50 protein-coding genes and 2 pseudogenes (1 of these 52 running past the window's edge) are annotated in these 57,671 nt (G+C 65.4%); 26 read left to right on the forward strand and 26 right to left on the reverse strand.

Annotation, left to right across the window (positions count from 1 at the left end):
* Positions 1-102 precede the first annotated feature (102 nt).
* Positions 103-522, forward strand: a pseudogene (locus RT513_RS08460) (IS5 family transposase); the annotation flags it as partial.
* Positions 523-818: 296 nt separating this feature from the next.
* Here RT513_RS08460 and RT513_RS08465 read toward each other — a convergent pair.
* From RT513_RS08465 to RT513_RS08505, 9 genes are read right to left on the reverse strand one after another with little or no spacing between them, the layout of a single operon-like run.
* On the reverse strand, positions 819-1,799 hold the full coding sequence (locus RT513_RS08465; RefSeq protein ID WP_313533890.1) for an NAD(P)H-quinone oxidoreductase: 981 nt from the start codon (positions 1,797-1,799) through the stop codon (positions 819-821).
* Between the two features lie 16 nt (positions 1,800-1,815).
* Positions 1,816-2,592: an SDR family NAD(P)-dependent oxidoreductase gene (locus RT513_RS08470; protein ID WP_290686680.1), complete on the reverse strand. Its 777-nt coding sequence runs from the start codon at positions 2,590-2,592 to the stop codon at positions 1,816-1,818.
* Positions 2,589-3,638 carry a zinc-binding dehydrogenase gene (locus RT513_RS08475; RefSeq protein ID WP_290686678.1) on the reverse strand — a complete coding sequence of 350 codons (1,050 nt, stop codon included), beginning with the start codon at positions 3,636-3,638 and terminating at the stop codon, positions 2,589-2,591. The genes RT513_RS08470 and RT513_RS08475 overlap by 4 nt, the downstream gene beginning before the upstream one ends.
* Positions 3,639-3,697: 59 nt before the next feature.
* Positions 3,698-4,978: an ABC transporter substrate-binding protein gene (locus RT513_RS08480; RefSeq protein ID WP_290686676.1), complete on the reverse strand. Its 1,281-nt coding sequence runs from the start codon at positions 4,976-4,978 to the stop codon at positions 3,698-3,700.
* On the reverse strand, positions 4,975-5,703 hold the full coding sequence (locus RT513_RS08485) for an ABC transporter ATP-binding protein (RefSeq protein ID WP_290686674.1): 729 nt from the start codon (positions 5,701-5,703) through the stop codon (positions 4,975-4,977). The genes RT513_RS08480 and RT513_RS08485 overlap by 4 nt, the downstream gene beginning before the upstream one ends.
* Positions 5,696-6,439, reverse strand: a complete 744-nt coding sequence (locus tag RT513_RS08490; RefSeq protein ID WP_290686685.1) for an ABC transporter ATP-binding protein — start codon at positions 6,437-6,439, stop codon at positions 5,696-5,698. Before RT513_RS08490 ends, RT513_RS08485 begins: the two co-directional genes overlap by 8 nt.
* Entirely contained in the window at positions 6,439-7,443 is a 1,005-nt protein-coding gene (locus RT513_RS08495; protein ID WP_290686672.1) for a branched-chain amino acid ABC transporter permease, read from the reverse strand. The genes RT513_RS08490 and RT513_RS08495 overlap by 1 nt, the downstream gene beginning before the upstream one ends.
* Positions 7,440-8,324: a branched-chain amino acid ABC transporter permease gene (locus RT513_RS08500; protein WP_290686670.1), complete on the reverse strand. Its 885-nt coding sequence runs from the start codon at positions 8,322-8,324 to the stop codon at positions 7,440-7,442. The genes RT513_RS08495 and RT513_RS08500 overlap by 4 nt, the downstream gene beginning before the upstream one ends.
* Positions 8,325-8,346: 22 nt before the next feature.
* Complete coding sequence (locus RT513_RS08505) at positions 8,347-10,056, reverse strand: acetolactate synthase catalytic subunit (RefSeq protein ID WP_290686668.1); 1,710 nt, start codon at positions 10,054-10,056, stop codon at positions 8,347-8,349.
* Positions 10,057-10,245: 189 nt separating this feature from the next.
* Here RT513_RS08505 and RT513_RS08510 point away from each other — a divergent pair, with 189 nt between their 5' ends.
* From RT513_RS08510 to RT513_RS08520, 3 genes are read left to right on the forward strand one after another with little or no spacing between them, the layout of a single operon-like run.
* Positions 10,246-10,986 (forward strand): GntR family transcriptional regulator, encoded by a 741-nt coding sequence (locus RT513_RS08510; protein WP_290686666.1) that lies wholly within the window; start codon positions 10,246-10,248, stop codon positions 10,984-10,986.
* Complete coding sequence (locus RT513_RS08515) at positions 10,983-12,695, forward strand: thiamine pyrophosphate-binding protein (RefSeq protein ID WP_290686664.1); 1,713 nt, start codon at positions 10,983-10,985, stop codon at positions 12,693-12,695. Before RT513_RS08510 ends, RT513_RS08515 begins: the two co-directional genes overlap by 4 nt.
* 26 nt (positions 12,696-12,721) lie before the next feature.
* On the forward strand, positions 12,722-13,654 hold the full coding sequence (locus tag RT513_RS08520) for an SMP-30/gluconolactonase/LRE family protein (RefSeq protein ID WP_290686662.1): 933 nt from the start codon (positions 12,722-12,724) through the stop codon (positions 13,652-13,654).
* Positions 13,655-14,265: 611 nt separating this feature from the next.
* On the opposite strand, the gene RT513_RS08525 is transcribed toward RT513_RS08520, so the two are convergent.
* Together RT513_RS08525 and RT513_RS08530 are read right to left on the reverse strand one after the other, a co-directional pair.
* A complete protein-coding gene (locus RT513_RS08525; protein ID WP_290686660.1) occupies positions 14,266-14,493 on the reverse strand; it encodes a hypothetical protein in 228 nt (75 codons plus the stop codon).
* 721 nt (positions 14,494-15,214) lie between these two features.
* Complete coding sequence (locus RT513_RS08530; protein WP_313533897.1) at positions 15,215-15,355, reverse strand: hypothetical protein; 141 nt, start codon at positions 15,353-15,355, stop codon at positions 15,215-15,217.
* 15 nt (positions 15,356-15,370) lie between these two features.
* Here RT513_RS08530 and RT513_RS08535 point away from each other — a divergent pair, with 15 nt between their 5' ends.
* The 11 genes from RT513_RS08535 (at position 15,371) to RT513_RS08585 (ending at position 29,587) form a co-directional block, all read left to right on the forward strand.
* Positions 15,371-15,919 (forward strand): c-type cytochrome, encoded by a 549-nt coding sequence (locus RT513_RS08535; protein WP_290686658.1) that lies wholly within the window; start codon positions 15,371-15,373, stop codon positions 15,917-15,919.
* Positions 15,920-16,046: 127 nt separating this feature from the next.
* On the forward strand, positions 16,047-17,804 hold the full coding sequence (locus RT513_RS08540) for a PQQ-binding-like beta-propeller repeat protein (RefSeq protein WP_290686656.1): 1,758 nt from the start codon (positions 16,047-16,049) through the stop codon (positions 17,802-17,804).
* Between the two features lie 122 nt (positions 17,805-17,926).
* Positions 17,927-18,835 (forward strand): ABC transporter substrate-binding protein, encoded by a 909-nt coding sequence (locus tag RT513_RS08545; protein WP_290686654.1) that lies wholly within the window; start codon positions 17,927-17,929, stop codon positions 18,833-18,835.
* The gene (locus RT513_RS08550; RefSeq protein WP_290686651.1) at positions 18,832-19,404 is read left to right on the forward strand and encodes a hypothetical protein; all 573 of its coding nucleotides are present in this window, start codon (positions 18,832-18,834) and stop codon (positions 19,402-19,404) included. The genes RT513_RS08545 and RT513_RS08550 overlap by 4 nt, the downstream gene beginning before the upstream one ends.
* Entirely contained in the window at positions 19,401-20,771 is a 1,371-nt protein-coding gene (locus RT513_RS08555; protein WP_290686645.1) for a hypothetical protein, read from the forward strand. Before RT513_RS08550 ends, RT513_RS08555 begins: the two co-directional genes overlap by 4 nt.
* 73 nt (positions 20,772-20,844) lie before the next feature.
* A complete protein-coding gene (locus tag RT513_RS08560; RefSeq protein WP_290686643.1) occupies positions 20,845-25,008 on the forward strand; it encodes a vWA domain-containing protein in 4,164 nt (1,387 codons plus the stop codon).
* Positions 25,005-26,003 (forward strand): MoxR family ATPase, encoded by a 999-nt coding sequence (locus RT513_RS08565; RefSeq protein ID WP_290686641.1) that lies wholly within the window; start codon positions 25,005-25,007, stop codon positions 26,001-26,003. Before RT513_RS08560 ends, RT513_RS08565 begins: the two co-directional genes overlap by 4 nt.
* Before the next feature lie 17 nt (positions 26,004-26,020).
* The gene (locus tag RT513_RS08570) at positions 26,021-26,935 is read left to right on the forward strand and encodes a DUF58 domain-containing protein (protein ID WP_290686639.1); all 915 of its coding nucleotides are present in this window, start codon (positions 26,021-26,023) and stop codon (positions 26,933-26,935) included.
* Positions 26,932-27,921 (forward strand): ABC transporter ATP-binding protein, encoded by a 990-nt coding sequence (locus RT513_RS08575; protein ID WP_290686637.1) that lies wholly within the window; start codon positions 26,932-26,934, stop codon positions 27,919-27,921. The genes RT513_RS08570 and RT513_RS08575 overlap by 4 nt, the downstream gene beginning before the upstream one ends.
* Positions 27,918-28,787 (forward strand): ABC transporter permease, encoded by an 870-nt coding sequence (locus RT513_RS08580; RefSeq protein ID WP_290686635.1) that lies wholly within the window; start codon positions 27,918-27,920, stop codon positions 28,785-28,787. The genes RT513_RS08575 and RT513_RS08580 overlap by 4 nt, the downstream gene beginning before the upstream one ends.
* On the forward strand, positions 28,787-29,587 hold the full coding sequence (locus tag RT513_RS08585; protein WP_290686633.1) for a substrate-binding periplasmic protein: 801 nt from the start codon (positions 28,787-28,789) through the stop codon (positions 29,585-29,587). Before RT513_RS08580 ends, RT513_RS08585 begins: the two co-directional genes overlap by 1 nt.
* 369 nt (positions 29,588-29,956) lie before the next feature.
* Here the strand turns inward: RT513_RS08585 and RT513_RS08590 are convergent, their stop codons facing one another.
* The 5 genes and pseudogenes from RT513_RS08590 to RT513_RS08605 form a co-directional block, all read right to left on the reverse strand.
* On the reverse strand, positions 29,957-30,217 hold the full coding sequence (locus RT513_RS08590) for a hypothetical protein (protein WP_290686631.1): 261 nt from the start codon (positions 30,215-30,217) through the stop codon (positions 29,957-29,959).
* Between the two features lie 36 nt (positions 30,218-30,253).
* Positions 30,254-30,400 (reverse strand): annotated as a pseudogene (locus RT513_RS20825) (XdhC family protein); the annotation flags it as partial.
* A 91-nt stretch (positions 30,401-30,491) separates the two neighbouring features.
* The gene (locus tag RT513_RS08595) at positions 30,492-31,820 is read right to left on the reverse strand and encodes a cytochrome c (protein WP_290686629.1); all 1,329 of its coding nucleotides are present in this window, start codon (positions 31,818-31,820) and stop codon (positions 30,492-30,494) included.
* 29 nt (positions 31,821-31,849) lie between these two features.
* The gene (locus RT513_RS08600) at positions 31,850-34,111 is read right to left on the reverse strand and encodes a xanthine dehydrogenase family protein molybdopterin-binding subunit (RefSeq protein WP_290686627.1); all 2,262 of its coding nucleotides are present in this window, start codon (positions 34,109-34,111) and stop codon (positions 31,850-31,852) included.
* Positions 34,112-34,121: 10 nt separating this feature from the next.
* On the reverse strand, positions 34,122-34,580 hold the full coding sequence (locus RT513_RS08605) for a (2Fe-2S)-binding protein (RefSeq protein WP_290686625.1): 459 nt from the start codon (positions 34,578-34,580) through the stop codon (positions 34,122-34,124).
* Between the two features lie 241 nt (positions 34,581-34,821).
* On the opposite strand from RT513_RS08605, the gene RT513_RS08610 reads away from it, so the two are divergent.
* From RT513_RS08610 to RT513_RS08640, 7 genes are all read left to right on the forward strand, one after another.
* Positions 34,822-35,067 carry a c-type cytochrome gene (locus RT513_RS08610; RefSeq protein ID WP_313533905.1) on the forward strand — a complete coding sequence of 82 codons (246 nt, stop codon included), beginning with the start codon at positions 34,822-34,824 and terminating at the stop codon, positions 35,065-35,067.
* A complete protein-coding gene (locus RT513_RS08615; protein WP_290686621.1) occupies positions 35,064-36,323 on the forward strand; it encodes an NAD(P)/FAD-dependent oxidoreductase in 1,260 nt (419 codons plus the stop codon). Before RT513_RS08610 ends, RT513_RS08615 begins: the two co-directional genes overlap by 4 nt.
* Positions 36,287-36,679 carry a sulfur oxidation c-type cytochrome SoxX gene (soxX, locus tag RT513_RS08620; RefSeq protein WP_290686619.1) on the forward strand — a complete coding sequence of 131 codons (393 nt, stop codon included), beginning with the start codon at positions 36,287-36,289 and terminating at the stop codon, positions 36,677-36,679. The genes RT513_RS08615 and soxX overlap by 37 nt, the downstream gene beginning before the upstream one ends.
* 10 nt (positions 36,680-36,689) lie before the next feature.
* Positions 36,690-37,139 carry a thiosulfate oxidation carrier protein SoxY gene (locus RT513_RS08625; protein WP_290686617.1) on the forward strand — a complete coding sequence of 150 codons (450 nt, stop codon included), beginning with the start codon at positions 36,690-36,692 and terminating at the stop codon, positions 37,137-37,139.
* A gap of 2 nt (positions 37,140-37,141) precedes the next feature.
* A complete protein-coding gene (soxZ, locus tag RT513_RS08630; RefSeq protein ID WP_290686614.1) occupies positions 37,142-37,462 on the forward strand; it encodes a thiosulfate oxidation carrier complex protein SoxZ in 321 nt (106 codons plus the stop codon).
* Complete coding sequence (gene soxA / locus RT513_RS08635; RefSeq protein WP_290686612.1) at positions 37,459-38,208, forward strand: sulfur oxidation c-type cytochrome SoxA; 750 nt, start codon at positions 37,459-37,461, stop codon at positions 38,206-38,208. Before soxZ ends, soxA begins: the two co-directional genes overlap by 4 nt.
* A gap of 93 nt (positions 38,209-38,301) precedes the next feature.
* On the forward strand, positions 38,302-38,892 hold the full coding sequence (locus RT513_RS08640; protein WP_290686610.1) for a TetR/AcrR family transcriptional regulator: 591 nt from the start codon (positions 38,302-38,304) through the stop codon (positions 38,890-38,892).
* Positions 38,893-39,152: 260 nt separating this feature from the next.
* On the opposite strand, the gene RT513_RS08645 is transcribed toward RT513_RS08640, so the two are convergent.
* The 4 genes from RT513_RS08645 to RT513_RS08660 all read right to left on the reverse strand — a co-directional run bounded on the left by RT513_RS08645 (position 39,153) and on the right by RT513_RS08660 (position 44,150).
* Entirely contained in the window at positions 39,153-39,710 is a 558-nt protein-coding gene (locus tag RT513_RS08645; protein ID WP_290686608.1) for a hypothetical protein, read from the reverse strand.
* Between the two features lie 584 nt (positions 39,711-40,294).
* Entirely contained in the window at positions 40,295-41,509 is a 1,215-nt protein-coding gene (locus RT513_RS08650; RefSeq protein WP_290686606.1) for an MFS transporter, read from the reverse strand.
* Positions 41,502-41,906 (reverse strand): hypothetical protein, encoded by a 405-nt coding sequence (locus tag RT513_RS08655; RefSeq protein ID WP_290686604.1) that lies wholly within the window; start codon positions 41,904-41,906, stop codon positions 41,502-41,504. Before RT513_RS08655 ends, RT513_RS08650 begins: the two co-directional genes overlap by 8 nt.
* A 3-nt stretch (positions 41,907-41,909) precedes the next feature.
* Positions 41,910-44,150: a TonB-dependent receptor gene (locus tag RT513_RS08660; RefSeq protein WP_290686602.1), complete on the reverse strand. Its 2,241-nt coding sequence runs from the start codon at positions 44,148-44,150 to the stop codon at positions 41,910-41,912.
* A gap of 118 nt (positions 44,151-44,268) precedes the next feature.
* On the opposite strand from RT513_RS08660, the gene RT513_RS08665 reads away from it, so the two are divergent.
* The 4 genes from RT513_RS08665 to RT513_RS08680 all read left to right on the forward strand — a co-directional run bounded on the left by RT513_RS08665 (position 44,269) and on the right by RT513_RS08680 (position 49,593).
* Entirely contained in the window at positions 44,269-45,300 is a 1,032-nt protein-coding gene (locus RT513_RS08665; protein WP_290686600.1) for a helix-turn-helix transcriptional regulator, read from the forward strand.
* 1,278 nt (positions 45,301-46,578) lie between these two features.
* Positions 46,579-47,589 (forward strand): TRAP transporter substrate-binding protein, encoded by a 1,011-nt coding sequence (locus RT513_RS08670; protein ID WP_290686598.1) that lies wholly within the window; start codon positions 46,579-46,581, stop codon positions 47,587-47,589.
* A gap of 55 nt (positions 47,590-47,644) precedes the next feature.
* A complete protein-coding gene (locus tag RT513_RS08675) occupies positions 47,645-48,274 on the forward strand; it encodes a TRAP transporter small permease (RefSeq protein ID WP_290686596.1) in 630 nt (209 codons plus the stop codon).
* Positions 48,271-49,593, forward strand: a complete 1,323-nt coding sequence (locus RT513_RS08680; RefSeq protein WP_290686594.1) for a TRAP transporter large permease — start codon at positions 48,271-48,273, stop codon at positions 49,591-49,593. Before RT513_RS08675 ends, RT513_RS08680 begins: the two co-directional genes overlap by 4 nt.
* A 58-nt stretch (positions 49,594-49,651) precedes the next feature.
* On the opposite strand, the gene RT513_RS08685 is transcribed toward RT513_RS08680, so the two are convergent.
* The 6 genes from RT513_RS08685 to RT513_RS08710 all read right to left on the reverse strand — a co-directional run.
* The gene (locus RT513_RS08685) at positions 49,652-51,148 is read right to left on the reverse strand and encodes a fumarate hydratase (RefSeq protein WP_290686592.1); all 1,497 of its coding nucleotides are present in this window, start codon (positions 51,146-51,148) and stop codon (positions 49,652-49,654) included.
* 33 nt (positions 51,149-51,181) lie between these two features.
* A complete protein-coding gene (locus tag RT513_RS08690) occupies positions 51,182-52,132 on the reverse strand; it encodes a LysR substrate-binding domain-containing protein (RefSeq protein WP_290686590.1) in 951 nt (316 codons plus the stop codon).
* The gene (locus RT513_RS08695) at positions 52,129-52,878 is read right to left on the reverse strand and encodes a class I SAM-dependent methyltransferase (protein ID WP_290686588.1); all 750 of its coding nucleotides are present in this window, start codon (positions 52,876-52,878) and stop codon (positions 52,129-52,131) included. The genes RT513_RS08690 and RT513_RS08695 overlap by 4 nt, the downstream gene beginning before the upstream one ends.
* Positions 52,879-53,504: 626 nt before the next feature.
* A complete protein-coding gene (locus RT513_RS08700; protein WP_290686586.1) occupies positions 53,505-55,844 on the reverse strand; it encodes a glycosyltransferase family 4 protein in 2,340 nt (779 codons plus the stop codon).
* Entirely contained in the window at positions 55,841-56,941 is a 1,101-nt protein-coding gene (locus RT513_RS08705) for a zinc-dependent alcohol dehydrogenase (RefSeq protein WP_290686584.1), read from the reverse strand. Before RT513_RS08705 ends, RT513_RS08700 begins: the two co-directional genes overlap by 4 nt.
* On the reverse strand, positions 56,931-57,671 hold the end of the coding sequence (locus RT513_RS08710) for a glycosyltransferase (RefSeq protein WP_290686582.1). It continues 1,362 nt past the right edge of the window; only the last 741 of its 2,103 coding nucleotides appear in the window; its start codon lies beyond the right edge, outside the window; its stop codon occupies positions 56,931-56,933. Before RT513_RS08710 ends, RT513_RS08705 begins: the two co-directional genes overlap by 11 nt.

The raw sequence follows: 57,671 nt of genomic DNA on the forward strand, positions 1-57,671 counted from the left end.
GATTGCCTGCCAGCGCGACCCATGCTGACCCTCGTTGTCGAAGACCAGCCGCACCCCTGCTCACGAGTGGGAGCCTCCGGCAAACCCGGCGCGGTTCAGAGCGGTCGCCTGATTGGTCGAACCAAAGGCGGCATGAACACCAAGCTGAACGCCATCTGTGACAGTCAAGGAAGACCGATCGACCTGTTCGTCACCGCCGGATAGGTCAGCGATTACATCGGCGCACGCGCATTGCTCAGCGGCCTACCAAACGTCAAATGGCTACTCGGGGATCGTGGATATGACGCCGACTAGTTCAGAGAAGCCTTGCAGGACAAGGGGATACGCGCCTGTATCCCCGGCCGAAATCAGCGCAAGACACCGGTCAAATACGACAAGCGCAGATACAAGCGGCGCAACCGCATCGAGATCATGTTCGGCAGGCTCAAGGACTGGAGGCGCATCGCGACCCGTTATGATCGCTGCACCAAGGTGTTCCTCTCCGCCATTGCGCTCGCGGCTCTCGTCATCTTTTGGCTATGAATCCTGACCCTAGCGGTCCGCCTCGTTGCCAAGTTCCTCGCCGAAGGGTGCCACCTGCTTGCGGCCGCTCGCGCGACGATGATGACATGGCCCACGGCGCGATATCGGTCATCCCGGCAGCGACGAAGCCATTATCACGCCGAAGGATTACGGCATTGTCCTTTCCACCGCGCTATCCCATGCAGACATGCCCGACTTCCTCGGCGACTGAGCCTCAGAACGCTCGACCGTAGAACGGTTCAGCGGCAAGTCAAAGCGGTGCCAACCGGCCGGCTAACGGGCCCTTGACTGACGAGTTACCGCACCGCCAGCACTGCCTTGCCGACAATTTCACCAGACTCCAGCGCCCGATGAGCTGATACGGCATCCTCCAGGCGATAGATGCGGTCAACCCGGGGCCGGATCCTCCCTGCTTCGAAAAGCGGCCAGACCACCGCCTCCAAAGCCGCGGCGATCCGACCTTTCTCAGCAACTGGGCGCGCTCTCAGAGTGGTGCCGGTAATGATAGCGCGCTTGCGCATCATCAGGCCGATGTCCAGCGTCACCTCTCGTCCGGCGAGCGAAGCGATGTGCACCATCCGCCCCCCGGTCGCGAGCAGTTGCATGTTCTTCGGGAAAAACTCACCTGCCCGCATGTCGAGGATGACATCGACACCTGCGCCGCCGGTCGCTTCAGTCAGGCGGGCAACGTAATCCTCCGTGCGATAGTTTACCGCGATGTCGGCTCCGAGTTCGAGACAGGGTGCAATCCGATCGTCAGCGGAGACGGTCGTAAAGACCCGGGCGTCAAGGGCACTCGCAAGCTGTATCGCGGTTGTTCCAATGCCAGACGAACCCGCGTGGATCAGCACAGTTTCCCCGGGGGCCAGTTTCCCGGAGTCGTAGAGATTGGTCCAGACGGTGAAGAACGTCTCCGGTATAGCCGCCGCCGTGGCAAGGTCGAAACCCTTTGGCAACGGCAGCACCTGCGGCTCGGGCGCGACGACATATCCCGCGTAGCCGCCTCCGGCGACCAGCGCGCAGACCTCCTCGCCCGCATGAAACCGTGCAACGTCCGGCCCGACGGCGGCGATGCGGCCCGACACTTCCAGCCCGAGCACCTCCGTTACGCCGGGAGGCGGAGGGTAACTTCCCTGCCGCTGCACGATATCCGGGCGGTTGACGCCTGCGAATGCCACCTCGATCAGCACTTCGCCGGGACCGGCAACGGGTCTTGGCCCGGTGACCAGGCGCATCACCTCCGCTTCACCGTAGCCGTCGAGCGTGATGTGCTCCATCCGATCTGTCATATCATTACCCCATGTAATGGCCGCCGTTGACATCCATGACCGTCCCGGTCACGAAGCCCGCGCCCTCGCCCGCATAGAATGAAACGGCATCGGCGACCTCTTCGGGCGTACCGATCCGGCCCGCAGGGATGGTCGCCACATAGGCCGTGTTCACAGCCGCCCCGGCTTCGCGCGCCATCGGCGTGTCAATTCGGCCCGGCGCAATGCAGTTGACCGTGATCCCTTCGCCCCCGACCTGGATGGCGAGCGAGCGGGAGAAGGCGATCAGCCCCGCCTTGGAGGCGGCGTAATGCGCGCCTGCAACGCGCGATCCCGTACGCGCGGCCTGCGAGGACATGTTGATGAAGCGGCCCCAGCCCTTCGCCCGCATGACGGGCAGCGTTGCCTTGCTGATCAGGAACGGGGCGGTGAGGTTAATGTCGAGAACCTGCTGCCATTCAGGCAGGGCAGTTTCGGCGGCTGGGGCGCTCTTGCCGTCATGTTTGGGCGAGATACCGGCATTGTTGACGACGATGTCGATCCCCTCGCGCCGGGAGAGCTCGGAGAAGAAGCCCTCGACCGCCTGCAGATCTCCCAAGTCGAAACTCACGGCCACCACATCGAGGCCGCGGGACCGCAGACGGGCCGCTATCTCCTCGGTCGTCTCCAGACGGTCAACCAGCACCACGCGATGTCCATCCATCGCAAGCCGTTCGGCAATCGCTTCGCCGATCCCACGGGCGGCCCCGGTAACCAGTGCGACATGGCCGGTCGAAACCTGCTTGACTGGGGTCTGGCTCATCTCGGCAGTCCTTCCATCTGGGGAAATATCATGACCTTCGACGCGGCACGCCCATGGGCCAACGCAAAACCCGCGAGCACTTCGGTGAGCGGAAGTCGGTGGCTGATCATGGGGCGGAGGCTTTCTCCATGCCGCTCCAGAAGAGTGACGACACGGGTCCAGTCTTCGCGCCGGGAGCCATGGCTGCCCCTGATCTGGAGCTTGCGGCGCACGAGTGTTGTGGGATCGAAAGCCGCTTCGGCGGAATGGATGCCGGTCAGCACCAGTATCCCTTCGATACGGAGAAGCGACAGGCCATCGGTGATCGACGCGGCTTTTCCCGTCGCTTCGAACACCACGTCGGCATATCCGCCCAGACGTTTGAGTTCCGCCGCGCCTTCGGAGTCTGCCAGATCAATCACGTGTTCAAAGCCGAGCGCACGGCAAGTCTCCAGACGCGCCGCATCATCGAAACCCGCGATGATGACCTCTTTCGCACCCGCGAGCCGTGCCATGGCCGCAATGCCTTGCCCGATGGTGCCCGGACCCAGCACAATCACCCGGTCGTCCTGGCGTACACCGCCGGTCGCGACAGCACGCGCGGCGACGCAGAGCGGCTCCGTCAACGCGCCCAGTTCAAAATCGACGGTATCGGGAAGGGGAAATATGCCCGCCGCCCGCGCGAGCACCCAGGGCGCGAACGCGCCGTTCCGCATCAAGCCGAGCGTTCTCTTGTCGCTGCAGTTCTGCGGTTGACCGTCCTGGCAGGCGGCGCAGTTGCCGCAAGGGCTGGACGGCCAGATCGTTACGCGATCGCCGGGCGTGACGCCCGTCACTTCAGGTCCGACCGCCTGGACCACGCCTGCAAATTCATGCCCAAGGGTTACCGGCAGATGTGGCCGCATGAAGTCGTATCCGGCCGAGAACTCTTCGACATGCAGGTCGGAGCCGCAGATGCCTGCGGCTTCCACCCGCACGAGCACTTCCGCCCCGACGGGCGGCCGTGGTTCGGGAACGTCGAGAAGATCGAGCCCCGGAGAGGGAGATGTTTTCTGAAGGGCGAGCATATTTGTCTCCGTTGCCGGGCGAAGGACGGCGAAGACTTCCGCCGTCCCTGTGCCATGATTCAGATGTTGCCGCGTTGGCCCCAGCTGGGCAGCGGGATACCTTCGATCGTGGAAATGCCAAAGGGATCGGGTGCGACGGTGTGGATACGCTTGCCCTGCCATTGATCGAAGGTCGGGAAGGCGCGGGTGTTGTTCTGCGTCTGCGGATCGAACTTCACACCCCAGCCGACGATGGTTGACCCGATCGGCTTGTCGAGCGCCAGCGCCGCCTCGCGGATCTTTGCCGTGTCGAGTTCGCCCGCCGCCGGCAGAATGTCCTTCAGCACCGTCCACATGGCATTGAAGCCCATACCGGTATGGGCCGAAGGGGCGCGTCCCTCGAAACGGGCGGGATGTTCGGCATGGAAGCGGTCGAAAAGCGTGGCCGCTTCCGGGGTGAGACCGCCCTTGTTGATATAGACCGAGGTTCCGGCATTCAGGATGCCGTTGACGTCGTCCCCCAGCGCATCGGCGAATTCGTTGACATTATGCGCGCCGCCGTTGCCGATCATCGCCTTGACCTCAAGCCCCGCCTCCCGGGCCTGACGCCAGAAAAGGATGCCGTCGGGGGTGTACTGGCACACTATCAGCACGTCGGGTTGCAACTGCTTGTAGCGCTGGACCATGGAGGACAGGTCGGTGGTCTTGTAGCTGTAGGAAGTGGCATCGACGACGTTGACGCCCGCTGCTGCCAGAACCTTCCGCGCGCTTTCGCCTACGGCGGAGCCATAGGAACTGTCCTCGTAGAGCAGCGCCACCTTGAGATCCCCCAGCGGGATGCCCAGGCGGGGAACAACCTGGTCGATCATGAACTGCGCCGCGCCGCCGCCCAGACCGGAGGCGGGATAGATGAAGCGGAACAGGTGCTTGAAGCCGCGCTGCGTGATGTCGTCGGCAACCGCGCCCTGCTCGAAGTAGATGACCTTGTTGCGTTCGGCCACCTGGCTCGCCGCGAAGGAAATCGAGGAGGCATAGGACCCCATGATGACCTTGACCCGGTCGGTCGTGATCAGCCGGGTGGCCTGCGACGTCGCCTCGGTCGAGGAGGGAACATCGGCCACGACAAGCTCGACCTGCTGGCCGAAGACGCCGCCGTCTTCGTTGGCGAATTGCCGGGCCAGTTCGAAGCCGCGCATCACGTCGTTGCCCAGCGAGGCGAGCGGCCCCGAAAGCGGCAGCAACACCCCAAGTCGCAGGCCGTCGCCCGCCGCGAATGCGGGGCGGATGAAGGGCGCGGGCACGGCCGCGGCACCCGCCGCCGTCAGGGCATACTTGGTGAAAGTCCGTCTGTTTATGGTCATTTGTGCTCCTCCTCCGATGAACTCAGACCCAGATAGATGCGGCGCACATCCTCGTTGCCCTGCAATTCCTTGCCGGTGCCTGACAGCGCGACGCGACCGTGGTGAATGACATATGCGCGGTCGGCGACCGACAGCGCCTGATTGACGTTCTGCTCGACAAGCAGGAGCGTCACGCCGCGGTCGCGGATGGCCCGGATCGCGTCATAGACCCGCGAGATCATCACGGGCGCGAGCCCGAGCGAAACCTCGTCGAGCATCAGCACCTGCGGCGTCGAGATAAGCCCGCGCGCAATGGCGCACATCTGCTGCTGGCCGCCCGAGAGCGTGCCGCCGAGTTGCTGCGCCCGCTCCTGAAGGATCGGGAACAGCTCGTAGACCTGCTTCAGGTTTTCGGCCAGATGCGGGCGCGCGCGGGCGGAATAGGCCCCGATCTCAAGGTTCTTCTGCACCGACAGGCGAGGGAAAAGCCGTCGTCCCTCGGGCACCATGACAAGGCCATGTTCGACCTGCTGATGGGTAGGCTTCCCGGCCAGTTCTTCGCCGTTCAGGCGCACACTGCCAGATGTCGGCCGGATCGCTCCCGAGATCGCACGCAGGAGCGTGGTCTTCCCCGCCCCGTTGGAGCCGACAATGGCGACGACCTCACCCGGCGCAATCTTCAGGTCAACGCCGAAAAGAACCTCCGCATCACCATAGCCTGCATGGAGATTGCTGACTTCAAGCATGTTCTTCCTCCGCGCCGCTGCGCTCGGCGACGACGCCGAGATAGGCTTCGATGACGGCGGGTGTCTCCATGACCTCCCGGGGGAGGCCATCGGCGATCTTCCTGCCGTGGTCGAGCACCACGATCCGGTCACAGATCTGCATGACGGCCTGCAGGTTGTGTTCGACGAAGAGCACCGTCACCCCGTCGTCGCGAAGCTGGCGCACGAGGTCGAGCAGGCGATTGACCTCCGTGTGGTTGAGGCCCGCCATGACTTCGTCCAGCAGGATCATCTTCGGTTCGGTGGCAAGCGCGCGGGCGACTTCAAGCCGTTTGCGCTCCGCCGTGGTCAGCGAGGCGGTCGGGACTCCCACGCGCGTTCCAAGACCGACCCGCCCGGCAACAGCGGTGGCCGCGGCCCTTGCCGCCGGGATGGCCCGGTGACGGAGGAAGGCTGCGACCTCGATGCTTTCCTGAACGGTCATCGAATGGAATATCTGCGGAATCTGGAACGTCCGCGCGAGCCCGAGCTTGCAGGTGGCGTCGGGTGACATTCCTTCGATCCGGTGACCGTTGAAGATCACCTCGCCAGCCGTGGGAGCGAATACCCCCGCGATCACGTTGAACAGTGTGGTTTTCCCCGCGCCGTTCGGGCCGATCAGTCCGAGGATCTCGCCCTGCTCGACATTCATCGTGACATCGTTGACGGCATAAAGCCCGCCGAAGCGCTGGGTCACGCCCTTGATTTGCAGCAGCATCACGACTTGCTCCGGGATTTGATGCCGCGAAGGCGGCGCGATACGGCCTTGACCGCTCCGATCAGCCCGTTCGGCAGCAGGATCACGATGACGACAAGCAGCACGCCGTAGATGAACAGATGCATGCCCGCCGCGTATTGCCCGAAGGACTCCAGAAGGAATTCGCGCAGCGGCAGCGCGATCATCGCCCCGATGATTGGCCCCGTCACGGTTCCGATCCCGCCCAGAAGCGACATCAGCGGCAGGTCGACCGAGAAGGCCATGCTGAAGACGGAGGTCGGCTCGATATACATCACGTATTGCGTCATCAACGTGCCGCCGACAGAGGTGAAGAACGCCGAAATGAGCAGCGCGATGAGCTTGTAGCGGCGCATTGCGATACCGGAGGCAACTGCCGCCTCCTCACTGTCGCGGATCGCGCGGAAGTAGGCGCCGATATAGCTCCGCGACAGGCCGTAGGCGATCAGCGTCACGATCAGCATGAACACGCCGGCAAGCAGGGCATAGGACGAGCGTTCTTCGAAGATCATCCGCCAGAAGCCCGGTTCGTAGTTGATCGAAAGCCCGTAGGGCATTTCGGTGAACTTGCGCGAATACATCAGGACGATGCGGATCGTCTCGCCGAAGGCCATCGTCGCCATGGCGAAGAAGACGCCGCGCATTCGGAACGCCGGAAAGGCGATGAGCCAGGCCAGGATCATGCTGATGATGCCGCCCGCGATCATGCCGAGCCATGGCGACACGCCGGCGTAATTGTACAGCAGTGTCGAGGTGTAGGAGCCCACGCCGAAGAAGGCCGTATGACCGAGCGAGAACTGGCCCGCCATCCCGCCGAGGATGTTCCATGCCGAAGCCATCCCCGCGTAAAGGAACAGCAGAACCAGCAGGTTGACGTAGTAGTCGTTCGACACAGTGAACGGCAGCACGACGGCCATGAACACCAGGAGGGCGGCTGCCAGGAGATCGCGGCGGCGGATGTCGAAATAGTCGGTGAAGCGCGTCATTTCAGCGTCTCCTTCTCGGCGCCCTTGACGCCGAGCAGCCCGTGTGGACGCACCGCGAGCAGGGCAATCAGCAGCACGAAATGGGTCGCTTCCTTAAGGTCGGGCGCGTAGTAGCCCACGACGGTTTCGATCACCCCAAGTGCCAGTCCGCCCGCGATGGTGCCCATGACGGAGCCCAGTCCACCCAGAACCACCACTACGAAGGTCACCAGCACGAAGAACGATCCCACCGAGGGGAAGGCGTAGAAGGACGGGATCAGCACCCCGCCCGCCACGCCGGTGATCGCGATGCCGAGCCCGAAGGTGATGATGAAGATCTTCTCCGGGTTGATGCCCATCAGCCGAGCGGCGAACAGGTCCTGCGACACCGCCTCGATGGCGCGGCCGGTGAAGGTGCGGCGCAGGAACAGCAGCACTCCGCACAGGATCACCATCGCGAAACCGAAGGCGATGACCCGGTCGGTGGGCAAGTGAATGCCTCCGATGCGGATCGCGCTCATGCCGTCGGGCATCGTCTGGATCGTGCGATAGTCGGCGTGCCAGAGCATCAGGGCGAGGTTGGACAGCGCGATGGAAACCCCGAGCGTGGCGAAGACCTGAGTCATCTCGGACTTGTAGATCGTGAAACGCATGATCCCGAGATAGAAGATCACCCCGATCAGGAAAAAGCCCGCCCCGATGATCGGCGCCCCCCAGTAGGGGTTGATCCCGGTCAGCACGGTCAGCCAGTAGCCCGCATACATCCCCAGCATCAGGAACTCGCCATGCGCGAAGTTCACGATCTTGGCCACGCCGAAGATCAGGTTCAGCCCGAGGGCGGCGAGCGCATAGACGCCCCCGAGCAGGATCCCCGAGAGCAGAAGTTGCAGTAGCAATTCCATATCACCTGTCCCCTGCGCGGCTTCAGAGGTTGCCCTCGAAGACGGTGATCGGCGGCCAGGCGTCGGCCTTTGTGACCACGTCGATGAGCGTCGTGCCGCTGGCTGTCAGGGCGCGTGTCACCGCATCCCGGAACGCCTCGGCTGTGGCAACCTGCTCTCCGTTGCAACCGGCGGCGCGGGCAATCGCAGAATGGTCGATCTCGGTGAAACCGATGGCGCCGGTATGGGAGCCGAACTTCACCAGTTCCGCGTGTTTCTGGAAACCGAGAATGCCGTTGTTGAGCACGATGAGCGTTACGGCCAGCCCCATGCGGCGCGCGGTCTCCAGCTCCTGCCAGCAATGGGCGAAGCCGCCATCGCCGACGACCGCAACCACCTTCTTGCCGGGGGCGGCCACCTTGGCGCCCAGGGCGAGCGGCAACCCCCAGCCAAGCCCTGCGATGCCGCGCGGGGTGATGAACCGCTGACCCTTGCGTGCGGTAAGGAAGTTCAGCACCCAGAGCGAGGAGTAGGAGGCGTCGGCGCAGACGATCGTGTCCGCATCTATCAGCTTGTCGAGCTCCGACATCAGCCGTTCCGGCCGCAGCGGGCTTTCGGAACTTTCGGTGACCACGCGCGCGGCCTCGATACCCGATGCCTTGCGGGTTGCGATCTCGGTTTCCAGTTGGGCGCGCGCGGCCTTCCGCGTCGAAAGGTCCAGGCCGGAGAGCGCCTGGGTCAACGCTTCGATCCCCAGACGCGCATCCCCGACGAGACGCCGGGATTCATAGTTTCTCCCCACCTCCAGACCGTCGATGTCGAGATGGATGAAAGTCGCATCACGCGGATAGAGCTTCCAGCTGTCCGTGCCGTTCTGGTTCGTACGGGTGCCGATCAGCAGGACAACATCCGCACGCTCCAGCAACGGCAGCATGTCGCGGCGGGGGGAGTGGGTGCCGAGCGCGTTCGCCATGACACCGATGCTGAGCGGGTGACTTTCATCGACCGACCCCTTGCCCATGTTCGTCGTCATGACCGGCAGATGCGCGCTGTCCTGCAACGCCGCCAGGGCCTCCGTCGCGTCGGAGAGCAGCACCCCGCCCCCTGCGATCACAACGGGGTGACGGGCGCCTGCGATCAGTTCGGCGGCCTCGCTGACCCGCGCCGGATCGGGCGCAACCCGGTCGAGCGGGAAGTATCCCAAGTGTGCCTCACGCGCGTTCACGACGCGATGCATTTCATTGAGGAAATCGGCCGGAACCAGAAGCGCGACCGGGCCGGGCCGGCCGGTCGTGGCCTGTGTGATGGCCATGTCGACATAATCTTCCAGCCGCGAGGCCGTGTCGATGCGACGCACCCATTTGGTGCACGCCGCAAACAGCCCGAAATGGTCGAATTCCTGGAAGGCGTTGCGGTCGGTCTGGTCGCGATTCACTTCCTGCACGATGGCGAGCATGGGAACGGAGGCCTTGAGTGCCTCTGCCATCGGCGCGACGAGCAGCGTCGCCGCCGGTCCGTTCTGGGCCGTCACCATGCCGATCTTGTTGGATACGCGGGCATAACCGTCAGCCATCACTCCGCCAGCGTTTTCCGTGCGGTAGTTGATTTGGCGGATACCGAAATCAGGGACCACGAGATGGAGCGCCGAAGGCAGGCTCTGCCCGAAAATGGCTTCGACGCCGTGCCGCTTCAGAGAGGCTGCAAGCGTAACGGCAACAGGTTCCTGGCCGTCGGAACGGGTGTCTTTGGACATAGCGGTAATTCCTCCTCCGGCACCGTCGGGGCGATCTGCCGAAGACGGTGCATTCGATCTTGCCCGGCAATATGCATTTCTACATATGATATATCAAATATAAAATTGGCATTCTTCGGTTCTGCCGATACATTGGACGCAAGGAAGCCCCCAGTTCCGCCTTGGCAGCTCTGAAAGATATGGAAAAACATGGCAGTAGGTGAAAGCGACGAAACCGGATCTGCCGCTCTCGAACCGAAAGGATTGCGCAGCCTGGGCCGCACCAATCTGACGGAAGATGTGCATCAGGAGCTTGCCCGCGGGTTGAGCACGGGTCGTCTCCTGCCCGGTTCCAGACTTGGGATTCGCGATCTGGCTGAGGAGATGGGCATCAGCCCCACGCCCGTCCGCGAAGCACTTCAGCAGCTTGTTGCCGAGGGCGCCCTGTCACAGATCGCCGGCCGCTCCTTCCGCGTGCCTGAACTGGGCCCCGAGGACTATCTGGAATTGCGCAACCTTCGTGTGATGCTGGAGGGGGAGGCTGCAGCGCTGACCTCGCTCAGGATCACGCCCGAGACGATCGAACATCTCGAAGCCGTCCATGCCCGGCTGGCGGATGCCAAGCAGCGCGCGGATTTCAAGTCTGCGCTGATCCACAATCAGGAATTTCATCTGAGGGTCTGTGCAGAATCCGGGAGCCCGCGGCTTTACCGTATCGTCGACGGGCTGTGGCTTCAGATGGGACCATTGATGAACGTCCTTTATACCCGCTCCAGCGTCCCGACGGATGAGAGCAAGCGTCACTGGCATCTTCAGCTTCTGGATGCATTCCGGGCACGGGATCCCGAAGCTGCCCGCTCCGCGCTTCAGAGCGATATCACCGGCGGTTCGGAGGAAATCCTCACCGCCCTCAAACTCCGGCAACAAAGTGCCGCGCGGAAGAAGCGATGACATACTCCCCCTTGTACGCCACCCCCGTTCCGGCGCCCGACGCGATCGTCGATGTGTTAGTGGATGCCGGTGTGCGCTATGTTTTCGGCCTGTCGGGTGGCCATACGGGCAGGATTTTCGCTGCCCTAGAAAAGCGGCAGGACGTCATCCGCACTCTGCTCGTGCGCGAGGAAAGCCTCGGTTCCGTCATGGCGGAGACGGTGGGGCGGATGACGGGCGTTCCGGGCGTCGTTCTGGGACAGGGCCCCTGGATCCTGGGAAATGGGCTTCTCGGGACGATCGAGGCGAAACTGTCGTCATCGCCCATGCTGCTGCTCACGGATTTTTCGGATACTCCTCCTTTCGGGCTTCATGCTCCCTATCAATCCGGCACCGGAGAATATGGCGGATGGGATGCACGGGCGGCATTCGGAGCGGTCACCAAACAGGTGTTTCACGCGGATGCGCCCAACCCTGCCGTCATCGCAACCCAGCTTGCGGTGAAGCACGCCCTGGCGGGGCAGCCGGGGCCGGTTGCGGTGATCTACTCCATCTCCGCTCTCGACGGGCTTGCCGGCGGCGAGGCGGAGCCGCGCCTCTATCGCAGCCTGCCCTATATCACGCCCGCGCAGACGGGGCTGCCTGATCTGGGACCTGCCGTCGCCGCACTGAAGACGGCGAAGACTCCGGTCATCCTGGCTGGAAACGGCGTTCGCATCGCGGGAGCGGAGAAGGAGCTTGCCTGTCTGGCCGATAGGACAGGGATTCCCGTTGTCACCACCCCGACGGGCAAGGGCGTGTTCGACGAAAGCTCGCCCCTCTCGGCTGGAACGATGGGCGCCTACGGCAACCCGCTTGCCAACTGGGCGCTCGGACGCGCCGATTTGGTGCTTGTCGTGGGCAGCAAGCTGTCGGCATCCGATACGCTGGCAGGCGGTTCCGCATTGATCGATCCCTCCCGGCAGGTTTTGATCCAGATCGATAGGGAGCCGCGAAACCTCGGCTGGACGCAACCGGTGGACCACGCATTGCAGGGCTGCGCGCGCCACGTTCTCGGCGCGCTCGCATCGGTATTCCAGGGCAGCAGGACACTCACGAGCTGGGTGACGGGCGCCAATGTGCCGCGCACCGCGCCCGTTCCCGATCTCGGCATTGATCTCCTGCCGCCTGCGATCATCGCCACCATGCAGGACTGTCTTCCCGCCGAAACGATCTACACCTGCGACGCCGGTGAGAATCGTATCTTCATGCTGCACTATCTGCTGAACCGTGCAGCCGGGCGCTTTTCCCAACCTGCCGGAGCAGGCCCGATGGGTTACGCGGTGCCCTCCGCCCTCGCCCAAAGCCTGCTCAATCCAGGCAGGCCGGTCGTGGCCTTCTGCGGCGACGGCGGATTCTCGATGACGATGAACGGTCTGCTCACGGCGGTGGAGGAGCAGTTGCCGATCCTGTGCGTGGTGATGAACAACAGCGCGCTCGGCTGGTCCCAGCATTCGCGGGGGCCGTTCGCCACGCAGTTCGCGCGCATCGATTATGCGGCCATTGCGCGCGGCATGGGATGTGCGGGGTTTTCCGCGCGAACGCAGCATGAGCTGGGAGAGGCATTTGACGCGGCGCTGGCGGCGCTCGGCCACGGACAGCCTGCCGTGGTGAATGTGGAGACCTCGATGGCGATGTCCTTTGCCGAACTTGCCCATGCCCGCACCCGCCGGCTTTACGACGCGCCCTGACAGCGCAAACGATCTGGGAGGATCCGATGAACGACCCCGTTTATGACGTCATGGCCGAAGGCCTCCGCTTTCCCGAAGGCCCGGTGGTGATGACCGATGGTTCGGTGATCGTGGTGGAGATCGAACGCAGGACGATCACCCGCTGCCATCCCGACGGACGCACGGAGATCGTGAAGCAACTGGATGGGGGTCCGAATGGCGCGGCCATCGGACCGGACGGCGCGCTCTACATCTGCAACAATGGCGGCTTCGACTGGTACGAAAGCCCCGAGACCGGCTTGCGACCGCATCGACAGGCGAGCGATTACTCCGGCGGCAGGATCGAACGGCTCGACCTGGTGACCGGTGACCTGACAACGCTCTACACTGCGTCTGACAAGGGGCCGCTCAAGGGGCCCAACGATCTGGTCTTTGACGCGGACGGCGGCTTCTATTTCACCGATCACGGCAAGATGCGCCCGCGTGAGATGGATCGCGGCGCCGTATGCTATGCCCGGATAGATGGAAGCCACATCCAGGAGGTAATCGGGCCGATCCATTCCCCGAATGGCATCGGGCTTTCGCCGGACGGAAAGCTGCTTTGGGTCGCGGAGACCTTCACCTGTCGGCTTTGGGCCTTCGACCTTGAGGGGCCGGGCCGGATCCGGCGCCAGCCCTGGCCGCAGTCTCCGAACGGTGGGCGGTTTGTCGCGAATCTTTCGAACTACCGAGGGTTTGATTCCCTCGCAGTGGACGCCAAAGGCAATGTCTGCGTGGCGACCATATACGATGGCGCCATCACGGTGATATCACCTACAGGCGAAATCGTGGATGTCGTTCCATTCGCGGATCCTTTCTGCACGAATATCGCTTTCGGAGGCGAGGATTTCCAAGACGCCTACATCACGCTGTCCTCCACCGGAAAACTTGCAAAAATGCGTTGGAAGACGCCGGGGCTGAAGCTGGAATTCAACTCTTAGCAACTGTCTCCCAATCGCCGGTTTCAGGCGCCATGGGATCCCGGTTTTGAGGATTGCGTTTTCAGTCATGACGAGCCTGCATGTGATGGCGGCACTGACGCATTTGCGCGGCTTGCCGCGCGCCTCAACGCGTTTGGCGATGGGTTTCAACCGGATTGTGATCTGCGGCGGCAAATGTGGTGTGGAGCTCCGGCGCCGCGCCAGCACCAGAAACCCTCACTGCCGACCGCACCTATGTAGCGACACCTCCGATATCGCCTGCTGGCACGGCAAGACGCCCGTCATCCAATGACCCTATCGCAAGCGCGTGCATTCGTTTCTCCCGAACCCTGCAAGCACAGGGACGTAACGCATCTTCTGCCGGATCGAGGATTTTCGTCGCGTCGCAGCTCCCTTCGGAAGCAACATCAAAATATTCATGGGGCGGTGAGCTTCGCGGCCCCCGTCATCCCGTGGCTTTGACGCCTCCCTAGATGGCGGCTGAAAAGGCTTTTTCGGCCTGTGTCTGAGGGGAAATCGTGCGCAATCTGACGAAATCCAGCCGGAAATCTATATACTTCCGAGCATTTCCGGGCCGATTTCCCTGATTTCCGGCACATGGCCATGACACTTCAGGACTTTTTCCGCAGCGGGCTGATGCCGAGCACAGCGACGAACCGCTCGGAAAACACTGAACGGTACGCGCCCATCAGGCTTGCCATTGACCGCATGTCCCACGGGTGGTCTGGATCCCTGTGCAACTCAACGAGCACACGGGCCAGACGGGGATCGCGAAGGGCGGTGAGCGTGGCCTGAGCTCTGTCGTCGGCATCGGCGCGCCGGAAGGTCTGTCCGGTCATCGTGGCTCTCGTCATCCTGTCGCCAGGCGCGGCCGTCCACGCGAGAACCCTGTGGCGGACACAGCGTCGGTATCGGCAGAGCGCGAATATTATCGCTCTAACCTCCCCTATGACGCATCACTCAAACGCCTGGCCGATGCCATCAGGGCATGTTGGTTCCGCGAGCAGGGGCATCAGCGGTTGACGGACCTCGGCCACGATCACGTCAGGGACGATGGGCCGGGTTGCATGGGCACGCGCTCATGAGCATGAGCATGAGCATGAGCATGAGCATGAGCATGAGCATGAGCATGAGCATGAGAGCCTATGCCTCCCCCATTCCCAGTGCCGCAAGCAGGCGAAGCGGGAAGACACAATCCATGGCCCCACCTCAACAGACCCTGCCAGCCAGCGCACAGTCATCACCACCAAGCCTCGACCACTCCCAGTGCGATGTCCGCTGCCGACAACGGCTCACTTTCAAAAATCCGCCAAAAAAAAGCTAAGTGACGCACGAGTTAAAAAAATAATGCCTTTCTTCAATTCATTAATTGACATCGTCTATGACTCGGGATCGTATCGATGTGTGGGACGTCCTGCCGCAGTGTGACCATGTGTCGCACGGCTGCGGCAGGTGGGGGGAAGAGTGATGGGTCGGGCCTTGGGAGGGGCTCATGCCCATAATCAGTAAAAACGATCCGTAAAGCGCGACGTCCGCGGATGATCACGCATGCCTTCCGGTTCAGCCGTTGTTGCGGCTGTCCGGAAGCTTGATGTGGGCCATGCGCGGCGGGCCAAACAGGAAGTGCCCGCAGCGGGGCCGCTGCGGAGTGATGATTTTCGCGATGTCGAACTCTTCGCGGTGCAAGTAGCCGCCCGGCATAGCCGGGAGACGCAGATGTTCGAAATACGAAAGGCAAGAACCTTGAATTATTCGCCCAGATACAGGTTTGTCCCGCTGCTGATTGCGGGGCTCATCGCCGCTGTCGCACCGGCGACGGCGATCCAGGCATTCGACATGGAACAGGATCAGGCGGCCAAGCTGAAAGCCGCGCGGGCGAAGGCGGCGGCCGACAAGGCCACCACTTCCGCCGCAGAACCGCGGACGATTTACGACGGGGTCTATGCCGCCGCGCAGGCCGAGCGGGGCAAGAAGAACTTCACCGAGTTCTGTTCTTCCTGCCATGGCGCGCGGGCGGGCGGCGGTCCGGCGGCTCCGGCGATCACGGGAAGCTCGCTGGACGAAAAGGAAGGCGGGAGCCTGTTCGACCTGTTCGAATTCATGCGGGGCGCGATGCCGCCGGACAATCCGGGCTATCTGCGCGACCGGGAGTACGCCGACGTGCTGGCGTATATCCTGCAACTTCAGGGGGCGCCTGCAGGGGAGGCGGAGCTGCCCAATTCCGAAGAGGGACTCACCGCGATCGAAATCGTCGCCCGGCACTGAGGCCCGCCTCCAGCCGGTTACGACCATGCTGTCCGCGGGCTGACCGGGATGGCAGCCACCGAGGTCCGCAGTCGCCGGACCCCGAAGGCGGAGCCTTGGCTCCGCATCTGTCAGGGAGGAGATGCAGATGAAACTCAGACTGTTGACGCTTGGCGTGGCCTTGCTGGCGCATGGTGCTCCGGCCCATGCCGACAAATTGACCGATCTGAAGCCCGTCACCGACGAAGGCCTTCAGAATGTGGCGCCGGGAAACTGGCTCGCCTACGGCCGTGACGTCAGGAACTTCGGGTTCAGCCCGCTTGACCAGATCACACCGGAAAACGTGGCGGGCCTTCAACTCGTCTGGGCACGCGGCATAGATCCGGGGCAGGTCCAGACCGCGCCGCTGATCTATGACGGCGTCATGTTCCTGGCCAGCCCTAACGAGACCGTTCAGGCCATCGACGCCACGACCGGCGACCTGTTGTGGCAATACCGCTACCGGCTGGACACGGACCCCGTGCTTTTGAACGCCATCACTCAGGACCGCAAGCGCGGCATCGCCATCTATGGCGAGAACATCTACTTCTCCACATGGGACAACCACCTGATCGCGCTGAACATGCGCGATGGCAAGGTGGTGTTCGACATCGACCGTGGTCAGGGCGACGAAGGGGTTTCCAACTCCTCCGGCCCGGTGGTGGCGAACGGCGTGATCGTGCTCGGCTCTTCCTGCCAGTATTCGGCCTTCGGCTGCTACGTGACGGGGCATGACGCCAAGACCGGCGAAGAACTCTGGCGCAACTACTTCATCCCGAAACCGGGCGAGGAAGGCGACGACACCTGGGGCGGCAGCAGCTACGAACAACGCTGGATGACGGGCTCATGGGGTCAGATGACCTACGATCCGGTGAATGACCTCGTCTATTACGGATCGACCTCCACCGGCCCGGCGTCGGAAGTGCAGCGCAACATGGTGGGCGCCACGCAGACCGGCATCAACACCCGCTTTGCCGTGAAGCCGAAGACGGGCGAGATCGTCTGGCGCCACCAGACGATGCCTCGCGACAACTGGGATCAGGAGTGCACGTTCGAGATGATCGTCGACGAGATCGACGTGAAGCCGAGCGCCGGAATGGAGGGCAAGCAGGCGATCAACCCCGACGCCAAGACGGGTGCGCGCCGCGTGCTGACCGGTGTGCCGTGCAAGACGGGCCTTCTGTGGCAATTCGACGCCAAGACGGGTGAATTCATCTATGCCCGCGACACGGCGAAACAGAACATCGTCGGCCACATCGATGACAAGGGCATTGTCACCGTGAACGAGGAGAAGGTGTTCAAGGCCGATGGTTCGCCTATCGACTTCTGCCCGACCTTCCTTGGCGGCCGGGACTGGCCGCGCACTGCCTACAACCCCGATACCAAGGTCATTTTCGTTCCGATGACCAACGCCTGTGCGGAGATCACGCCGCGCACCGACGCGCCCGATCCGGCGAACAGCTACAACATCCGCGCGGTCTACAAGCTGCCGGAAGGCAAGACCGACGCCGGGCGGATCGACGCGATCAACGTCGAAACCGGCGAAACCGTCTGGCGCTACGAACAGCCCTCGGTGAACTACGCGCCGCTGATGGCGACCGGGTCGGGGCTCGTGTTCTCGGGCGGGGCGGACCGCTACCTCAAGGCGCTGGACCAGAAGACGGGCGAGTTGCTGTGGAGGTCGCGCCTTGCGGCCAGCATCATGGGTTCGCCCGTGACCTATGAGGTGGACGGCAAACAGTATCTGGCTATCGCCTCCGGTCATGCAGGCTATGGCGCGGCCCTGAGCGCGGTGCAGGAGAAGAAGACGGACATGAGCAATGTCGGCTCGGCGGTCTACGTCTTCGCGCTGCCTGACAGCAAGTAAACCCGGCGCGAACAATGGCCGGCGCGGACACCCCGCGCCGGGTCCGAACCAGGCGGCCCTTGGGGCCGCGCTTCGCGTGAGAGACCCGGCCCGCCGTCATCGCGCTGAGAATGGCCAGTAGAATGACCCCATACCCCATCCTGCCTCCGCCTTGCGGGCCTTTGCCGCGAAAGCTGCGCCCTGCCGGGCGCCTGACGCTGCTGGTCGCGGTGCTGGCCTGCCTGTTCCTTGCCGTGATACCCGCGGCGGCACAGGATCCCGTTCCCTCGGACCTGTATCGGGAGCGGCCCCGCAACGAAGGCAACCGCATCGCCTTCTGCCTCCGCCCTATCGGTGCCCTGGCCGCGTTCGAGGCCGATCTCGCCGATGCCATCGGACAGGTGCTGCTGACCGAGGTGCGCGTCCATACGGTGGCGCCGCAGAACTTCCCGATCCGCCCCACGGGCTACGACTACCTGTTCGGCCTGACCTATGAGCAGGTCTTCATCCTCATGGCCGAGCGGTGCGATGTCATCATGGGCATGTATCTCTCGCCGCAGTCGCCGGAGTGGCTCCGCCTTTCGCGCCCCTATCTGACCGCGGCCGTGGTCGGCGTGACCATGCAGCCGGGCATCGCGGAATTCACCGCGCTTGCGCCCGGAGCCCGCGTGGGGGTGCAGGCTCTGACCCCGGCCGACGCCGCGCTGAGCAGCTACACCGATACCCTGTCGAAAGGCGCTGCGCCCGAGCGGGTGATCTTTCGCGATAACCGTTCGCTGGCCAACGCCCTTGTCGACCACAGGATTGATGCGGCACTGATCTGGGAAGGGGCACTGATGGCCGCATCGCACGGCGATCCGGCCGGGGCCGGGCTGCGCGTCATGGGCGGGACGCCATTCCCCATCCCCCCGGTTCAGGTCGGTGCGGCCGTGCGCGCGCCTGATGTCTTCCTTGGCGCGCAGATCGACCAGGCCATTACCGCGCTGGAGGCCGACGGGACGCTGGCCGATCTTGCCGCCCGCCACGGGATCGTGCTTGCGGGGGCCTCATGACCGGGCTTGTGGGAGAGCTGAATGTCGTCCGCCTCCTTCTGGATGGAAGCGCGGGGCTGGTCATTGCCGGGTTGCATGGCTTTTTCCTTGCTCTGGCGGCACGGATCCTGGGCGATCCCGGCCCCGAATACGACGGGCGCCTGACGGTCAGTCCGCTGGTACATGTGGACATCTTTGCGCTGCTAGGGTTCGTTTTCGCGCAACTGGGCTGGATCAGGCCGATGGACATCCGCACACGAGATCTGCGCGGCGGCATATTCGGGGGCGTGGCCGTGGTGCTTATCGCGCTGGCCGGAACCTGGATCGTCGGGCGGGGGGTGATGGCGGCACGCGGGATGTTGGTCGCCGTGACACCGCCAGACTTCCTCCAGACGATGAACAGCTGGACTTACACCTTCGGGCGGCTGTCGGACCGGTTCGCGCTTTTCAACCTGTTGCCCGTCCTGTCGCTCACGGCGGCGCATGTCGTGCGGGAACGCCTTCCCGCCGGCCTGTGGGGGACCGGTGCCCTCCTGTCGGCGGTAACGCTGCTTTTCGCGCTTGGCCTCAAGATCTGGGTCTGGCGGTGAGTTCCGCGCCCGATCCCTTGCTGATACCGCTGGCGCAGGGGCGCCGGCGGCTGCGCGCCCGGGCGGCGCTGACCGTGGCGCTGGCCGCGCTGGTCACCGGATCGCTGGTCTGGGTCGGGGCCGAGGGCGCCGAACGGGCGCGGCAACTGGGACGCCTGTCGCTTGAGCATCCGGTGCCGATCTGGCGGCTTTCCCTCGGTGGTGCGGTGCTGACTGCCGCGGTCGTGGCGCTCGCGGAGCACCGGCGGCGGCCGACGGGCGACGGGGCGCTTGCGCTTGTGATCGACCGGCGCGCCGGGCTCGGCCTTGCCTATGCCACCGCGGTGGAGGCCGCGCGGCGGCCCGCCCAGGGCCGTGTCGCGCCGCTTCTGCTGTCCGACCTGCGCCGTGAGGCGGCGGAACTTGACCTGCGGCAGTTCCTGCCGCTGTGGGCGCGCCCTATGTCGGTTGCCCTCGCTGCATGTCTGCTGGCCGTCGCTGTTGCCCTTGCGCTTCACATCACCCTCCCCGCACCCGGGGTTACGGCGCTTCTCCCGGAGCCGCCGCCGGCCGAAGAGACCAGAACCCGTGCCCGTGACCTTGTGGAACGGCTGTTGCGCGAAGCGGAGCTGAGGCAAAATCCAATGCTGGCGGCTATCGGACGTGCCATGGCCGAACGGGTCGCCGAGGCCCCTCCCGAAGCCGACGACCGGTTGCTCAACGAGGAGCTCGGTGCGCTGACCGATCAGGCCCGTGCCGCCTTCGGGGCGTCCCCTCCCGCATGGCTCGCTCCCCCCGGAGCGGGCGCAAACCTGCCCGGCAGGGGCGGGATGGGCGCTCAGACGCCGAATGCAAAGCCTGAGGGAGAAGACACCTTCGCCGTAGACTTCAATGAGCTGGATCGTGCGCGGCGTGCGCAGGCCGCGCTTCGCGCCGCCGAAGAACTCGGTCCGGACACGGGGGCCAGCGGCCCGCAGAATGCCGCATCCCGCGGCGGGGAAGCGCCCGCAGGATCAAGCATCCCGCCGCAAAGAATCGATCCCGCCGCATTGCAGGCGGCGGGGCGCGAAACAGTCGGCGCTGCGCTGGACTCCGGCCGGGGACCAGCGGATCAGGCAGGCGCGGGCAGCCGCAGCCTCGACGGTGAGGCGCTGTCAGAGCGCGCGGCGGAGGGCGACACGGCGATGCCGCTGCCCGAGGCGGCACAGGACAGGGGGCGTCGCATCAGGATCACCCTGCCGCCGCCCGCGGGTGGTTCGGCCACGGCATCGCAGGTCACCGCAGGACAAGGCGCGGGTCCGGGCTCGCACCAAACGGTGGAGCGCGCGCCCCTGTCCGCAGACAGTCGCGCCGCCGTCGGCCGGTATTTCGAGCGGAGCGGGCCATGAGGAGGAACGCTCCGCATTCTTGCCCCGAGGGTACGCCGGAGCGTACCCACCCCGGCCACCGGGAAAATCGTCCATGATCCTCGTGTTCCTGGGTCTGGCGGCTCTGATCGTCTGGTTGCACGCCATCCGCCCCGAACGACGGGTGGTCCCCAGCCTGCAGATATGGCTTACCCTGCCCGAGCGGCCCGGACCGGCCCGGCGCCGATGGACATGGCCGAAGCTTTCCACCCCTCTGCTGCTCCAGCTGGCGACGCTGGCCGCGCTGATGCTTGCGCTTGGTGTCCTGCGGTTCGGACCGGCGCCGCCCGCGCATCTGGTCATGGTGCTGGACGCCTCGGGGCCAATGGCGATCGCCGACGGTGACGGCACGCTGTTCGACCGCGCGCGCGCCGCGTTGGCCCATGACATTGCGGCTCGCCGGGACGCCGCGCCGCAAAGGGTGTCGCTGATCCTCGCCGGCCCGTCGCCCCGTCTGCTGGCGGCCCGCCACGGCTTTGAACCCGAAGGACTGTCCCCCCTGATCGACACCGCCACCGTGAGCGACGGGCCCCCGGACTGGTCCGGGGTTGCGGAGCTGATCCGGCAAACGCTGCTTCCCGGTGAGACGGTCGCGGGCGTGATCGTGACCGCCTTTCCTCCCGCCGCCCTCCCGCGGCTCGAGGGCAGCGACATGCCGGAGTTCCGCCTGCTGCGCATTGCGGCAGATGTCCCGGCACCCGCGCTCGACCTGCGGCTTGGCCCGGCGGACCCGGAGGGGTGGCGTCTGAGGGGCATCCTTCGTGGTGCCGGTCCGGTGGCAAGGGTGACGGTGGACATCGGTTTCACGCCTCAGGAGGACATCGGTCGGCGGCCACCGCTTCCATGGAAACGCCTGAGCCTCAGGCCGGACGATGGCATCGCCCGGATCGACGAGACCCTCGGTCTGATGGATCCCGGCCTTGTCACCGTGACCGCCACGGCGGAGGGAACGGTGGAGTGGCCCGGTGCGGAGGCGCGCTTCCTCACCGTCCCGATGCCGGATCGCAGGGTGCTCTACCTCGCTCCGGCCGATGCGCCAGACCAGCCGCTGCTGCGCGCCATGGCGGCGCAGGAGGGCTTGGCGCTTTACCGTGCCGAGGCGTTGCCGCCCGATACCACTGGATATGCGTTGGTGATCGTGGACGGAATGGCCATCGCGGAGCCTTCGGCCGCGCCGACGCTCTGGATCGGCGCGGCGGGCATCGGCACGGATGAAGCGCCGTCTGTCCCGGTTGCTGACGCCGATGGCTGGGACCCCGGACACCCGCTGATCCGGGGGGTGGATTGGGTCGCGCGGCGTTTCGGACAGGTCTCCACCCGGCCATTGCCCGTCGGCGCGGATGTCCTTGTGTCGGCAGAGGGGCACCCGCTTCTGGCCGTGGTGAATGAGGAGCCCCTGCCCCGTATCGTCATGCGTTTCGATCCCAGAAATGTCGACTGGGGCAGCGGGACGGACCTCCCGGTCCTTGCAGGTGCGATGACCGACTGGCTTGGCCTGACCGGGGCCGCACGCGGAACCTGCACCGTCGGCCTGCCCTGTGCGGCAGGCGCAGGGAAGTTTGAACCGCTCGGCCATGGTCGAGGTTTCACGGCGGCTACCGCAATGTTCCCGCCGGCGCACGCCGGATTGTTCCGCACACCGGACGGCGGGCTTCTGGCGGTGAACCCGGCCCCCGATCGCTACGGTCAGGCGGCTGAGACGACGCTGCCGCTCCTTGCCGACGCGTCGCGCAATTCCCCTCCGATACAATGGTTTCTGGTTGCTGCGGCGGTGCTTCTGTTCGTCGAAGCGGCGCTCCGTCTTGGTCGGAGCGGCAGACGCGCGATGCCCGGCTTCATCGCTCCGTTTCTTGTGGGTGCGGGCCTCATCGGGCTCGCCGTTCCGTTGCCGTTCGCCCGTTCGGCCATCGTGCATCTGCTGCCGGAAGGAGGCCGCGCGCACGATCAGGAGATGAGCGTTGCCACCGGGCCCCGCCCCCGGATCGCCGATCCCGAAAACGCGGCCGGAGAGCCGCCGGCCCCTGCGATCACGCATCCGATGGCGGCCATCGCGCTTGCCGCCGCGCTGGTTCCGCCGCATCAGGTGGCCGACATCCGCCCCGCAACCGCCGTTGTGTCGGACGGCAGGCCCGTTCCCCTGCCCCGCCACGTCCATCTTGCCACCGCCCCCGCGGCGGGACCTCCGCCTCCCGGTCCGGTCATCACGGCCTTGATGCTGCCTGCGACTGCCGTGATCGGCGACCGGCTCGTTCTGACGACGCTGGTCCGCTCGGACATGCAGGTGCCCACCAGCATCGCCTTCCTGTCGAACGGCACGGAGCTTGCCGTGGAGGAGGTGGTGCTGCTGCCCGGCATGAACCGGATCGAGACGGAGCTTCCGCCGCTTGAACGGGGCGAGACGCGCTTCGGGGTCGTGCTTGGTATGGAGGGAGGCCATTCGAGCAGGTTCGCCGCGATTGTCACGGCGCGGGCGGGCAGGCCGATCGCCATCCTCGCGCCGGATGCAGAGCATGGCGCGGCTCTGGCCCGGATCGCAGGTGCGGCCACACCGGACCTTCCTGCGGACGCAGGGCCGGAGTTGCCCGTCATGGACCCCGCCGCAGCCCCCGATTATCTGCGGGGCTGGCTGGACTATGACGCCATCGTGCTCGTGAACCTGCCCGCCCGCGCCGTCACGAGCCGGGAGGCCGGCCTGATCGAAGCTGCCGTGACGCGCCACGGGCTGGGCCTCGTCATGTTGGGCGGGGCGAACAGCTTCGGCCCCGGCGGCTACTTCGCCACCGCGTTCGAGACGCTTTCCCCCCTTTCGGCCCGCGTCCCGCGTGAGGCGCCGGAGGTGACCATGGTCTTCGTGCTGGACCGTTCGGGAAGCATGAACCAGACCGTGGCCGGAGGCACCCGGCTGGAGATGGCCCGGCAGGCAACGCTGGAGGCGATCGGCCTGCTGAATCCGGAAAGCCGAGTCGGCGTCGTTGTCTTCGACTCCGAGGCGCATGTCGTTCTGCCGCTGACGCGCGCCGGCGATACAGCGACGGTCCGCGATGCGCTGGCCAGCGTGGATACGGGCGGCGGTACCGCCATTGCGCCGGGTCTTGCGGCGGGATGGGAGATGTTGCACGGATCGGACGCGCAGGCCCGCCACATGATCGTCATGACGGACGGGCTGAGCCAGCCCGGCGATTTCGAAGCCGCCGCCGCAGCGATGCGGGCGGAGGGGATCATCATCTCGGCCGTGGCGATCGGCACCGGCGCGGATGCCAAGGCCGTGCGCGAGATCGCGGCCGCGGGCGGCGGCAGCCTGCATGCGTCGGACGACTTCGCCGCCCTCCCCTCCATCCTGTCGCAAGAGGCGATGCTGCTGTCTTCCCCCGTGCGCGAAGGTCCGGGGCAGCCGCGTCCGGCAGACCCCTCCGATCCGCTCCTGCGCGCGCTGCCCCGCCGGCTGCCCGCCATCGGCGGCGTCGTGCTGACCACGGCAAAGCCGGAAGCCCGGGTCGCGCTGACCACCTCAACCTCCGACGGCGAGGAAACCCCGTTGCTCGCCACCTGGCGGCAGGGAAACGGGCAGGTGCTGGCCCTCGCGACCGACGCGACGGGCCCGTGGACACGCAATTGGCAGGACGATCCGGATTTCTCGGCGTTCTGGCCGCATGTCCTGCGCCAGATCCGACCCCCGCGGCCCGCGACGGGGCCTTGGCTGACGCTTGAGGACAGCGGAGACCGCGTGCGGATCACGCTGGAGGCGCTGGACGCCGAAGGTGCTCCGCGCGAAGGGCTTGCCCCATTGGTGCGCATGGATCCGGAGGGACATGCACCTGTCTTCCTCCACATGCCGGAGGTGGCGGCAGGCATCTATCGGGTCGATTACGTGCCGGAGGGCACCGGGCGGCTTGGCGCGCGGGTCGCCCTGCCCGCCGCACCCGGGCCACAGACCGCCGGCCGTCCCGAGGCAGAGGAGGTGGCGGAGGCCGCGCTATACCTCTCCCGCCCGGCGTGGGATCGACCCCGCGCGGTGCTGCCTCTGCGCACAACAGGCGGCGCCGGTGCCGCACCCGGCGGCTGGGGGCTCCGGCTGGTTCCCGGCCTTTCCACGCCCTGGGTGGCGCTTGCGCTCGCCGCCTTCATCGCGGCGCTGATCCTGTACATGCGCCCTCCGCGCCGCAGGACGTCCGCCACCCCAACCGACGCTACTACCCGTCCAGAAGGAATCGCGCCGTGACCGCACATGCCCCGTCGAATACCGATCCCGAAGTGCTCCGCGCCGCGCTTTCCGCCACGCGAACGGAGCTTGCCAAAGCCGTGCGGGGTCAGGATCAGGCGATCCTCCTCGTGCTGATCGGTACGATCTGCGGCGGACACGTTCTGCTTGAAGGGCCGCCCGGCACCGGCAAGACCCTGCTGGTCCAAAGCCTTCACGCCGCCACCGGGCTGAGCTTCGCGCGCATCCAGTTCACGCCGGACCTGATGCCCGCGGATATCACCGGCGGCATGACTCTGGTGGACGACGGGGCCGGCCGGCCGCGGGTGGAATACCGGCGTGGCCCGATCTTCACCCAGCTCCTGCTGGCAGATGAGATCAACCGCGCCACGCCACGTACCCAGTCGGCGCTTCTGGAAGCGATGCAGGACGGCGCGATCTCGCATGATGGGCAGACCGAGCCGCTGCCGCAACCGTTCACCGTTCTCGCCACCCAGAACCCGATCGAGATGGAAGGCACCTATGCCCTGCCCGAGGCGCAGATCGACCGTTTCATGCTCCGCATCGACGTGGATTATCCGAGCCCCGAGGTCCTGAGCGAAATCCTCATCACCACCACGGGCCGTGCGCTCCCCCCGATACGCCCCGCGCTCAGCCCTGCCCAAATCCTCGCGCTCCGTCACATGGTGCGCGAGATGCCGGTTGTCTCGGTGCTGCCGCTCGCCGTGGCGCGGCTGGCGGCGGCGACCCATCCGGGGGGACCCGATGCGGATCCGGAGGCCGCGCGGCTGCTGCGCTACGGCATCAGCCCGCGGGGAGCACAGGCGCTGCTGCTTGCCGCCAAGGCCCATGCCTTCATCGCCGGGCGCAACCACGTGGCCGTGGCCGATCTGCGCGCCGTGCTGCTGCCCACCCTCCTCCACCGGCTGCAACCGCGGTTCGAGGCGCGGGCCGAACCAACCGCGATCAGGAAGTTCCTGCTCCGGCTATTCGACAAGCATCTGGGGGCGCTGTGATGTCTGGAGGGACAGCGATGCCCACGCCCGCACTGATGGACAGACTGTCCACGATGCGCCTGATGCCGCCCGGTGCGCGGGCCGGCGCCGGGATCGGAGACCAGGCGTCTCGCGCGCGGGGCGCCGGGCTCGAATTCGCGGATTTCCGCGGCTACCGGCCCGGCGACGATCTGCGCCACATCGATCCGCGCAGCCTGGCCCGTGGGGAACCGTTCACGCGTGAGTACATGCAGCGGCGCCAACTCAGCGTGACGGTGGTGCTGGACCTCACGCTGTCGATGACAGTGGACGACGGGGCAAAGGCGGCGCTGGCCAGCGGCGTTGCCCGCGCGCTGGGATTTCTCGCCCTGGCGGGACAGGATCGCCTGCGGCTCGTCGTGCTGGAGGCGGATGGCTCCGTCCGCCGCTCGCCCGTCTGGCAGGGAAGGAACCGCGCGCCGGAGATGTTCGACTTCGCAGAGCGTCGCGTCCCGCCGCAGGACCGCGCCATGGACCCGGTTCCTGCGCCGCTGGCCACTGCCCTGTCCAACATCGGTCGGGACAACGGCGGCCGGGACAACGGCGGGGATGCCGGTGCGGTGGTGTTCGTCCTGTCGGACTTCTGGGAGCCCGATGCCGTGGCCGCATTGGATGCGCTCGCTCAAGCCCCGGCGATGGTCGCGGCGCTTCAGATCCTCTCTGCCCAGGAACGGGATCCGGCGTCTCTCGGCTATGGTGTCCTCCGGTTGGTGGATGCCGAAACCGGCCGGGAGCGGGACGTAACGGTCGACGAGGACATGCTGAACCGCTATCGCAGCGCACTGGGCCGCCATCAGGATGCGCTGGCCGCTGCGCTGTCGGACGGCAGGCATCTTTTCCTGCCGCTCGCGGCCGAGGACCAGCTGACGGACATCTGCCTCAAGCGGCTTCCTGCGACGGGGATTGTCGCGTGAGCCGGCCCGAAATCTCCTCCACTGGGCCCGCCATCGCGGTGGAGGCGGTATCGCAGCGTTACGGCCGGACATTGGCGCTCGACGCGGTCAGCCTGACCGTGGCGGCCGGCAGCCTGTTCGGGTTGATCGGCCCGAACGGCGCGGGCAAATCCACGCTGATCGACATTCTCTGCACTATCCGCCGGCCGCTTTCGGGACAGGCGCGGGTCGCGGGGATCGACGTCGCGCGCGACCCGCGCTCCGTGCGCCGCCGCATCGGCGTGATCTTCCAGAACTCGACGCTGGACACCCGGCTATCCGTCTTTGACAACCTCGACTTCCATGCCCGGGTGCATGCGATGCCGCGTTCAGAGCGCCGGGCAAGGATCGATGAAATGCTGGACCTCGTGCAGCTGTCGGACTGGCGCAACGCGCCGGTGCGCTCCCTCTCGGCCGGCATGAAGCGACGGCTCGAGATTGCGCGCGGCCTGCTGCACGATCCGGAAATCCTGTTCATGGACGAACCGACCGTGGGCCTCGACCCCCAGTCGCGCGCCAACATCTGGCATCACCTGTCGGAGTTGCGCGCACGGACCGGCCTCACCGTCGTCGTCACTACCCATTACATTGATGAGGTGGGGGACGCCGACCGGGTCTGCGTGATCGACCGGGGGAAGATACTCGTCAACGGCGCGCCGGCCGTACTGAAGGCCGCGCATGGCACCACGCTTCTGCGCCTGCAACCCGAAGGGACGGGCGGAAGGGCCGCCATTCTTGCGGCGCATCCATCCGCCATCGCCGCGCCGGACGGGGCGATGCTGGTCCGCTTCGCCTCCCTGCCCGAGGCGGAGGCCGCGCTTGCCGCCCTGAGGGGGCGCATCGGGCTTGCAACGCTTGAACCGCCGAGCCTTGAGAGCGTGTTTCTCAACCTCACCGGGCGGGGTCTGCGCGAAGACCGGCCTCCGCAGGGCAGAGGCACACCCGCAGCACGAGGAGGACGCGGATGAGGGACGACAGGGCAGAGACGCGCATGCACCACCGCCCGGCGCCGCCCGGCAGACTCAGGGACATGTGGGGCATCGCCTGCGGCGTCCAGGCGATCTGGTGGCGCGAAGTGAAGCGCTCCCTCAAGGACAAGGGGCAACTGGTGGGCGGCGTATCGCGCCCGCTTCTGTGGGTGCTGATCCTGGGGGTGGGGCTGAATCCCTATTTCCGCGGCGACGTGATGGGTGACGTGCGCTTCGTTGTGCCCTTCACCTACCTGCAGTTCATCTTTCCCGCCGTGATCGTGCTGAACATCCTGTACACCTCAATCCAGTCGGCGGTCTCACTGATCTGGGACCGGGAGTTCGGCTTCCTGCGCGAGGTTCTGGTCTCTCCTCTCCCGCGCAACTTCGTCCTGCTGGGAAAGGTGCTTGGCGGAGCGACGACGGCGGTGGTGCATGGGATTCTGGTTCTGGCGGTGGCGCGTTTCGCCAATGTGCAGATAACCTGGATCGACATAGGACAGGCCGTCGCCCTCATGTTCCTGCTGGCGTTCGGGATGACCTCGCTCGGCATCGTGATCGCCAATCATGTAAGGGGGTTCGAAGGCTTCGGCGTCTTCTCCAATGCGCTGATCCTGCCGCTTTATTTCACCTCGTCCTCCGTCTTTCCGCTGGATCCGGCGCTGTCGCGCGCCCAGACACTCGTTGTCTATCCGCGCTGGCTGGTCGCGTTGGTGGAGGCGAATCCGATCACTTATGCCGTGGATGCGATGCGGGGGATCCTGATCGGGTTCAACCAGTTCCCGCCCGCCCTGGGCTGGCAGATCACGGGCGCGATGGCGGTGGGGCTGTTCCTGCTGGCGATGCTTGAGTTCCGCAGGATCTGATGGCCCGCCCGCTGCGCGCCTCCCTCGCCGCGGCTGTGCCGCTCGCGCTTGCGGTTGCGGTGCTGGCTGCTGTCAACCTGCTGCCCCCCGACACGGCGGTCGAGGAGATCGACGCCGCCGGCCGGCTGACCGTCTGCGCGCCGCCCGATCTCCAACCGCTGGTCGCGCGGGGCCCGGCCCGGCCGGGCTTCGAGATTGCGTTGGTCGATGAGGCCGCGCGCCGGTCGGGATGGCGCGTATCGGTCACGACCAATGCCGCCATGACGCGGGAGTTCAATCCGGCCAACTGGCGGATCAGCCGCGCGACCTGCCGGTTGATCGTGGGAGGGCTGCGCGACAACGACCGGAGCCGGAGCCTGATGGAGATGGGGGCACCCTATCTGCGCAGCGGCTGGGTCTGGCTGGCCCCGCCGGGAGAGACATGGCCACCGGCCACGGTCGCGTTCACGCCGGGATCCGTCGCGATGGATCGGGTGGGCCTTGGCACCTATTTGCGTGGTGAAGGGGTGCGCGTGGTGCCGCTTCAATCCGCCGCGGCCCTTCCCAGGGTGCTGAAGGAGGGAACCGCGAGCATCGTGATCACCGACGCGCTCACCGCCGGTTTCCTTCTCGACGGCACCGGTCTCGCGGCCACGCCGCTTCCCGGAGGACCGGCGCCCGAGGGGCTCGCCTTCGGTTTCTGGAAGGGAGACACGACGCTGCGCCGCCGCATGGACGACGTGTTGGCGCAGATGGTGGCCGATGGAACGGTTGACCGGATCGCCAACGACTATGGTGTCGCCGACTACCTGGTGCGGTAAGCCGGAACAGCACGAAAGACCCGTGCAGCGGGAGGCTCCTCAGCCCGCACTGCCCACGATCTCTGACATCATCGAAAGCGCGAGCGCCCGGGAAGCGCGGGTGAACCCCATCGGCCCCGCAGGCGGGCAAGTGCCACCTGCAACTCCCGCAGACATCCCGGCAGCGCCGCCTGCGTTGTTCCGCGCATCGATATAGAAGGCGGAAGTCCGGGAGATCGTGCATGATCTCCGGTTCGTAATCATGGTCGTGGTAAAGGGGGACGGCGGCGGTCCGGCTGTCGATCCCCTGAGATGTCCGAGAGCCGGCGCGGGCGATGTGTCGGGCCCTCTGCCGCGCTGGCGAGGCTGGCGCGGGGCGAGCTGTCCGCCTTAACTCATGGCGCGCACGAGATCGGAGAAGACCTTCGCCTCGGGTCCGGGCGAAAGACAACCAAGCGCGGGTCCGGGCGAAGCGATGGCGAAACCCTGCGGCGGGGGCCGGTATCGCGCAAAGTGGCCCTCCGGCACGATCAGCGGCGACCCCGGGCACCGCTCCGCCACGCGTGCGCAAAGACGGGGACGCGCGGGCCGGTCGCGGAACAGGAACAGCATGGCCTCGATCACGCCAGCGCAAGGCAGGAAGAACGGCAAGCCATGCCCCGAACGCAGGCTCTTCCTTCCGCGGGAGCTGCGTACTTTGTCCGCGCGCGGGACCAGATCGGCCTCCGCCCAGCCCGACGTTATTGCCCCGGAAAAACATCCCGCGCACGCGATGGCCATGGCAGCGCCCGGATTGCGACACGTTGGACCACGCGTGTCCGCCAGGACCGCAATGACCGTGCCGCGTTCTCAGTCCAGCGCCGCTTGCCACGGATCGGGCAGCGCTGGATGGTTGTCGCCCGAAGCGGCGGGGCCATCGCGGCCCTCAGCGCATCTGAAGCAGGATCACGCGATCGCTCGACGGATCGGTGCGGTCACGCAGATCGGCCACCTCAGCCGCCGTGACCGGCCCGCCGGTATTGCCCCAGGCACCGCGCACGAAGGTGGCAAGCTCCGCAACCTCCCGGTCCGTCAGCGTCACGCGATAGGGCGGCATCCGGTAGCTGTCGGGCACGCCATTGGCCACCACCCGCCCGGCGCCATTGAGAATGATGTTGATCACCGAGGCTGGCGAGGGCGCTAGCAGAGAGGACGATCCGGCAAGCGGCGGCACGAACTCGCCCCGCGCCAGCCCGTCCCGTCCATGGCAATGGCTGCACTTCTGCAGGAAGGTCCGCGCACCCGGCGGCGTGTCCCCCATACCCCCGGCGAAGGTGGCGGCGGTGGCATCGTCGTAGCGCCATTCCGGTTCCGCCGCGCGCGGCAGCGACTTCAGATAATGCGCGATGGCGGCAAGATCCTCATCCGTCATGAAGGCGGTGGAGTTGTTGAACGCCTCCATCATGGAGCCGAAGACCACGCCATGCCTGTTCCGGCCGTTCTTGAGGAAGGACGCCAGTTCCTCTTCCGTCCAGCGGCCGATGCCGTTGCCCCCGGACCCCCGCAGCGGCGGCGCATACCAGCCGTCAAGCAGCGCTCCGGTCAGGAAGGCGGACGAGCCTTCGTCCATCCCCTGCTCGTTCATGGCAAGGCCGCGGGGCGTGTGGCACGAGCCGCAATGCCCCGGCCCCTGCACGAGATAGGCCCCCCGGTTCCACAGCGCGTCCTTCGACGGGTCGGGCGCGTAGCTGCCGGACCTATAGAAGGCGAGGTTCCAGTATTCGAGCGGCCAGCGGATGGAATACGGCCATTCGATCCCGGAGGGCGGGTTCGGCTCCGCCACGGGTGTGACATGGTGCATGAAGTAGTCGTAGAGCGCCTTCACATCCGCATCCGACAGCTTGGCATAGGACGGATAGGGCATCGCCGGGTAAAGCCGCCGGCCGTCCGGCGCCACGCCCCGCCGCACCGCACGGTCGAAATCGGCAAGCGTGTAGCGGCCGATCCCGTGAACCGGATCGGGGGTGATGTTGGTCGCGTGGATGGCGCCGAGAGGCGTTCCCATTTCGAGCCCGCCGGCAAAGGGCTTGCCGCCCTCCACCGTGTGGCAGGCCACGCAATCGGCAAGCCGCGCGGCATATTCCCCTTCCTCCAGCGGAACGGGGGCACTTGCGGTGGTGCCGTCGAAGGGGCTGGAGGGCAGGCGCATGCCATACCACAACACAGCCGCAACCAGGACCACGAGGATCCCGACGATCAGGCCAAATTTCTTCACGATCCGTCCCTGTCCCTTGAGGCCGCGTGTCAGGCGCCGCCGCCCTTGCTGAGGTCATGCTCGCGGAAGGGTTGGCTTCGAAGCCGCTTGCCGGTGATCTCGAAGATCGCTGCGGCCAATGCCGGACCCACAGGACCCACCGGCGGCTCGCCGATCTCGTCATAGCGGTCGAAATCGGTGAGCGCCTCGAAATGGATATTGATCTCTGGCGTGTCACCCAGACGGATCACCGGATATTCGTCATAGTTCCCTTCGACGACGCGGCCATGCTCGATATTGAGCTTTTCATTCATGGCAAGGTTCAGTCCGAATATCGTGCCGCCTTCCAGCTGCACCCGCACGGCATCCCGGTTCATCACCCGGCCGGTATCGAAGGCCACGTCTATCCGATGGACCTTCAGCTTGCCCTCGGGCGAGACCTCTGCATGGACGACCGACCCAAGGGTGGTGCCGTGATGCGGCTTGCCCCCCATGCCCCAGTTGCCGATGGCAACCCCGCGGGCCTGCCCGGCAGGAAGCGGTCTGCCCCAACCGGATTTCTCCTTCAGCACGTTGAGGATCTTCACCCAGCCTTCGTCCTCCCACTTGGAATAGACGCGGATGCGGTAATCCAGCGGGTCCTCTCCCGCCGCACGCGCCATTTCGTCCAGGAAACTCTCGACGAAGAAGACGTTGGAGTTGTAGCCCGGCCCGCGCAGGGGGCCTGTCTTGATATGGAAATCCCGCACCACCGTGCTTTCCACCTGCACATTCGGCAGCACGAGCGGCAGGGCGGTGTCGGGAAGCCCGCGCACATAGACGCCGGGACCGCCGGACACCCGCGCAAGCAACGCAGAAGGCAGCCCATCATCGCCCAGCCGGGCTTTCATGTAGGCCCCCATCAGCGGACGGTAACGGCCCTGCCGGAGGGATTCCTCACGGCTCCACATCACATGCACGGGCACTCCCGGATAGCCCTTGGCCACCGCGACCGCGAGACGGGAATCGTCGCCGTAGATCCGGCGCCCGAAGCCGCCGCCCACGAAGGTCTGATGCACCTTCACCTGATCCGGGCGCAGGCCGGTTTCCTGCACGGCAACGACATAGACCTGCTGGGTATGCTGTGAGGGCGCCCAGACCTCGGCGCTGTCCGCCGTGACCTTGGCGGTGCAGTTCAGCGGCTCCATCTGCACCTGATCGCAGTAGGGCGTAAGGTACTCGGCTTCAATGATCCTGCCGCCCTTGGCGAATTCTGCCTCCACATCGCCGACCGAAAGTTCGACGTTTTCGCCGGGTTTGCGCACCGCCTGCATGGCGGCGGCGTCCATCATCTCCGTGTTCGTCCATTTCGCACCGGGGCCGTCATCCCAGACCACGGGCAGCGCATCGAGCGCGGTGCGCGCCTGCCAGTAGTGGTCGGCAATCACCGCCACCGCGGCAGGCACGGCCGATGGCCCGAGGGGGAAGGCCGGCTTGATCCGGTCAGGCTCGCCGGGCTCGGTCGGCTTGACCTCGACTACCGCGCGAACGCCGGGCATGTTCCGGATCGCTTCGAAATCGTAGCTGACAAGCCGGCCGCCCATCACGGGTGACTGGCGCAGGGCGGCATAGACCATTCCGGGCAGGCGGATATCCATGCCATAGATGGTCTTGCCCGTGACGATGTCGGGGATCTGGATCTTGGCGGGATCGACCTTGGTAAGGAATGTCCAGGCCTCGCGCGGTTTCGGTGCCGGTTCCGCCTCCAGGGTGACCGCCGCAGCCGCGGCCAGGAACTCGGTGAACGGCGCGGATTTGCCGGAGGGATGCGACAGAACGCCCTCGGCCACCGTGACCTCTGCCGGGAGCACTCCCCATGCGGAGGCCGCCGCCGCCTTCAACCGTTCCCGCGCACCGGCGGCGGCGGTCATGTAGGCCGTGCGCCGCGGCGCGGAGGTCGACCGGCCGGAGAAATAGGCGAGCGCGCCCCCCACGGCAGAATAAACCCCGCCAAGCGCTTCGTTACGCTCCGGCGCGGCATATTCGATGCGGATATCCTCCCAGCGGCAGGCAAGCTCTTCCCGCACGTAGGAACAGGCCTGCGTCAGCAGCCCGTTGCCGATGTCGGGGTGGGTCGCATAGACCGTGACGCGCCCGGTGGGATCGATGCGCAACCACGGCGTGAACTCCACGCCTTCGCCGAAGCTGTCCCAGGGCTCGACCCCCACGGTCGCGGCGGACGCCGGGCAGTTGAACCCGATGACCAGAGCGCCGCCCGCACCCAGCATCGCGGTAAGGAAACTGCGGCGGGAAAGTGTCGGATGATCGTTCATGGGCTCCCCCTCAGGCTTTCATGCGCTCGGCCGCCACATGGATGGCGGCGCGGACGCGGGGATAGGTTCCGCAGCGGCACAGGTTGTCGACATAGAGATCGATGTCGGCATCGGTCGGTTCGGGAATGTCCTTGAGGAGCGAGGCGACCGCCATCAGCATCCCCGACTGGCAGTAGCCGCACTGCGGGACGTTCATCTCGGTCCACACCTTCTGGAGCACGTGCTCCCCCTGCGGATCCAGCCCTTCGATCGTTGTGATCCGGCTACCAGCCGCCGCCTCAAGCGGGAACTGGCAGGAACGCGCCGCCACCCCGTCCACATGCACGGTACAGGCGCCGCATTGCGCGATGCCGCAGCCGAACTTCGTACCGGTCAGGCCAAGATGGTCGCGCAAAGCCCAGAGCAACGGAGTCTCGGGCGCGGCATCGACCTCCATGTCGATGCCGTTGACATTCAGTGTGAAGGCCATGGACCCCCCCCCTCAGGCGTGGCAAAAAAGCTGCGTCGGATTCTGGATGTGCGAGCAGCGCCTCCCAGAACCGCTCATCACCGATGTTGACGGGCCATCGCGAAACTGGCAAGCAAAAACGGACACCGTTATCCACTTATTCGCGCATGCCGGGCAGATCTCCCGGATCGGGAGGGCAGAGCAGGTGGCGAAGTCTTTTGTTTTCATGACCTTGATGGCGGCAAACTGTGTGCTGTCACATGTGTCGGCGGCATACGCGGGGGGGGCTGAGCTGGCCCTTGCCTGCACGTCCTGCCACGGCAACGAGGGCCGCGGCGGAGGGGAGATCCCGCCGCTCGCCGGTCGGCCGGAGGCTGAGTTGCTGGCCGCGATGGAGGCGTTCCGTAACCCGGGAACAACGGCCACCATCATGCCCCGCCTGCTGCGCGCCTATGACGACGCGGAGGTCGCGGACCTCGCACGGTATTTCGCCCGGGTGAAGCCATGAGGCCGCATCGCCGGGCTGTTCTGGCCGGCCTCGGTGCGTCGCTTCTCGCGCCTGCGGTGCTCCGGGCGCAGACGGCCGCGCATGTGGTGATCCTTGGCGGCGGGTTCGGCGGCGCCTCCCTTGCACGGGCGCTGCGGGGTGGCGCGCCGGAGCTGCGCGTGACGCTGATCGAACGCGAGGAGACGATCTGGACCTGCCCCTTCTCCAACGGTGTGCTGGGCGGAATGTGGGGCATGGACCGCGTGGCTTTCCCGCTGGCGGGGCTCGCGTCCGCGGGGATCGACCTCATCCGTGCGGAAGCCGTGGCGGTGGAGCCCGGGAACCGCGCCGTCGTGCTGGCGGATGGCACACGGGTGGCGGGCGACATCCTTGTCCTTGCCCCCGGCATCCGGTTCGACTGGACCGCCATCGAAGGGCTGAGCGCCGAGACTGCCTACCGCATCCCCCACGCTTGGAAGGCCGGGCCGCAGACCCGCATCCTGCGCGATCAGCTCGTGGCGATGGAGGATGGCGGGACCGTCGTGGTGGGTATTCCGGCCCCCCCTTTCCGCTGTCCGCCCGGTCCCTACGAACGGATCAGCCTGATCGCGTACTACCTGAAAAGGGAAAAGCCGCGGTCAAAGATCCTCGTGCTCGACGCACAGGACACCTTCTCCAAGCAAGCGTTGTTCGAGGAGGCGTGGGCCACGCTCTATCCCGGCCTGATCGAACGCATTCCGGGCAGCCAGTCGGGCGCGGTGCTGTCGGTCGACGCGGCGAACCTGCGCATTTCCACCGGCTTCGACGAGGTGACGGCCGCCGTCGCCAATATCATTCCGCCGCAGAAGGCGGCCGCGATCCTGACCGATGCGGGGCTTGACGACGGGCTGGGCTGGTGCCCGGTCGAACCCCTGGCGTTCGAAAGCCGCCTTGCCCCCGGCGTGCATGTGCTGGGCGATGCGGCGTTGCAGGGTGACATGCCGAAATCGGGCTTCTCCGCCGACATGCAGGCCAAGGTCTGCGCGGCAGCGATCATCGCCACGCTGAAGGGAGAGACCCCGGCGCCCGCGAAGCTCATCAACGTCTGCTACAGCCTTGCTGCGCCGGACTACGGCTTCTCCATCGCCGATGTCTACGCACAGGGGCCGGAGAAAGTGACATTGCAGATCGCGGAGGGACGAACGACGCCGGTTGGCGCCTCCTCCGCCGTCCATGCAAAAGAGGCGGGCTTTGCAGGATCATGGTACGATACGATCACCTCACAGCTTTGGGGTTGAGCCTGTTGCTCGCCACCCCCGCTCCCGCCGCGGCGCAGGACGCCGCGCGCGGGCTTGAGCTGATGCGGGATTCCGCCAAGGGCAACTGTTCGATCTGCCACCTGATCCCCGGCATCGGGCTGCCCGAGGAGGCGCAGGGCAACATCGGACCACCGCTTGCCGGAACGGGTGCGCGCCTGAGCGCTGCGGAGATCGGCGCGCGGATCGCGGATGCCCGCAGGGTTCAGCCGGAGACACTCATGCCGCCCTACGGCACGACCGACGGGCTCACCGATGTTGACCCGCGCTATCCCGGCCCGATCCTGACGGCGGATGAAATCGCCGACATAACCGCCTATCTTCAAGGCCTGAGGTAAGGAGACAGCCATGATCCTCTCCCGGCGGAGCACCCTTCTGGGTCTGGCGACGATCGCGCTGCCCCTGCCGCTCGCGGCCACCCCGGCGGAAGTAAGCGAAAGCATCGCGCGGCTGTTCGGCGACCGGCCGCTGACGGAGGGTCCGGTGGTGCTCGACCTGCCCACGCTGGCGGAGACGGGCAACTCCGTGCCGCTGACTGCGCGGGTGGAAAGCCCGATGACGGCGGGGGACCGTATCCTCCGGCTTGCCCTTTTCGCCGAACAGAACCCCAGGCCGCTCATTTGCGAGGCGCATTTCGGGCCGGCGGCGGCCGAAGCGCGGTTAACCACCAACATCCGCCTTGCTGCTACCCAAGCGGTGGTCTGCGTGGCCGAACGCTCCGACGGCGTGCTTGTTTCCGTTCGGCGCGACGTGCGGGTCGTGGTCGGCGCCTGCACGACCCTTCCGGGGAGGTATTGACGATGTTCAACACCCGTATCCGCGTGCCCGGTACAGCCCGGAAGGGCGAAGTGGTCGAGATCCGCGCGATGATCATGCATCCTATGGACAACGGCTTCAGCTACACCTCGCAGGGGACGCTGATCCCGGTCGAGATCGTCACCGACTTCACCTGCCGTTACCTTGGGGAGGAGGTCATCCGCATCCGGCTTGAGCCGGGGCTGTCCGCCAATCCCTACTTCACCTTCCGCCTGCGGGCCGAGCGGACCGGGACGGTCGACCTCACCTGGATCGACCAGCACGGCACCGTGACCACGGCCGAGGCGCTGCTGACCGTGACATGAGGCGGTTGGCTCTGCTCCTTCTGCTGCTCGCGGTGCCAGCGCAGGCCGGGGGTCCGCCGGTTTCGGGCTACGACTTCCTGTCTCCCGAGACCCAGGCCCTGCAGAACGACGATTTCGCCAATCCGGGCATGCTCTGGGTCGATCTTGGCGAGAGGATCTGGTTCGAACCGGCGGGCGTGAGCCGGAGTTGCGCGGATTGCCATGGTGCGCCGGAGGCCATGCGTGGGATCGCCACCACCTATCCGAAATGGTCGGAAGCGGAGGGGCGGGTGATCAGCCTCGAGCAAAGGATCAACCTCTGCCGGAGCGGGCAGCAAGGGGCGCAGGCCCTGCCCTACGGCTCACGCGACATGATCGGGCTGACCGCGTTCGTCATGCATCAGTCGCGCGGCCTGCCGGTTTCGGTGGCGACCGACGGTCCCGCCGCTGCCGCCTATGCGCGCGGAAAGGCGTATTATGAAACCCGCCGCGGTCAGCTCAACCTCTCCTGCGCCAATTGCCACGAACAGAATGTCGGCAACCGCCTGAGGGGAGAAGTCATCAGCCAGGGGCAGGTGAACGGCTTCCCGATCTACCGGCAATTGTGGCAGGATATGGGCTCGATGGGGCGGATGATCGCTTGGTGCAATGACGCCGTGCGTGCGGCGCCGCTGGCCGAAGGGTCGTCCATGGCGGTGGAGCTGGAGCTTTACCTGCGGGCCAGGGGCAACGGGCTGCCTATCGAGACACCGGCGGTCCGCAGATAGCCGTTCACTTGCGCGCGATCCGCAGGAAGGCGATTGGCTCCGGCGGCCCGAGCGTCTATTTTGGCGACAATCTCCCTTGTCCTTCCGATAGTCATGGCATCCTACGCGACCCCCTCGGACCCGAAAGCTGACCGCCCGCTTCGCGCCGACGCGAGCCGCAATCGCGCAGCGCTGCTGGAGGCGGCATCGCACATGTTTGCCGAACACGGCTATGACGTGCCGATGTCCGACATCGCGGCGGCAGCGGGGGTGGGCCGAACCACGCTTCTGCGCAACTTTCCGACGCGGATGGACCTTGCCTCGGCACTTTTCGAGCAAAGCATGGCACGGATCCGCGCACTGGCGGCAGAGCAGGCTCGCGCGCCCGGCGACCTGGAGGCGTTGCTCGACCTGAAGCTCGACTTCTACATCCGGAACGGCGGCCTCGCCGAGGCCGTGCAAAGGGAGCGAGGGGATGTCGACAGCTTTCAGGCAGAACGGCGCGAAGTGGCGGAAATCTTTCTCAACGCCGCACGGGGCGGAGGCGACATACGGCCCGACCTGACGGTGGAGACGTGCCTTGTCATGCAGCAGGCGATAGCAGGGGCGCTGCTGGCGGGAACGTCGCGCGCGGATCGGGTCGAACGGGCGCGCCTGGTGAAGGCCCTGCTCCTCGACGGTCTTCGCCCGCGCAAGGGCGACTGAGGAATGACTTCGACATAGCTACCGGGACACCGCATAGGGCGGAGCGGGCGCATGGCCCGCCGGAACCGAACAACCCTTGCCGAAGCAAAGACAGCCATCGCCCGCTCCCGTGCCTTGGGCAGTGCCGATACGCCGGGCGCGCAGGCGGCACAGTCCTTCTCCCTGCCCCTAAGGGCCATCCCTTCGCGGGGGTGCAACCGCGGAATTGCATCCGCCACCCCGTTCCCACCGGCAGAGCAAGCCACGTAAAGCCTTTCGCCTTATCCCGGTGGATCGAGCCCCCTCGCCGTAGCATTGAGGCCGTGACGGGCAAAGCCTTCGCACGTCTTCGCGACGCCGCCATCGCGATGATGGCCCACGATTTTGCGGGCGGCAGGTCGATGATGTGACCGGCCCGTCACGGTCGATCGGGTCAACAAAGGCATCGGCGGGCGCGCAGAAGGCCTGCCCTTCGACGGTGTAGATCTCCCGGTCCGGGCAGATCTGCTGCATCCGTGCGACCCTGGCGGCAAAGAACCACCGCTCATCAGTACGCCGACAGTACACCAGGCGAGGCCATGGCTCAGGATCGTCATGGCCACCGTGGCCAGCGTCACGAGATCGGAGAGGACCGGCGTGGTCCGCAACCGCCGCAACGGCTCGCGGTCCAGCGTATCGATGAAAGCCATCATCATGATGACAACCAACGGCGCCACCGGCACCTCCTCCACCAGATCGCTCACCGCCACCATCCGCACGAGCAGGAGAACACCGGCAGCGAACACCGAAAGCCGCCCCTGCCCGCCGTATTTCACATTGGAGACCGTCTTGCCCATCATACCGCAGCCGCGATGCGGCCGAACCGGCTGGCCGAGGCATTGGCCAAACCGAGGCGATGCACCTTCTTGTAGGACGGAATGCCCGTCTGATCATCGGCGACTCTGGTCATCAGGCTTTCCAATAGACCGACCATGGCGATGGCCAGCGCAGGCAGGAACCGGCGCCACGCCGGGGCTGGCCCCGGCAGCCCCTCGGGCAACCTGCCCAGATCGGCCACACCGCATGGGGACACCCAAAGCGGAGCACAGCGCGGTCAAAACCACCACACAGAGCAACGGCGCGGGTGGGCTTTCTGCTCAGTCAGAACGAGAGGTGGATGATCGCCAACCGGGTCGCGTCACCGCGCCTCCGGCGTGGAGGATATGCGGCAGTTGGCGGCAAAAATGAGGATCGCAACGGCATTGACAAAGCCCCTGCGGACCGAATTGGAGACAGACCGCATCAGGTCGCCAGCCGGGCAAAGCCGAAGAGCATCTGGAACAACCCGGCCAACAGCCCGGCGGCGAAAAGGTATTCGCCCCCAAGCTCGCGCACCAGGGACACCACGACCGGAGCAACCCAGCTGGCCGCGGCCGAAATCAGGTCAGCCGGTTTGGGCCGCGTCCCGCTGACGGCCGCTCTGCCGCCGGGTGCCCCATGTGGCAGCCATCGAAATCAGCGTGGCCAGTGTAAAAAGGCCCGCATAGCCCAACCACTCCGCGATCAGCCCCGAGGCCATTCCTCCGATCTGATAGACGATCATCTGCGCACAGGCGAGGAGAGTGAAGTCGGTCCCCGGCTGGTCGGAGGAGCAGACCTGCATGAACAGGGAGTAAAGCGCCACGATCTCCATGTAGCGGATGAGCGTCTGGAATACCGCCGCCGCGCCGACGGGCAGCAGACCGGTCAGCACCCCGAAGGCGTGGAGCGCGAAGACGGCGAAGCACAGGCTGCGCAGGCTCCCGAGCAGCACCAGCGTTCCCAGCGCTCCCCGCCGGTGCACCGCAAGCAGCGCCAGCGCCGATCCGCCCAGCCCCACCGTTGCCGCAGCGGCGCCCGAGAGATAGCCGATCCAGTCGAGCGGCATTCCCGCATCGACGAGATACGGCCCCTCCATTGTCTTTACCAACCCCTCGGAGGCCCGGTAGAACAGCGCCAGCCACAGAACCTGCCTTGCCTCGGGCCGCGCGAGAAATGTTCTGAGCCGCGGACGGGGCCGCGCCACGGGCGGCGCACGGTCTTCCCGCATCCATGGCAGGACAAGCAGGGGGAGCAGGGTCGCCGCCGCCATTGTCAGCATCATCGCGCGCCAGCCGAAGTGGTGATAAAGAACAAGCCCCAGCGTCCCGCCGACAAGAACCGAAGCCGCAACCGCCGCCCCTTGTATGGCGTTGCCCGTGGGCCTTTCGCCGGGGGACAGGGACAACACCGCATAGCCATCCGTGGCGATGTCCTGCGTGGAGGCCAGCAGGATGAGGAGCAGGCCGATCACCGCGAGCGGCAGGATGTCCGTGGGCTGTATGAAGGACAGCGCGAAAAGGCAAAGCGCCGTGCCGATCTGCGTCGGCAGGATCCAGGCGCGCCTCGGCCCGAGTCGCCGGCCAAGGGGGAGCGGGCGGAATCGCTCCACCAGGGGCGCCCAGAGGAATTTCACCGCCAGCGGCAGCAGAAGCAGCGACAGCATGCCGATCGCCGCGCGGGAGACACCGCTGTCCCGCAGGATGGGCGGAACGGCGGCCACCAGCACATAGGCCGGAACGCCTTGCGCCAGATAGAGCACCGCCAGCACGGCGAAGCGCCGGACCCTGCCGTCATGCACCCGTGCCTCCTGGGCCGAAGACCCGGTCATGGAGGGCGAGGAAAGCGGTGTTGGCGGCTGGGATGTCATCGTGAACCTCGACCGGAATCGACCAGAAGGTGGAGAAGGCGGCACGCTGGCGTTCGCTGGGCCGGTCGGAGAGCAGGACAAGCCCGCGGATACGGGCGGCGACCGCTTCACGGGTCGCTTTCGCCACCCGGTTCTGCTGGACTTCGCCCGCATGATCAAGCCGGAAGCCCCTCAGGTCCGACAGCAGAACAAAGGGCACCGGCTGCCCGGCCAGCGTCGTGAAAAGAGCGAGGTAGTCCGATACGTCGGCCTCCCTCTGTGGTGGCTCGAAGCGGAGGGCCAGTGCGCTTTGCACCGGCCGCGCCTCGTGGCGGCCGAAGAGGATCATCGCTCAGAAGCTCACCCGGTAGCCCAGGGTGACGGTGCGGCCCCAGCCCGCGGTTTCCGCGTTGCGGGTCGCGGTGGCCGTGGGGTTCATGTAGTCGCTGTCGAACAGGTTCTCGACCGCGAGGCTCAGCATGCCGGGGCCGACCGGGCGGGACGCGGAGGCATTGACGAGGGTGACATCGTCAAGCTTCACCTCTCCCGGGGCGCGGTCGCGTCCCCCGAGATGCATGACCTCTCCCCGCAGACGCCAGCCGCCCGCAAATTCATGCGTGGCCCCGAGCACGAGGCGGAGAGGCGAGCCGATGCGGTTGTTGCCGAGCCACGTATCCACGTCGCCGTCGCCGCTGCGGTCATACCGTCCCTCGCGCCAGCCGATCAGCCCGTCGAGAGCGGTGGTGGCGGTCAGCGCCCAGACGCCCTGTGCCTCGATCCCCCAGATCTCCTCCTTCTGCTGGCTGACCTGGTTGGTAAGGGGGTTGAACGTCACCCCGTCATCCGAGGTGGAGTAGAAGCCGGAAACCTGTCCGCTCCACGCCCCCGCATCATGGCGCAGGCCGAGTTCATAGGTATTGACCACCTGCGGCTTCGGCGCGATCTGGGCATAGGAGAGCTGGTAGGTTCCGGGCTGTGTGCAGCCATAGGCGGCCCCGACGAGCGGATTGTCGTTGCCATAGGCGGTGCAGATCTCGGCGACGGAATTCATCCCCGCCCGACGGGTGAAGCTGCCGATATCGGTCAGGGAATAGCCCTGCGACCAGCCGCCGAAGACCTGTGACGCTTCGGTCAGCCGATAGGTGAAGCCGAGGTTCCCGGTGAACTGATCGAAGGTGAAGTCACCGCCGGTGACGGAGATTTCCTTCAGGTCGAGGCCGAGGCCGTAAGCGGGAAAGTAATAGTAGGCGCGGGGCCGGACGAAATCCCCCACGGTCAGGTCGAACCGGTCATACCGGATGCCGCCGGAGAAGGTGAGGCTGTCGGTCACCGGAAGGGTGAGTTGCGCGAAAAGGGCCGCCGACTTGTTCTTCAGCGGTGTGGCGACGGCCATGCCGTTCCGGGCGCTCTGGCTCGTATCGTCATGCCCGATCTCTGCCCCCCAGCTCAACCCTGCCGCACGGCCGAGGATATCGAGCGGGCTGTCCACCGTCACGGTGAGCGTGTGGCGCAGGCTGTCCAGGTGGGTCTGGTTGTAGTCCGCCGTCGGATCCGCGGGATTGCCGCTGTAATAGACCAGCGTGTTCACCGCCGGGTCGAAGCGGGTGAAGGCGAACCGCTTCATCACGTCGTTGCGGGAATAGGTGACCGAGAGCTTGCCGAGAGCGAAATCCTCGTCGGTGTAGCGGAGGGTGAGGTAGTTCGAATCCTCGGTGATCGGGTCGCCGTGATAGGGGTGGGCGCGATCCGGTGCGACGGGCGTGGCGAGGTAGTCGGTGAAATAGCGCGGCTTCTGATCGAGCTTCACCTTGTCGAAGGTCAGCTCCACCCGCTTTGCCGCGTCGATGTCATAGCCCAGCCGGACGGTCGCATTCGTTGTGTTGGTAAAATCGCCGCCCCCCTGCCCGAGCATCGGGTCCGAGGGCAGGAGCCGGCCCTTCCCGTCATAGGTCTGTCGCGTCCGGTCGTGCGAGAGGGTGACGCTGTAGTCGAAAGCGCCGATCTTCTGATCCACGCTGACGGAGGCGAGAGGCGCCACGCTCTTGCCGCCGTTCGCCGTGAAGGCGCGCGCCCGCATGTCGAGCGTGACGCGGGCCTTGCCATCCGCTGCGGCACCGCTCCGCGTGATGAAGTTCACCACGCCCCCCGTGCCGCCCGCACCATAGAGCGAGGAGGCGCCCCCGATGACTTCAATCCGCTCCACCGTGTTGAGGTCGATGGTGGAAAGGATGCGCGAGGCATCACGAAGCGGCGTGTTGCGCGGCACGCCATCGACCAGAACGAGCAGCCCCCGGCCGCGGAAGCTCTCGGATGCGCCGGAGAGCGTCTGGTTGGAGAAGGTGAACCCCGGCACCGTCCGGGCCAGCAGCGCGGTTGCGTCATTGCCGCGCTGAAGCTGATCCTCGACAGCGAAACTGTCGATCACCTGCACGGCGCCCGGCACGGCGGAAACGGGGCGGGCAGCGCGGCTTGCGGTAAGCACCACCTGATCGAACACGACCGCCCCCGGCTCCGCCGTCTCCTGCGCGGCAAGCGGTAGCGCTGCCGTGGAGAGCAAAAGGCCCAGCAGCGGAAGGTGAGAGGATCGGGACATGGGCGTTTTCCTTCGGGGATGGGAGAGTCCGTATTGGCTGAGGAAAATAGTAAGATTATGCTGTTGCCGCTGCCGGAGACTTCTGGAGCGAGAAAACATGGTTCTGGAGTTTTGCGACATGTCCGCCGGCCGGACCATCGACAGACAGACGCGCGGCGGCGGGGAGGGGATGCGCCTTCCCTGGGCGGAAGAACGCCTCACCCGCGATACCTTTCCCCGGTCCCGCTTCAAGGAGGCGCGGCGGCGGGCGGGGGCACTGTGGAATCGCGCGGTCCTTGCCGAACCGCTCGCCCATGCCCCCGTGGCGGCCGAAGGGCATTTTCTGGCGCTGGAACTGGGGGATTTGCTGCTTTCCACGCTCGATATGGGATCGGGGCAGATCGGCTGGCGGTTTGCGGCCTGCGCGCAGACCGGGACCGGAGGTAGCGCCGCCCGCCTGCGGGAAACACGACCGCCGCTTCTGATGCTGCGTTGTCTCCGGGGCGGCGAGTTGGCGATGGGAGAGCGGCGTATGGCACTGCCCGCCGGTCAGATCGCGCTTGTCCCGCTGCAAGGGCCGGTTGTCCTGATGCTGGCGGCGGGTGGCCGGGCGGATATCGGGATTCTCGCGCAGGCGCCTGCTGCGCTTTCCGGGCCGGTTGTCCTCGATGGGGCGCTGCCCTCCGGCCATCTTCTGGCCTTCTTCGCGGGATATCTTCTGCGCTGTGCTCCCCACCCGCCCGGACGCGCGGCGGAACTGCGGGGGATGCTGCTCCGCGCGCTGGAGCACGTGACGGCAGACCTCATGGTTTCGCTGTCATCCGGGGGGGAGACGCCGTTTGAAAGGTTCCGTTTTCTGGTTGCCGCGAACCTTGGCCGACCAGAGCTGTCTCTGGGCGAAATTGCGGCGGCGATGGGGTTGGGGCCGCGCCGGCTTCAGCGGCTGCTGAAGGAGAATGGAACCACCTTCCGCGCGCATCTGCTGCACGCGCGTCTCCTCATGGCGCGGGAAGTGATCGAGACCAGCCGCACCCGCCCGCGGATCGCGGATCTTGCCTATCGCTGCGGCTTCAGCGACCCGAACTATTTCTCCCGCGCCTATGCGCAACACTGGAACGCGCCCCCCAGCCGCATGGCTTGCCGATCGACGCCGCGGGACCAAACTGAATAACCCTTACTACTCCAGCCGAAATCTGTTGAGCATTTTTCACCAATTCCTGCGGCATTGGGCACAGACGGCGGCGGCTGACTGGGCCGGATCAAGATCATCCGCCTGATCGCCGGTCGGCATTGTTGGGCGGTTGAGGCTTTTTGACCTGCTGCCTTCAGGAGGGGCTTGCAGGAGGATGACCGTTATTATGGTCAAGATTGCGTGCCGGTGCAGGGCACCCATCATCGGTCCTCAAAATGACCAAGACCCATCTCTTTCTCCGGTTGCCGATGGGCTTGCTCATGGACCCAACGGGTCTCGATGGCCTTGGCCAGTTTCTTCGGCGGTGTGTCGACTGGCGGGTTCGTCAGGAAGTATTTCGCACACGTCTGTGGAGGGGCGCTCGCCGACCAGCCAGACGACCTCCTCGCCGCCCGGATGCTGCAGCCCCACGATTGGCCAATGCGCCGCGGCGTTTCGTCCACGACGCGGACGCCCATGGCAGCGAACCGTGCCGAGAGATTTTCGCTTGTGCCGCGTCGCCAACTCACGGTCTGCCACGTCGCGTTTTCAACTATCTCCTGCGCTGGGAGGGGGACGAAGGTGAGGTGATCCCAACGTAGTCGCTCGCGGTCGTTGACCGGGAAGATCAGGGATCATTTGCCGGATAGGCTCAAAGGCGCTCAGGTCATCCTGCCATGCCCCAGATCGGCGCGACGCAGGCTTCCTAACAGGCTGCTGGAAAAGTCCTGAATGTCATGCTGTGCGCCGGAAATCGGAAAATCGGCCCGGAAACGCCCGGCACCATATAGATTTCCGGCTGGATTTGGTCAGATAGCGAACGATTTCCGCTCCAACGCAGGCCAAAAAGCCTTTTTCAGCATCCTGCTAAACCTGCTCTGTGCCAGGATTACCGACTACCAGGAGCTGTCGATGACCCATGAGATCGTATCGCGCCAGCACCGGATCCTGGGGCATTGCCTGCCGCCCTACTTTCCCGAGAAAGCGCGATTCCGGCGCGGCACCCCCGCCGAACGAAGGGGGAATGAACGCCCCTCAGTTGCTTTTGGAACACGCGGCATGTCGTTGGCACCGACCACTCTCCCCTACCTCTTGGTATGCTCAAATGTTATTGCTATCAGAAGTATCATATATTTGATATATCCTCTCCAACCCTGCAAGTTCGCGAAATGACTGGGTCCGCCGAAGGAAGAGCGGTGGGTTCCGTGCTGGACGGCCAGAGTGGTTCGGTATTCTGAGGATCGCCGTAGTGCCGCTGGTCTTATGGGGAGGATAGAAATGCTTGATTTTCGTAACGTGGTAATCGCCACCGGCGTTGCTGCAACGCTCGCGCTCTGGTCAGCGCTGCCTGCCGCGGCTCAGGATCAGATCACCATCAAGTTCAGCCATGTCGTTGCGCCGGATACCCCCAAGGGCAAGGGCGCCGAGCGGTTCAAGGATCTGGCCGAGAAGTATACGGACGGCCGCGTGAAGGTCGAAATCTATCCCAACAGCCAACTCTACAAGGACAAGGAGGAGCTGGAGGCCCTGCAGATGGGGGCAGTCCAGATGCTGGCGCCGTCGCTGGCCAAGTTCGGCCCCCTCGGCGTGCCGGAGTTCGAGCTGTTCGATCTGCCGATGCTGTTCAAGGACCGCACGGACCTTCGCAAGATCACCGAGGGTGAACTGGGACAAACCCTCATGTCCAAGCTGGATCCCAAGGGCATCAAGGGGCTGGCCTATTGGGACAACGGCTTCAAGATCATGACGGCGAACTCCCCCGTCGTGACGCCCGACGATTTCCTGGGCCTGAAGATGCGCATCCAGTCCTCCAAGATCCTCGAAGCGCAGTTCGAGGCGCTTGGCGCCGTGCCGCAGGTGATGGCTTTCTCCGAAGTCTATCAGGGCCTGCAGACCGGTGTCGTGGACGGCACCGAGAATACGCCGTCGAACACCTATACGCAGCGTGTGAACGAGGTGCAGAAATACGCGACCGTGTCGAACCATGGCTATATCGGCTACGCGGTCATCGTGAACAAGGCGTTCTGGGAAGGGCTCCCGGACGATGTGCGCGCTGAACTGGACAAGGCGATGGCAGAAGCCACGAGCTATGCCAACGACATCGCCGAGGAGGAGAATGCCACGGCGCTGCAGGCCATGCGTGATGCGGGCACCACCCAGTTCCATGACATGACCGACGAAGAGCGTGCCGAGTGGTTCGAGGTTCTCCAACCTGTGCACGAGAAGATGTCAAACCGCATCGGCGCCGATCTGATCAAACAGACCTACACCGCTCTGGGTATCGAATAAGCCGAATATCAGGCCGGGGGCGCAGGCCGCGCCCCCCCATTCAAAGAGGTTTGCCATGGTATTGCGCATCCTCGACCGCTTCGAAGAAATCCTGATCTCGGCGTTGATGGCCATGGCCGTCATCCTGATCTTCGTTGCCGTCGTTCACCGTTTCTCTCTGGGCATCGCGGCCGACCTGGTCGGCTGGGCCCGCGCCCATGACATGGAGACCCTGCAGGCTATCGCACGGTCTTCCTTCAGGTGGATAAACTCGCTGAAGCTCACCTGGGCGCAGGAAGCCTGCATCTATCTTTTCGTCTGGATGGCGAAGTTCGGCGCTGCCTATGGCGTCCGCATCGGCATCCACGTGGGCGTCGATCTTCTCGTGAACAAGCTGGAAGGTCGCAACAGGAAGATAATGACGATCATCGCCATGTCCGGCGGGATCCTCTTCACCGCGATCGTAACCTGGATCGGCACGAAATTCGTCTGGCATACCTATCGCGGCGGCCAGATTTCGGCAGACCTGGAGATCAAGATGTGGCTCGTCTATCTGGCCGTGCCGCTCGGGTCCGCGCTGATGTGCTTCCGCTTCATTCAGGCGCTGTATCAGTATCTCACCACCGGATACATCGCGCATCATGACATAGGAGAGATCGAGGGCATCGAAGAAAATGCCGACACCGCCGCGGAGGGCAAGGCATGACCGCGATCATCATCTTTCTGATCCTGACGATCCTGCTCATCACCGGCATGCCGGTCTCCATCGCGCTCGGCCTGACGGTCTTCACCTTCCTTTTCGGCTTCACCAGCATCCCGATGGACAGCATCGCGCTGAAGCTGTTCACGGGGATCGAGAAGTTCGAGATCATGGCGATCCCGTTCTTCATCCTCGCGGGCAATTTCTTGACGCATGGCGGCGTGGCGCGGCGCATGATCCGTTTCGCCACTTCGCTGGTGGGCCACTGGCATGGCGGAATGGCGCTGGCCTCCGTGTTGGCCTGTGCGCTGTTCGCCGCGATTTCAGGTTCGTCACCCGCAACGGTGATGGCGGTGGGCTCCATCATGGTGCCGGCGATGGTCAAGATGGGTTATCCGCGGGAATTTGCCGTGGCCCCCGTTGCAACCGCCGGCGGGCTCGGCATCCTGATCCCGCCCTCGATCGTCATGGTGATGTATTCGGTTGCGACCTCGGGGATGATCGTGACCGGGCCGAACGGCGAAAGCGTCGCCTCGGCATCCATCGGCGAGATGTTCATTGCCGGCGTCGTGCCGGGGCTGATCCTCGCCGCGATGCTGGGTGTCACTACCTACTGGCGCGCGCGGACGAGAAACTATCCCCGCCTTCCCCGCGCATCCTACCGTGAAAGGTGGAAGACGTTCCGCGAGTCCATCTGGGGCCTGATGCTGATCGTCATAATCATGGGCGGAATCTATGGCGGCATCTTCACGCCGACGGAGGCCGCGGGGGTCAGCGCCGTCTATGCCTTCTTCATCGCGGTCTTCGTCTACAAGGACATCAAGCTGCGCGACGTGCCACGGGTGCTGCTGAATTCGGCCGCGATGTCGGCGATGTTGCTCTACATCATCACCAACGCCGTGATGTTCGCCTTCATCCTGACCTCCGAGCAGATCCCGCAGGCAATGTCTGCCTGGATCGTGGATTTGGGCCTCGGCTGGGTCGGTTTCCTGCTGGTGGTGAATATCCTGCTGCTGCTGGTGGGCATGGTGATGGAGCCCTCTGCGATCGTTCTGATCATGGCGCCCATCCTGTTTCCTGTCGCCGTGAAGCTTGGCATCGATCCCGTGCATTTCGGCATCATGATGGTCGTCAACATGGAGATCGGGCTGTGTACGCCACCTGTCGGCCTCAACCTCTATGTCGGCTCGGCGATATCGCGGCTGGGGCTGACGGCGGTGTCGGTGGCGGTTGTGCCTTGGCTTGTCACCGCGCTGATATTCCTCGCGTTGATCACCTATGTGCCGGCGATCACCATGATGCTGCCGAACCTGCTCGGGTTCTGAAGCGGGAGCGACAGGTAAGCAAAAGGGCCGCGATTGCGGCCCTTTTTTCGTCCATGGCTCAAGCCTGTCTGCGCCATCGGAGCGGTCCGCTGCGATGGACCGCATCGCCGCGGGCATCGACCGCGACCGTCACCGGCATGTCGCGCACAACGAATTCGTGGATCGCCTCCATTCCAAGATCGTCGAAGGCCACGACGCGTGCCTCGCGTATTGCCTGCGATACCAGATACGCCGCGCCCCCAACCGCAATCAGATAGGCGGCGCCGTTCCGGGCAATCGCCTCAACCGTTGCATCGCCTCGCTCTGCCTTGCCGATCATTACCGACACACCAAGCGTGTCGAGCATCATGTCGCTGTAGCGATCCATCCTTGTCGATGTCGTCGGGCCGGCCGGCCCCACCACCTCGTCGCGCACCGGATCGACGGGGCCGACGTAATAGATCGCCCTGTCGCGGAACTCGACCGGCAGCGGTTGACCCGCGGCCACCATCTGTTCGATCCGCCGGTGCGCGGCATCTCGTCCAGTCAGGAGATGCCCCGAAAGCAGCAGCGCTTCCCCCGGCTTCCATGCGGCGATATCGGAGCGGGTCAGCCCGTCCAGATCGACGCGGCGAGCGTCTTTCCAGGCATCGCGGAAATCGAGATCCGGCCAGTCCGACAGGTCGGGCGGAGACAGGCGTGCCACTCCGCTGCCATCCAACGAGAAATGGACATGCCGGGTTGCCGCGCAGTTCGGCACAAGGGCCACAGGCAGAGAGGCCGCATGGGTCGGGAAGCTCCGCACCTTCACGTCGAGCACGGTGGTGATCCCGCCCAGGCCCTGCGCCCCGATGCCGAGGGCGTTGATCCGGTCGATCAGCTCCAGGCGGAGCTCCTCCTCCGCCGTGGAGGCACCCCGGGCACGCAGTTCGGTGGCATCGATCGGCTCGTTCAGCGACTGCTTTGCCATCACCATCGCCTTGTCCACGCTGCCGCCGATACCGATGCCCAGAATGCCCGGCGGACACCAGCCCGCCCCCATCTTCTCCACCGTTTCGACAACCCAGTCGGCCACCGAGGCAGAGGGGTTCAGCACCGCGAATTTCGTCTTGTTCTCGGACCCGCCCCCCTTGGCGGAGACATCGAAGTGGACCCGGTCACCCGCCACCATCTCGACATGCAGCATCGCTGGCGCATTGTCCCGCGTATTGACCCGCCGCCCGAAAGGATCGGCCACGACCGAGGCCCGCAGCGGATTTTCATCGGCCAGATAGGCACGACGCACGGCGTCATCGACGATCTCCTGCAAGGGCCGGTCCCAGTCGAGCCGCGCCTTTACCCCGATCCGTGCGGTGATGTTGGCAACGCCGGTATCCTGACAGATCGGCCTGTGCCCGATTGCAGCCATGCGGGAATTGACCAGGATCTGCGTCATCGCATCGCGGGCAGCCGGGCTTTCCTCCGTCTGCCAGGCGGCGGAAAGCGCCCGGATGAAGTCGCGCGGATGATAGTAGCTTATGAACTGAAGCGCGTCGGCGACACTGTCGATCACATGGCGTTCGCTGATGGCTGTCATGTCTCCCACCCCGGGTTTGCTGGCAATGTATGGCTAGCGGTCGATCACCTGGGCACCGATCCAGCGGCCGGTGCGCGCCAGATCGCGCAGTGTTTCACGCGCCAGCGCCAGAACGACGGAGACGGCATTGGTCATTGGCCGGTTCGTGGAGTGGGCGAGATAGATGTGCCTTACCACCTGCGGCCCGGAAATGGTCCAGCTGCGCAGCCTCCCCTCGCCCACCTCGGCGGTTATGGCGTTCTCGGGAAGGACAGAATAGCCAAGGCCTTCCGCGACTAGCGCCTTGATATTGCTGTAGGAGTCCACATCGATAATGGTGTTCAGCTCGATTGCGGCGGCTTTGGCATGCCGGTCCAGAAGGTCGCGCAACCCGTGACCCTTGTCGGGAACGATCAGGGGCAGTTCGGCCACCCGGCCAAAGGAAAGATCACTGCCGGGGGGAGGAAACTGTTCAGACCGCAATCCCTCTGCCGGGCCAAAGAATTGCAGCGCCTCCGCCAGAAGTTGTTCCGTGTGAATGCCGTGTTCGGCAGCCTGACCGTAGAGGACCGCAAGGTCGATCCTTTCGTCCCGCAGCCATTCCAGAATGAACCCGCTCATCGCCTCAGCGATGCGCAGCTTGATCTTTGGATAGCGCAGATGCACTGACGTGATCAGCGGAACGGCGAGAATCTGGCCGATTGTGCCCGGCACTCCCAGCCGCACCTCCCCTTCGGGGTCATTCAGATGGCCGCGGATTTCCTCTTCGGCCACGGTAAGCTGGTCCAAGATGATACGGGCGTGGCGCAAGAGAATTCGGCCAGCCTCCGTTGGCTCCACCCCACTCGGCGTACGGAAAAGCAGCGCGGCCCCCAGATCGGCCTCCATGTTCAGGACATGGCGCGACAGTGCAGGTTGGGCGACATGAAGGAAATTTCCCGCCCGCGACAGTGAGCCTTGCTCGACAATCGCCACGAAATAGCGAAGTTGCCTAAGGTCGATCATCGTTGCGACACCGGATTTGCCGTCAGGGTCCAGCAGACCATCGGCTGTATCAATACCGCCATACCGCCGACACTATGGATATTGTCGCGCCACGCGCGCGCCAGCGCGGCTTCGTTCCTGCGGGCGATTTCTGCCCTTTCGGGCAGCACCCGCGCCAGATAGCCGATGAAATCCGACAATCCGGTGAAGTGATTTTCGCGATTCCAGCGGCGCAGATCGCGCAGGATCACCTTGTCGTCGGAAATCAGCGTTTCGACCGCGCTTGCTGCCTGAGCCCGGATCCGGGTTTCGTCCTCGATCGGGCGCATGGCGCGAAAGAAGCTGCCCTGCGCGAGAGGTTCGATCACAAGCAGGATGCCCTTGGAACGGATCGTCGAGATTGCGCCCATCAGCGCGTCCTGCATCCGATCGGGAGAGACGTGATGCAGTGAATTGACGAAACAGGCGGCATCGAACCGGCCCATGGACCCGGGAAGCGCTTCCGCCGGAGCGCAATGAAACTCCGACCTCGGCAACCGCTGACGGGCCCGCTCCAATGCGTCTGCCGAGGGGTCGATGCCCGTCACGTCGAACCCGCGTCCGTCGAGCGCCGCCGCGAGAGTGCCGTCGCCGCAGCCAATGTCCAGAACGGACCGCACGCCGTGATCGACGAAGGCCGAGGTCAGTACCGAAAGCGTATCCGCACTTGTCCTTCGAAGGGTGCCGTCAGTGCGGGCGGCGGCGTGGTCGGTGTCGAGCTCGAACATGTTCTTCCCAAATGGTAGCCCATCGGATCACGGCTGCAGTCAAACATCAAATAGAGTGATTGTGGCCCGTGTATATCATAATGTTATGGCCGCGCCACCACGCGCTTGTCATGACCGGCCTGTCCTGTACGCACTTCAGGCATATGGGAAGAGCCCGCCCTTTGGCAAAGCGTTGCGAGTGCGACGATTGTCGGTGGTTTGCCGTAGCAGCGGTGTTGCGGAAGCCCCGCGCCGGAGCGGCGTCCCCCGGCGCCTACCGTCCGCCACACTTCTGGCATGAGCAACCCGGGCTTGCCCAAGACCGCAGGAGGACCTCCCGGGAAGGCATTGCCTCCCCCTGACTCCCGCCAGTGGTTGAGGAACGCCGCCGGGTCGGCGGCATCAGTGGCGGAAGAAGTATCGCTTCGTGAGCCGCGCAAACCCCGGACGAGGGTCTTCGGATAATCGACGACAGCCACAAAAAGCGGGCCTCCAAGCGCCGATCAGCAGCCCGGTTCCTGCGCCATCCGTTGAGAAACTCCATCAGGAACGCTTCCGGCGATCATATGCCAAAGGGATAGCATGCTTGCGGCTTGCCAAACCACCGCAATCTGGAAGCGGTGCGATTTCCCAGCCCAATGAGGGTGTTAAACGGCCCACTTCTGCTCAATCTGTCGCATGAAAGGAGTGTTCACTTCCCTCCCCCCTTGTCCGCGGCGGTATCCAAGAAGTCCGTTCGGGCAGATACGCTCATCGTCCCAACCCTTGTGATCGGCAATGGGGTAAAAGCATACGCCCTCCGCCGGGATCCCCCTCTGCCGCGCCCGGACAACTTCCTCCCGTATATAGCGGCACCACGGGCCGCGCCGATTGCCCTCGGTTCCGGTCTCCGCCACCACGATCGGACGATCATAGCGCGCGGAAACGTCGAACAGCAGGTCGGAAAGCGGACGATACGCCGGATGATCGACGTCGATGACAGGGCCTGCATGGATCCACTGGTTGTTGCAGTAGTAGTTGACGCCCACCAGATCGAGAAACTCCGGCGCGCCGCCGATCTGGGGCCAAAGTCGGCCCGATAGCAGGTCGAACGCCTGAAACTGCGCCTCATGATGACCCCGAGCCTCCCAATAGGGCCGGAGCTTTGCCGGGTCGTGATGAACCGCGATCAGCGGCTCGGCCGTGAGGAACCGTGCCCGCGGGTCAGCCGCCCGTAATTCGGCCATCGCGGCGAGCGCGGCGCGGGCCAGTTGCACCTTGAGTTCAAATCCGCGACCGGCGGCGAACGGGTTGAGATAGCGGGCATCTCCCCCTGCCCATGAAAGGAAGCTGATCTCGTTGACGGGGCACCAGAAGGGGGCGGCATCCGTCTCGTCCCTCATCAGCCGGGCCGCAGCGCGGGCAAACCGGGCGAACCGCGTCACGAACTCGGGCGCCCAGATATCCAGATCATCGGGCCAGCCGTAATGAAGCAAGTCCCAGACGACTTGGGTGCCGGTGTCGCGGGCGGCATGCAGCATGGGCAGGAAGCTGGAGAAGTCGTGGTGTCCCGGCGCGGTTTCCACCAGATGCCACCGGAGCGCGTCGCGGCACGACCGGATGCCGAGGGCGGCGAGTTGCCGGTAATCGGCAGCCGCATCGGCATCATGCCCGGTGTCCGCGATCAGATCGAGCCGCTTTCCATCCCGACGCCGATGGGTGGAGGATTCCCAACCGCCGAGAATGAAGCTTTTGAACGTCGAGGGGTCCGGGGCGGGCGGCACTCCCTCTAGGACTTCGGTGAACAGGCGCTCCCACTGCGGCAGCACGGCAGACACGCTGTAGGCCGCATGGACATGGCGGCGAAGGGCCGAGCCGAGCCGCTTCCGTTCCCCCTCCTCCCGCGCGAGGCGCAAGATCTGACGCGCGAGTTCCGCGGGCTCTTCATGGGGCACGAAGATGCCGGATGCGCCGTCCACGATCTGCTGCAGGGCGCCGTTGTCCGGCGTGGCAATGACGGGCAGACCAGCGGCACCTGCTTCCGCGATGACATGGGGCATGCCCTCTCCGCGCGAAAGCCAGCAAAGGACATCCATCGCCGCCAACAGGTCGGGGATGTCCTTGCGATCCCCCGTGAAGAACAGGCGCCCTGTCAGCCCTGCCCGCGCGGCAAGCCGATGCAGTTCCTGTTCGTAGTCCGGCATGAAGGCGTCCGGTCCACCGACCACCATGAAGCGCAACATGATGCCCCCCGCTCCGGCGGTGGACAGGCGCGCGGCCTCGATGAAATCCTCCACGCGTTTCTTGCGATCGAGCCTTCCGATCCAGCCGATCAGCACCTCTCCCTCTGCGATCCCGAAGGCCTTCCTCAGCCGTGCCCGCCCTGCCGCGAGGGCGGTGGCACCGAATTCCGTCAGATCCACCATCGAAGGGATCTCCAGGGCGTGACCCTCTCGTCCGGGCATGCGGGCAGCGGCGGCGTCACGTATCGACTGGCAGACGCCGACATATCGGCTGGTGAAATGCTTGGGACCGGCCAGCGCCTCCTCCACCAGACCGCCATGCTCGATGAGCGGCGGACGCCGCGCCATGCCTTCCAGGGCCGGATAGATGTCGGCCACGTTCTGCGAGGAAATGACGATATCGGCATCTGCCATACGCAGGCGCAGGTAGCTGACTGTGTCCTCGAAACTCATCTCATAGGCGCGGGTGTCCACCTCCACGCCCAGTTCCAGCAACTGCTGATGGGTCTGTTCAGGCATCCCTTCCTTGCGAAAGCACGGCAGCACCACGATGCGATACCGACGCGGATCGAGATGACGCGCCATGAGGCGCACCTCCGTCTCCTCCCCGCCAACCACCAGCCAGGCAAAGACCCACAGGATCCTGATGACCCCCGCGCCGGGATGCGGCTGCGGAAACGCCTCCGCCGCTGCCATGGCGGCAAGGGTTTCATTGGCCGACATACGGTCATCCGCGGCGCGGACAGGGGGAGCGGTCTCGTTCATGAACTCTGCTCGAATACGATCTGGAGAAAGTCGGGGCGGTGTTCGATGAGGTCGCGAAGGAAGCTCGGACCGTCGTCGAAAGGAACGACATGCGTTATCATTCGGGAGCGGATCAGCGCGCCTTCCGTTGCCAGCAGGGCCAGCGTTTCCTGTGCCAGACGCCGCTGGTCCCAGCTGTGGGACAGCGCCCGTGGCATCCGGTTGATCTGGGCACAGCGGATCGACAGACCGTTGTGGTGAAACTCCTCCCCCAGCCGCGTGTCCGCCATGCCGCCCTGATAAAAGGCCAGATCGATCAGCAGCCCTTGGGGGCGGAGCGCACGAAGCGCGAGTTGCAGGCTTTCCGATCGTGCCCGCGTCTGAAACACGACCTCGGCGCCCCGCCCCCCGAGGCGGGAGAACCACGCCGATTTGGCATGCTGCCAGGCCGCATCCTCCGTCATGGCTTCAAAGCCCATCGCCTGTGCGATCCGCTGACGGAAGGGCGATGGGTCAACGACGACGATGTCCCGCGCCCCTGCCCGCCGGGCAAATAGCGCACAGAAGAGCCCCACGGTCCCCCCGCCCCAGACAAGAACAGACCGACCCGCCACACCGGCCCCGAGAAACGGCGGACCGCTGCCGAACTCCTCTGCATCGGCATGCAGGATGCCATTGGCCGCGATCGGCCCCATCTGCGCGACAAAAATGCCGAGTATCGGGTCAAGGTCCGCCGGCAGGCGCAGCAGAAGATCGCGCGCGGGATCGGCGGTGTGGCCGCTCTTGTGGCCGAAGGTCGTTGCCACGACATCTCCCCCGGCAAAACCGGCGGCCCCCTCCACCACGCGGGCAGCCTCCATATAGCCAAGGAAGTTGACGGGGAAATTCAGGGACGGCTCGCCCTCGACGAATACGCCCCGCTCCTCATCCCAGCGGGAATGCAGGTAGGGATTGCTCCCTTTCAGAAAGGTCAGCTCCGTCCCGGCGGAAAGGCCCGTGAACATCAGGTCGAGCCGCAGTTGCCCGGGCGGAGCGGGGCCTTCGTCATAGGCGAAGAAATAGGGAACCCCCGCACGTTCGATGCCGAGGCTGCGGATCTGTCGGTGTTCATGGGGCAAGAGGGGCGCCTTGCGCAGCGGAGACACGAAAAAAGGGCTGCGGGTCGGCCCGCAGCACCTCCATCCTGACGATTTCGCCTTCACGGGCGGAGCGGGCAACCGCATGGGCCACGCGATGGGTCTTGAGCGCCTCTCCATAGGGGCAGCGGATGTGATTGCACTTGCCCTGTACCGCATCGATGAAATCGCGATCCTCGCGCCAGACAGGATCCCCCTGCGCCGGGCGCACCGGCCGGCCTTTTCCCACGTCGATCATCACGTCATGGTCGGTGATTTCGATGGCCAGCCCATCGGAAAACACATGCAGACCCACCCGGTGGTTCCATCGCAAAAGGCAGGTGGCGGACAGGTTGGCAATGGCGCCGGAGGCGAACCGGAGGGTCGCGGCGCTCGCGGTTGCGACGGAAAGACCCCCGAAATCGTCGCGGTCGCGCCGTGCCGTGGCGCCAAAGACCTCGGTCACGTCACCCGCTAGAAAGCGGGCGAGATCTATGATGTGAGAAGCCTGTTCGACCATCTGCCCGCCGGAGCGGTCCTCGTCCCACCACCATAGCGGCGGCGGGGTCTGATCGAGCCAGAAACCCGTCATCAAATGCGCGGGATTCCGCATCAGTTGCGCCCGCGCGGCCTCAACCGTGTCGAGGTAGCGCCAGTGATAGCCGACCGCAGTGATCAGACCGCGTCGCTCTATCTCGCCAGCAAGCTCTTCCGCAAGATCAAGGTCGAGCGT

The sequence above is a fragment of the Haematobacter sp. genome (assembly GCF_032102465.1).
GTDB lineage: Bacteria > Pseudomonadota > Alphaproteobacteria > Rhodobacterales > Rhodobacteraceae > Haematobacter.

Coding starts and splice junctions, on each gene's coding strand:
- RT513_RS08685 (WP_290686592.1), bottom strand. CDS start 51,148: ATGACAGCCATCAGCGAACGCCATGTGATCGACAGTGTCGCCGACGCG.
- RT513_RS08530 (WP_313533897.1), bottom strand. CDS start 15,355: ATGCCGGGCGGCTACTTGCACCGCGAAGAGTTCGACATCGCGAAAATC.
- RT513_RS08605 (WP_290686625.1), bottom strand. CDS start 34,580: ATGGCCTTCACACTGAATGTCAACGGCATCGACATGGAGGTCGATGCC.
- RT513_RS08675 (WP_290686596.1), top strand. CDS start 47,645: ATGGTATTGCGCATCCTCGACCGCTTCGAAGAAATCCTGATCTCGGCG.
- RT513_RS08475 (WP_290686678.1), bottom strand. CDS start 3,638: ATGCTCGCCCTTCAGAAAACATCTCCCTCTCCGGGGCTCGATCTTCTC.
- soxX (WP_290686619.1), top strand. CDS start 36,287: ATGGTACGATACGATCACCTCACAGCTTTGGGGTTGAGCCTGTTGCTC.
- RT513_RS08545 (WP_290686654.1), top strand. CDS start 17,927: ATGACCCCATACCCCATCCTGCCTCCGCCTTGCGGGCCTTTGCCGCGA.
- RT513_RS08550 (WP_290686651.1), top strand. CDS start 18,832: ATGACCGGGCTTGTGGGAGAGCTGAATGTCGTCCGCCTCCTTCTGGAT.
- RT513_RS08515 (WP_290686664.1), top strand. CDS start 10,983: ATGACATACTCCCCCTTGTACGCCACCCCCGTTCCGGCGCCCGACGCG.
- RT513_RS08690 (WP_290686590.1), bottom strand. CDS start 52,132: ATGATCGACCTTAGGCAACTTCGCTATTTCGTGGCGATTGTCGAGCAA.
- RT513_RS08665 (WP_290686600.1), top strand. CDS start 44,269: ATGTCCGCCGGCCGGACCATCGACAGACAGACGCGCGGCGGCGGGGAG.
- RT513_RS08525 (WP_290686660.1), bottom strand. CDS start 14,493: ATGACCGGACAGACCTTCCGGCGCGCCGATGCCGACGACAGAGCTCAG.
- RT513_RS08585 (WP_290686633.1), top strand. CDS start 28,787: ATGGCCCGCCCGCTGCGCGCCTCCCTCGCCGCGGCTGTGCCGCTCGCG.
- RT513_RS08490 (WP_290686685.1), bottom strand. CDS start 6,439: ATGCTGCTGCAAATCAAGGGCGTGACCCAGCGCTTCGGCGGGCTTTAT.
- RT513_RS08580 (WP_290686635.1), top strand. CDS start 27,918: ATGAGGGACGACAGGGCAGAGACGCGCATGCACCACCGCCCGGCGCCG.
- RT513_RS08660 (WP_290686602.1), bottom strand. CDS start 44,150: ATGTCCCGATCCTCTCACCTTCCGCTGCTGGGCCTTTTGCTCTCCACG.
- RT513_RS08625 (WP_290686617.1), top strand. CDS start 36,690: ATGATCCTCTCCCGGCGGAGCACCCTTCTGGGTCTGGCGACGATCGCG.
- soxZ (WP_290686614.1), top strand. CDS start 37,142: ATGTTCAACACCCGTATCCGCGTGCCCGGTACAGCCCGGAAGGGCGAA.
- RT513_RS08540 (WP_290686656.1), top strand. CDS start 16,047: ATGAAACTCAGACTGTTGACGCTTGGCGTGGCCTTGCTGGCGCATGGT.
- RT513_RS08695 (WP_290686588.1), bottom strand. CDS start 52,878: ATGTTCGAGCTCGACACCGACCACGCCGCCGCCCGCACTGACGGCACC.
- RT513_RS08560 (WP_290686643.1), top strand. CDS start 20,845: ATGATCCTCGTGTTCCTGGGTCTGGCGGCTCTGATCGTCTGGTTGCAC.
- RT513_RS08615 (WP_290686621.1), top strand. CDS start 35,064: ATGAGGCCGCATCGCCGGGCTGTTCTGGCCGGCCTCGGTGCGTCGCTT.
- RT513_RS08655 (WP_290686604.1), bottom strand. CDS start 41,906: ATGATCCTCTTCGGCCGCCACGAGGCGCGGCCGGTGCAAAGCGCACTG.
- RT513_RS08510 (WP_290686666.1), top strand. CDS start 10,246: ATGGCAGTAGGTGAAAGCGACGAAACCGGATCTGCCGCTCTCGAACCG.
- RT513_RS08505 (WP_290686668.1), bottom strand. CDS start 10,056: ATGTCCAAAGACACCCGTTCCGACGGCCAGGAACCTGTTGCCGTTACG.
- RT513_RS08480 (WP_290686676.1), bottom strand. CDS start 4,978: ATGACCATAAACAGACGGACTTTCACCAAGTATGCCCTGACGGCGGCG.
- RT513_RS08600 (WP_290686627.1), bottom strand. CDS start 34,111: ATGAACGATCATCCGACACTTTCCCGCCGCAGTTTCCTTACCGCGATG.
- RT513_RS08535 (WP_290686658.1), top strand. CDS start 15,371: ATGTTCGAAATACGAAAGGCAAGAACCTTGAATTATTCGCCCAGATAC.
- RT513_RS08670 (WP_290686598.1), top strand. CDS start 46,579: ATGCTTGATTTTCGTAACGTGGTAATCGCCACCGGCGTTGCTGCAACG.
- RT513_RS08700 (WP_290686586.1), bottom strand. CDS start 55,844: ATGAACGAGACCGCTCCCCCTGTCCGCGCCGCGGATGACCGTATGTCG.
- RT513_RS08570 (WP_290686639.1), top strand. CDS start 26,021: ATGCCCACGCCCGCACTGATGGACAGACTGTCCACGATGCGCCTGATG.
- RT513_RS08640 (WP_290686610.1), top strand. CDS start 38,302: ATGGCATCCTACGCGACCCCCTCGGACCCGAAAGCTGACCGCCCGCTT.
- RT513_RS08500 (WP_290686670.1), bottom strand. CDS start 8,324: ATGGAATTGCTACTGCAACTTCTGCTCTCGGGGATCCTGCTCGGGGGC.
- RT513_RS08465 (WP_313533890.1), bottom strand. CDS start 1,799: ATGGAGCACATCACGCTCGACGGCTACGGTGAAGCGGAGGTGATGCGC.
- RT513_RS08520 (WP_290686662.1), top strand. CDS start 12,722: ATGAACGACCCCGTTTATGACGTCATGGCCGAAGGCCTCCGCTTTCCC.
- soxA (WP_290686612.1), top strand. CDS start 37,459: ATGAGGCGGTTGGCTCTGCTCCTTCTGCTGCTCGCGGTGCCAGCGCAG.
- RT513_RS08495 (WP_290686672.1), bottom strand. CDS start 7,443: ATGACGCGCTTCACCGACTATTTCGACATCCGCCGCCGCGATCTCCTG.
- RT513_RS08680 (WP_290686594.1), top strand. CDS start 48,271: ATGACCGCGATCATCATCTTTCTGATCCTGACGATCCTGCTCATCACC.
- RT513_RS08470 (WP_290686680.1), bottom strand. CDS start 2,592: ATGAGCCAGACCCCAGTCAAGCAGGTTTCGACCGGCCATGTCGCACTG.
- RT513_RS08485 (WP_290686674.1), bottom strand. CDS start 5,703: ATGCTTGAAGTCAGCAATCTCCATGCAGGCTATGGTGATGCGGAGGTT.
- RT513_RS08645 (WP_290686608.1), bottom strand. CDS start 39,710: ATGATGGGCAAGACGGTCTCCAATGTGAAATACGGCGGGCAGGGGCGG.